The sequence below is a fragment of the Algoriella xinjiangensis genome (assembly GCF_900115015.1).
Classification (GTDB): Bacteria; Bacteroidota; Bacteroidia; order Flavobacteriales; family Weeksellaceae; genus Empedobacter; species Empedobacter xinjiangensis.
In genome coordinates this window covers 1-57,671 of the sequence record NZ_FOUZ01000008.1, presented here as the reverse complement: position 1 = coordinate 57,671, position 57,671 = coordinate 1, and the positions used below count along the sequence as shown (strand labels likewise).

The following is a 57,671-nucleotide window of genomic DNA, read 5'->3' as shown; positions in this document are numbered from 1 at the left end:
TCCGACAAAAAAGGTTTCAATCGTTCTATGGCTATTACAGCAGGATTGAACATCAAAACAGGAACATTTAAAATTAAGCCTAAATAATAACTTATCATTCCGCCTAAACTTGTTCCAGCAATAAATTCTATAGGTTCTTTTGTAAATTGCGCGACTAAATCTTGTATTAAAGTTGGTGCATTATCGTAATCAATTGTTGGCGAATAACAGTCGCCTAATTCATTTAAATACACTCTTTTTTCGTCTGTCACAAATCCTTGATAACCGTGTAAATATGCAAATTTCATTTGTTTTAAATTTTATAATGTTATACAGAAACAAGTTCTGTATGGTGATGTAAAAATACTAAAAAAACATTTCTAAATTTATAAAATAACAAAAGCCAAACAAACGTTTGCCTTTTGTATTATTGTGAACTATATATTGTATAAAAACAATACATTTGGAACAGTACCCATCATCCATCTGAAATATCACCTTAATTAGGAGGTATATATTCATTTTGATTAATTGTTATATCACTAAAATTAAATAAATTTAATTTTATTTGTTCATCTAATGAAACTTGTTCAAAGAAGGCTTTATTTGTTTGTTTAATAATTATATAACTTGGATGAAAAAATAAAATGGAATCTTTTTTATAAATGAATTTATTTAAAACATTCTTATTAATAACATCTTGTTTAACCACTTGTTTATTATAAAAATCTATTGAGTAAAATATTATTATATTATCATTGTATTGCTCATAAGAGCTTACAGAATCTAAATTAAAATATTGAGCTGTAGATATTTTAAAGTAATTGCATTTAGCTTTTTTTTCATGAGTAATAGTATATAAATTAGAATCTTTCATTAAATTTTGATTAAGAGAATCAATTATAGAATATACTTTTTTTTGAAATGATTTATGTGTGTTATTATCTTTATTTTGATTACAACCACAAAAAAGGATTATTAGAAGTAAATATACATGTCTCATTTTAAAAAAAAATTGAAGTTTTAGACATAAATTTAATCGTTAAAATAGCAAAAGGCAAACGTTGGTTTGTCTTTTATTTTATTGCGAATATTTTATTGCGAATTGCGAATGTTGGGTTTGTTTTCCCAACACATCTGGAACACTACAGCCTACCTCCATTTAATATCATTATAATTTAAAGAGTCTAACAATTCTCCATTTCTATATATTTTCAAAAACAAATCGCCTTTTTGTTTGGATATGGAGTCATTAATTTTAACTTTAGAATCCCATGAATATGGAAGAATTATATTTTTATCATTTGAATACATAGTCAAAGCATTATGATTATTTTCATTGTTTTTTATTAATATTATTTTTCCTTCAAAATATTTATTCGATTGATTATCTAAGAAAATATCTCTAGGATTTTTAGAATTAAGATTGACATATAAAACTATTATAGTTAATATGATAAAAGGTAAAACAATAATGAATGTCAGTAATATATTTATTTTTTTCATTTTATTAACCACGTTTTTCCATTACTAAAAATTGCTCCAATCTTTATTCCTGGTCCAATTGCTCCCCAAAAATTTTGAGTAGTATATACATTTTTATTTTGAGTTGAAACATTACTTTTTATTAAATTCATTAAGAGTTTCTTTGATATTCTCTAAATCTCTTTCTGAATCAAAAGTAAAATTATCTCCAAATGGATCTATTGAACGAGAGATAAACAAATAATTTTTATTATTTATTTTGGGATAATTTAAATACGGTAAAATATATCTATCAACCATATCTATTTCATTGATTTTTATTTTTTTTTTTTTGAAAATATTTTTTTACTATAATAGATTCATTTTCGTAATCAATAATAATTTCATTTATATAATAATTAAGTCTAATAAAGACTAATAAAATTTGAACAAAAAAAACTAAAAATAATAAAACATCATACTTATTTTGAGTTATTATATCATCTTAATATGTAATAATTAAGAGTAATGCAGAAAGAACAAATATTGTTAATACTAACATTATTAATGCATTATAAAAATTATTATATTTTCTACTGATAAATTCTTTCATAAATTATTATTGATATTTAATGAGGTTTTCCATTACACCAAATCGGATTTTTATTTGCATAATTTAATCGTTAAAATAACAAAAGGCAAACGTTGGTTTGTCTTTTATTTTATTGTGAATTATACGTTGTGTGATAATAACACATTTGGAACAGTACCTCTTATTCTACTTTTTTAAATATGTAATTATATGTGTTATAATCAATTGTTACAATATCCTGATTTTTGTCTGGCTTTTGCCAATAAACACTCGAAACACCACCTATGCCTTCTGGTTTTGAGAATATCATGTCTGTTTCATCATGATCAAAAAAAAGCAAGAAATCATGAAATTCAATTTTTCTTCCATTTACTTCCATACTACCGTTAGCTTCGTATAACAAATCTTTTTTATTACTAGAATAAATTTTATTATTAAATGTGAAATCTGGATTTATTATTAGTATAGAAGTTTCTCCTGATGGAAATTCATAAGAATATTTACCTGGTAAATATTTCTTTGCATCTTTTTTTGTATAACTATTACAGCTAAATAAACTCACAAAAAACATAACTGCTAATCCTATATTTGTTAATTTTTTCATCAATACCATCTCCACCAACTTTATTTATAACCGCTCCAGTAACTTCTGCGGCAACGACACCTCCCCTTATATTTTTTATCACACCATTCTGATTTTTATTTGCATAATTTAATTATTAAAATAACAACACATCTGGAACAGTATTTCTACCAACAAAATTTTTCATAAGGAAAAATATCCCATTCATTTGCACTTACAATATTTCACTAATATAAATATAACAAAAAACCCTTTCTAAATTTTTAGAAAGGGTTTTTTGTTATATAAAAACCTTGTATTAGTTTACTGTTTCAGTTTCTTCTACAGATTCTGGTTTTTGTGCATTTGGTAATTCACCTTTGAACAAGAAAGAAATAATTTCTTTGTTTACCGTATCCAACATTCTTTGGAAAATATGGAAAGACTCTTGTTTGTAAACAACCAATGGATCTTTTTGCTCGTAAACCGCATTTTGAGACGTTTTACGTAAATCATCAACATCACGTAAATGCTCTTTCCAGTTATCATCAATTAAACTTAATACAACCGATTTTTCAAAATCTTTGATTAATGTTTTTGCATGAGATTCGTATGCTTCTTTTAAATCACAAACAACAGTCATTTCGCGAATTCCATCTGTAAACGGAACTTGAATACGAGAAAACATATGTCCTTGATTTTCGAAAACGCCCGAAATAACAGGGAAAGCAGTTTCTGCAACATATTTCATACGAACTTTGTAATCTGCAACTGCAGCTTCGTACGTAATATTTGTTAAATCTTTGATTGATTTAGATCTAAATTCGTCTTCTGTAACAGGCGTACCCATTGTAAAATACTTGATTAAATCTAATTCATATTGACCAAAATCTTCAAAATCTTTGTTTGATTGTACGATAGATGCAGAAACATCAAAAATCATGTTTGCGATATCTACTTCTAATCTTTCTCCGAATAATGCATTGTGACGACGTTTGTAAATTACTTCACGTTGTTTGTTCATTACATCATCATACTCTAACAAACGTTTACGAATACCAAAGTTGTTTTCTTCAACTTTTTTCTGCGCACGTTCAATAGATTTTGTAATCATAGAATGTTCAATCATATCACCATCTTTATGTCCCATACGGTCCATTAATTTAGCGATTCTTTCTGAACCAAATAAACGCATTAAGCTATCTTCTAATGACACAAAGAATTGAGACGAACCTGGATCACCTTGACGACCTGCACGACCACGTAACTGACGGTCTACACGACGAGAATCATGACGTTCTGTACCAATAATTGCTAATCCACCGTATTCTTTAACTTCTTTTGTTAATTTGATATCGGTACCACGACCAGCCATGTTTGTTGCAATTGTTACAGCTCCTGGTTTACCAGCTTCTGTTACAATATCAGCTTCTTTTTTATGCAATTTTGCATTTAATACGTTGTGTTTAATACCACGTAAATTTAATGCTTTTGACAATAATTCTGAAACCTCAACATTAGTTGTACCAACTAAAACAGGACGTTTTTCTTCTTGCGATAATTTTGTAATCTCTTCGATTACTGCTTTATATTTTTCACGATTTGTTTTAAAAACAACGTCGTTTTTATCATTACGTAAAATTGGACGGTTTGTAGGAATAGAAACTACATCTAATTTATAGATTTCCCAAAACTCACCAGCTTCCGTTTCCGCTGTACCAGTCATACCACATAACTTGTTGTACATACGGAAGTAATTTTGTAAAGTAACTGTTGCAAACGTTTGTGTTGCTGCTTCAATTTTTACATTTTCTTTCGCTTCAATCGCTTGGTGTAAACCGTCAGAATAACGACGACCATCCATAATACGACCTGTAGATTCATCTACAATTTTTACTTCACCATCTACAACAACATATTCATTATCGTTTTCAAATAATGTATAGGCTTTTAATAATTGGTTTAATGTATGGATACGCTCAGATTTGATAGAGAATTCGCGGAAAAACTCTTCTTTCATTTGAAGAATTTCTTCGGGGCTTTTTCCAGAATTTTCAATTGCACCAATATTTGTCGAAACATCTGGTAAAACGAAGAAATCATCGTCTTCCATTCCTTTAGACAAATACTCAATTCCTTTATCTGTTAAATCTGATTGATTTTGTTTTTCATCAATTGTGAAATATAAGTGTTCGTCCACTTTAGGCATTTCACGGTTATTATCTTGAATGAAATGTGCTTCTGTTTTTTGTAACTGTGCACGAATACCATCTTGCGATAAAAACTTAATTAATGGTTTGTATTTTGGTAATCCACGGAAAACTTGGTATAATTTGAAACCTCCTTCTTTTGTGTCACCTTGTTTAAATAATGTTTTTGCTTCGTTTAATGTTTTTCCTAACAACTCGCGTTGCATGTTATATAAACGATCAATTTTTGGTTTTAAAACATCAAATTCATGACGATCTCCTTGCGGAACTGGACCAGAAATAATCAAAGGTGTACGTGCATCATCAATTAATACAGAATCGACCTCATCGACAATTGCATAATTTAATTCGCGTTGTACTAAAGCATCAGGTGTATTTGCCATATTGTCACGTAAATAATCGAAACCAAATTCGTTATTTGTACCGTAAACAATGTCACATGCATATGCTTCGCGACGTCCTGGCGAGTTTGGTTGATGATTATCAATACAATCTACAGATAGTCCGTGAAACGAGAAAATAGGACGCATCCACGCCATATCACGTTTTGCCAAATAATCATTCACCGTTACTAAATGCACACCACGACCTGTTAATGCATTTAAATACATTGGTAATGTTGCAACTAATGTTTTACCCTCACCGGTTTGCATCTCTGCAATACGTCCTAAGTGAAGCGCAGAACCACCAATAAACTGTACGTCGTAATGAGACATATCCCAAGTTACTTGACGACCAGCGGCATCCCAAGAGTTTTGCCAAATTGCAGTTGTGTCATCTTTTAATGAAACAAAATCATGTCCACGGTTTACTAAAACTTTATCAAACTCAGAAGCCTGAACTTCTAAAGTTTCATTTTCTGTAAAACGTTTACCTGTTTCGCGCATTACAGCAAAAGCTTCTGGTAAAATTTCTAATAAAATCTTTTCCTCTACATCATATGCTTGTTTATTGATTTTATCAATTTGTGCATATAAATCTTCTTTTGCAGTAAAGTCTTCAGTTTCTTCAACTTGTTTTTTCAAGTCATCGATCTGAATTTTAAAATCTTTTGTTGCGTCAGCAATTTTTGCTTTAAATTCAAAAGTTTTAGCTCTTAATTCATCAATTGATAATGAAGAAAGAGTTTGACCAGCTTCATTTGCTAAGTCAACATATTTTTGTAATTCTTTTACATCTTTCGCATTCTTATCACCTAAGAATCCTTGTAAAATTTTATTTAAAATGTTCATATTGTTCTGTCGTTCTTCGTCCAAATTAGCAACCATATATTTAGGTGCTAAGTAGACACAAATATACGTTAACTATGTTATTTATAGGTTATAGAATTGAAAAAAGCCCCAATTTGGGCTTTTTAAAATTTAATATTCGTCCTCGTTCCAAAGGAAATCATCATCCGTTGGATAGTCAGCCCAAATTTCTTCAATACTTTCGTAAGAATCTCCTTCGTCCTCTATAGATTGTAAATTTTCTACCACCTCTAATGGTGCACCAGTACGAATTGCATAATCAATTAATTCATCTTTTGTTGCTGGCCAAGGAGCATCACTTAAATAAGATGCCAATTCTAAAGTCCAATACATAGCTTTATATTTTTTATTATTAGTAGAGACAATTAAACTCTAATTATTATCTAAATTTCGATTTTGCAAATCAAATAATTTGCCAAAGTCAAACTGTCAGTATTTATGTTAAAATTAAATTATTTACTTTTATCTAATTATTTACTTTTTATTTCTAAATATAGAAAAATGGACACGAATATAACAAAATTATTTGCAATAAAATACCCAATTATTCAAGGTGGTATGATTTGGAACAGCGGATGGCGATTAGCATCAGCAGTTAGTAATGCTGGAGGACTAGGTTTAATCGGGGCTGGAAGCATGTATCCTGATGTTTTGAGAGAGCATATCCAGAAGTGTAAAGCTGCTACAAATCATCCTTTTGGTGTAAATGTACCCATGTTATACCCAAATATTGAAGAGATTATGCAAATCATTATTGAAGAAGGAGTTAAAACAGTTTTTACTTCGGCAGGTAATCCAAAAACTTGGACAGAAATTTTAAAAAAAGAAGGAATAACTGTTGCCCATGTTGTGAGTAGTGCAAAATTTGCGTTAAAATCGCAAGATGCGGGAGTTGACGCTGTCGTGGCAGAAGGTTTTGAGGCAGGTGGACATAATGGCAGAGAGGAAACGACGACTTTATGTCTTGTTCCGAATGTCAGAAAACATATTGACATACCATTAATTGCTGCGGGCGGAATTGGAACTGGTGCCCAAATTTTGGCAGCAATGGCACTTGGTGCAGATGGCGTACAAATAGGTTCTCGATTTGCAGCGACGCAAGAATCATCAGCAAATCAAGCATTTAAAGATGTTATTGTAAATGCACAAGAAGGCGATACGCAATTGACTTTAAAAGAATTAGCACCTGTCAGATTAATTAAAAATGAATTTTATAATCAAGTTCAAGAAAAATATACAAAAGGAACAACGGCAGAAGAATTAAAAGAACTTTTGGGTAGAGGACGTTCTAAAAAAGGAATGTTTGAAGGCGATTTGGTAAATGGAGAATTAGAAATAGGACAAGTTTCGTCGTTAATTGATTCTATACCAACTGTTGCAGAAGTTTTTGATGATTTATTGGTTGATTTTCAACGTGCAAAAGAAAATTTAATCAAACTATAATTCATAATTTTTTAGTTATTTTTACAAGGATGCGTTTGCATCCTTTTTTATTTCAATTCATTATGAAAACAATTTTATCATTCCTTTTACTAATTATTGCAAATTTTAGTTTCGCGCAAAATAATTACCAAGAAAAAACTGAAAATGGCGCAACATTAAATTGGCAGAAATATGTCATAAATAATAACAAATGGGGCGAACATAAAGCTAAAAAAGGAATTTATTCGCAAACTATTTTTACTCAAAATACCGTTGCTGGTTGGAAATGGTCTACGCCAGGAAAATCGTACGGTGTACTTGGTTATCCCGAAATATTTTACGGTGAAAGTGCTTGGCAAAATTTGACAGATGTAAAAACGGATAATTATTTTAAGAATATCAATTCAATAAAAACCTTTGATGTTACCTATAAAACGACTTTAAATGTAAATGATAAAAAATACAATTTAGCATTCGATTTTTGGTTGCATCATTCACCAAAAGTAACGTTGCAGACAATTGGAATTGAAGTGATGATTTGGGAAGATTACAATAAATTTAAACCTTTTGGTAAAAAAGTAGGAAGCGTTTTAACTTCTTTTGGACAATATGATCTTTACAAAGGTCATTTGGTTAAAAAAGAATTAAATACAAGCTGGGATTATATTGCGTTTGTACGAAAAGAGAAACGTACAACTGGAAAAGTAAATGTTTTGGAATTGATTGATGAATTGAAAAAAAGAAATTTTATTGGACAAAATATCTATTTATCATCATTTGAATTTGGAACAGAAGTTTTGACATCAACTGGAGATATCACCATTCATCAATACGATTTAGAGATTGAATAAAAAAAGCTGTCAAAATTTTGACAGCTTTTTTACAATTTATATTCTTCCTTGTTCTTTCAATTTCCAATAACGTAAAAGTCCATTTACAGACATCCACGTAGGATTTGCATATTCATAAACCTGAATTTGCTCTTCATTCAATCCCAATTCTTTGTATTTTGTTGTCACATAATCTACAAAAACGGGCGTAATTTCTTCTGCCGATAAATTGTCATCATACATCGGTTTCATGTAATTTGACCAAGCATCTAAAACAATTTCTAATTGGTTAAAATGCTCATCTACATTTTCGTGATAACCATAATGCGTCGGATAAATACCTTTTGCATTTAATTTTCTCAACTTTGCAATAGATTGTTTCCACAACTCAATATTAATATCTGGCGGCGGACATGGCGGTACAACTGGTCCATTTTCTATCTTTACACCTGCAACATCACCTGTAAAAATAACATCGTCTAACATATACGCATTATGATGTACAGCGTGTCCTGGCGTGTAAATAGTTTCGAAAACAGCATCTCCAAACTCTACACTTTGTCCATCTGATAAACCAACCAAAAATTCTTCGTCAATAGGTTTCATTTCGCCCCATAAACTATCCATGTTGTCACCATAAATCATTTTGGCAGATTCCCATAATTTTTCTGGATTTTTAAGATGCGGCAAACCAATCGGATTTACAAAAACGGTTGCACCATGTTCTGTAAACTTCCACGCAGCACCAGCATGATCAAAATGAATGTGTGTAATTAATATATTTTCGATATCAATAACACGCCAACCCAAAGCTTCGATACCTGCTTTTAAATTTTCGAAAGTAGAATATGGTCCTGGATCAACTAAAATCGGACCTTGTTCTGTTTCGATTAAATAAGTTGCGATAGCTTCATTTTCGTGCTGAAAATTTAAATCTATTGTATGAATTTTAGGCATAATTATAAAATTTCTTCAATTGTATATTCAATTCCATTAAACTCAACTTTGTCACCTTCTCGTTTGCCTACAAGTGCTCCAAAAATTGGTGCTTCAGTGCTTATTCCAACAAATTTTTTATTTTCCCATTCAAAATCTTTAAAAGATAAACCAATTACAAAGTTTAATTTATTTGTAAAAACAACATTACCTTCTGTAATTTCGTCAACCAATTCTGGACGAACAGTTACAAATTCATTTAAATCATTTGTTGCTTGATTTATTCTGACCAATAAATTACGAGCGGCATCTGTAGATTGATTTTGTTGCGAAAAATCATCTAATTCTAATGTAGATTCTTCGTCTAAATCTGCACCTTCTGCGTAAATTTTATACGATTCTTTTAAGGCTTCTATTTCTTTTCTCTTTAATTGAATCAAATAATCAATTACTTCTTTACGAATATGTTTTTTACTCATTATTGTAGTTTTACGTTGATATAAACTTACAAAAACAAAAAAACTCTTGAAAACAAATTCAAGAGTTTTTTTAGTTAAATGATACCTTAAATTATCATAATTAATGATAAAATAGATTTTATGCGATTATTTTAAATACTCTAAAATTTCATCTTCAAGCTCAAATTTTGTCATTGCTTGTCCGTGAAAAGCAACTTTTTCGCCTTTGTTGTAAATAACAGTTACAGGTATATTTCCTCCCCAAGACGCATCAAAAGACGGAATCCATTCGTTCATACGTTTTGTATCATCCAACAAAAGAACTTCTGTTGTTACATGATTATCTTTGATAAATTGATTGACTTTATTGATAACTTTTGGACGATCTAATGAAACCAATAACATTTTAAAGTTTGGATTATTTTTATATTTTTCATTGATTTCCATAAAAGCCGGAATTTCTTCTACACAAGGTGCGCACCAAGTTGCCCAGAAATTAACCACAACAACTTGGTCTTTATAACTTGCAATTTTATCGTGCAAAGCTTCGTATTTCACCGTTTCTATCGCTAAATCTTGTGCTTTTAAATTAGAAAAAGATAAAAGCAGAATACAGCTTAAAAAAGAGATTATTTTCATTCAATTATTATTAAGATTAAAATTTATCAAATTTACAGAACAAGAATCAAACCAAGCTATTTTAACCTAAATTTTGCATTTCGCGAATTAAACCCGATTTTTGTAAAAAAAAAATATCATTTTGTTTTCGAAAGAAGAAGCTTATCGCATAAAAAAAGAATTTTGGATTTCGTACGGAACGTACATGAAATTGCAAATGAATGCCGAAGGAAACCGTACAAATTGGGTGAATTATAAAACAGACGTAAAGGGAATATTTTTTCGTACTGATATTGAACGCAAATTTGCTGAAGTTTCTATAGAAATTGCTCATCCAGATCCGTCTGTTCAAGAATTAATTTATGAGCAGTTTGAAATGTATGACAATGTACTGAAAGGTTATTTGGGCGAAGATTGGGTGTGGACAAAAGACGATTATGATGAACAAGGCAAGCAAATTGCAACCATCAAAACGCGTTTAGAAAATGTGAGTATTTTTAGAGAAAGTGATTGGCCTGAGTTGATTTCTTTTCTAAAACAACGCATGATAAATTTGGATGAATTTTGGTGCGATCACAAAGAAAGTTTTGATATGTTTAAGGAATTATAAAATCAAAAAGAAGCTCAATTGAGCTTCTTTTTTTATTTGATTTTATTCGATTTCGCACGAAAAATTTTCTATGGCTAATAAATCATTTGCTTCTTCTAAAACAGCGTCCATAATTTCTTTTGAAAGATTTAAACTGTCTAATATTTTTTGATTTTGAACCAAATCTTTTACTAAAATACAATCCTTAGATAAAAGTATTTTTTCTTGTTCATCGGTCAAAGTCGTTAAACATGTAACAGGATACAAACCTGCATTATCAACCAAATATTTTATACTTTTATTTTCTGGATAATCCCACGAAATAAGTCCAATTCCATAATAATTTGCGAACTCAATACTATCTGTTGTTAAATAAGCATTGGTTACCAAATATCCTTTTGAAGGTTTCATATCTCGTCCAAAAAAATGATAAGTATGTTGCTCAACATCTTTCATTCGCGATAAAAAATACATAGGTGTTGTAACACTAATTTTTGCTTCTTCATCATTTCTGAATTTACATTCGCAAAAAATTAATTGATTTTCTTTTGCTGCAACCACATCAATTTCGTGTGTTACAGCATTTCCTTGTACAGTTTCTGAATGAATTGTTTCGTAACCCGCAGCTTGCATAACGCGCGCAAACCACATTTCGAAATAATAACCTTCTGGTCCTAAATCTCTCAAAGCACGCTTTAAACTGTAACGCGCAGCATACGAACTTCTGTAATCTTTGAGATACTGAAAAGCTGTGCGGTATAATTCTCGTGTTGTAATACCTTCGTATAAATCTTTTGATATTTTCTCAAAAACATCTTCTACTTCCTCTTTTTTAGCGCCAGATTTTGTTAAAGATCGTTTTAATGCATTTGGATTATATGGAATTAATTCTCCTGAGTTCTTTTTTACTAACATAGGTTGATTTTTTATTCTAAACGAATTTAAATAAAACTTTATACAAATACCATAAAACTTCTAATTCTAAATAAAAGTTATCTTTGCAAAAAGATAATAAATTCAATACATGAAATTAGAAACATTTTTACAAGAAAGAAGCGGAAATCAATGTGAACTTTCTGGCGTAACAGAAGATTTAGCGATTTACGAAGTTAATCCTGATGCAAGTAGTAATCCTGATCGAAATGTGTACATTACAAAAAAATGTATCAATCAAATTGAGAAAAAAGAAGAATTAGATGCAAATTATTGGGAATCATTTTTATTAACTTCTATGTGGAGCGAAGTTCCTGCAATACAAGTGCTTTCTTGGCGAATGTTAAATCGTTTCAGAAACGAATCTTGGGCTGCCGATGCTTTGGATATGATGTATTTGGATGATGATAATTTAGAATGGGCAAAAGCTTCTGGTGATCACGAAGGTGATGGAAGTGTTGATTTGCACAAAGACAGCAACGGAAATGTTTTGGTGAGCGGAGATACAGTTACGTTAATCAAAGATTTGGATGTAAAAGGTTCTACTATTAATGCGAAAATAGGAACTGCTGTTCGTAACATTCGTTTGGTACACGATAATACAGAGCAAATTGAAGGGAAAGTTGATGGTCAATTAATTGTCATTTTAACAAAATTTGTAAAGAAATAAGAAACAAAAAATCCACTCAAACGAGTGGATTTTTTTATCTATTTTTCTATTTCTTTTAAATTTTCCATTTTCTTCAAAGCAAGAAAACCTTTTATATCTTCAAAATGCTCTTTCACGCGTTTATTTCCAAATTCGAACACCTTTTCGGCTAAACCATCTAAGAAATCACGGTCGTGAGAAACTAAAATTACAGTTCCTTCAAACTCCTTTAAAGCATCTTTTATAATGTCTTTCGTTTTCATGTCCAAGTGATTTGTTGGCTCATCTAAAATCAACACATTAAAAGGTTCTAACAATAATTTTACCATTGCCAAACGCGTTTTTTCTCCACCAGAAAGTACTTTTACTTTTTTATCAATATCATCGCCTTTGAACATAAAAGCGCCTAAAATACTTTTGATTTGAGTACGAATATCGCCTTCTGCAATACGATCAACAGTTTCGAAAATAGTTAAATTTTCATCTAATAAAGAAGCTTGATTTTGAGCAAAATACCCAATTTGAGCATTATGACCGATTTCTAATTTACCTTCAAAATCAATTTCATTCATAATTGCTTTAATCATGGTCGATTTTCCTTCTCCATTTTTACCAACCAAAGCTACTTTTTGTCCACGTTCTATCACCATATCAGCTTGATCAAATACAACATAATCGCCGTATTTTTTTGTCAAACCTTCTACTACAACGGGATATTGACCAGAACGAGTAGCTGGTGGAAATTTTAATTTTAAGGCAGAAGAATCAACCTCATCAACTTCTATGATATCTAATTTTTCGAGCATTCGAACTCGTGATTGCACTTGTTCCGTTTTAGAAAAAGTTCCACGAAAACGTTCTATAAATGTTTTATTATCGGCAATAAATTTTTGTTGCTCATCATACGCTTTTTGTTGGTGAATTCTACGATCTTGACGAAGTACTAAATAGTCCGAATATTTTGCTTTGTAATCATAAATACGTCCCATCGTAACCTCTATTGTGCGATTGGTAATGTTGTCGACAAACGCGCGATCGTGCGAAATAACCATCACAGCTTTGGCTTGATTTTTTAAGAAATCCTCTAACCATTGTATCGAATCAATGTCCAAGTGATTTGTTGGCTCATCTAATAAAATTAAATCAGGTTTACGAAGTAATATTTTTCCTAATTCGATTCTCATTCGCCAACCACCCGAAAATTCGGACGTTGAACGATCTAAATCTTCTTGAGAAAAACCCATTCCTTTCAATACTTTTTCTACTTCGGCTTCGTAATTTACTTCTTCAATCAAATAAAATTTTTCACTTACTTCAGAAACACGCTCGATTAATTTCATGTAATCATCACTTTCGTAATCTGTTCGTACAGTTAATTGCTCATTAAGTTCGTCTATTTCATTTTTCATTGAAAAATACTCGTTAAATGCTTTCGAAGCTTCTTCGCGAACCGTACAATTATCTTCGGTTAACAAATGTTGTGGTAAATAAGCAATAACGGCTTCTTTTGGCGCAGAAATACTTCCTGAGGAAGGTTTGTTGAGTCCTGTAACAATTTTTAGAAGTGTTGATTTTCCTGCTCCATTTTTACCCATTAAGGCAATTTTGTCATTCTCGTTTATCACGAAACTAACCCCACTAAATAATTTTGTTGCACCAAACTGAACGGCAATATCATTAACTGTAATCATAAATTTTTTCTCGAAATAATTGCGGCAAAGATAATTGTTTTCGATTGAAGATAAACTGATTTTGTTGGAGATAAAATCAATAAAAAAAGCCCATCAAATGATGAGCTTTCTTGTTGTATATTAAAACTTAATTAAATATTAGTTTTTAATTAATTTTTTAGTAATTGTACCATTATCCGTTTTGAATTTTAAGATATAAATACCTTTAGGTAAATTGTTAGTTGTTAAACTACCTTTTTGTCCATCAAACTTAACAGTTTGTGTAGAAACTACTTTTCCAACCATATCAATAATATCTACTTTGATATCGTTTTTGATTGTTTTGTCGACAATATAAACCACATCTTTTGTTGGATTTGGAAAGATTTGGAAAGTCGAATCTTTTAATTCGCTTGTAGATAACTCACAGTTTGAAACCTCAACTGGAGGCATATCAAAAGCTTCAGTACCATCAGTTCTACTGTTTGTGCTTCCTTGAAGAGCACTATAGCCTAAACCTCTACGAGCAAAAACTGTCCAAATATCACATTTATTAGCACCTTCGTTTAGTTGTTCATCTGCTTTGATAATTGCATCACGACCATCTACAAATCCAGGAGAACAAGGTTGTAATTTAAGTCCAGTCATTACTAATTGTAAAGCCATGTTGTTACCCGCTTTACCATTGTATAAATCTGGAGAGAAACCATATTTGTCAATCATTTTCCAGTTTAAATCCCAAACCATAGAAGCCCAAACGTATCCTGTGTTATGAGGTGAGTCTGAATTTCCATAAGTTTTTAAGAAGCTATATTTTGCTGGGTTAACTGTCATATCTGTAGAATATACAGTTGGACGAATTCCTGCTCCGTCAACAGCTTGATTTGTTGCAAATGTACCAATACCTCTTTTTGTTGTACTTGTATCTCCTGGTAATTGCGTTAACATTAACGCAAAGAAATCTGACCAACCTTCGCCCATTTGTTCAAGGTTACTTAGGCAGTTAGCATTTGTTATAGGGCCAGTTAATCTGTTTGATACACCATGTCCATATTCATGAGCAATAATACCATTATCAAAACTACCATCACTGTAAGGAATATCTTTATGCTGTAAAGATGCATTAACAGTTGTTCCGTTTATTAATTCTTTTTTTATTTTTTCACCATCAAGTCTAGGAAGTCCAACAACAGGAATTGTAATTGTAGAATCACTTCCTGTAATAGTTAAACTTCCACTTACATTATTAACAATAATTACAGCTTTTGCACCAGCGTCTTGAGCAGCTTTTGCTTTTACTACAAAATCACAACTTCCACCTTTGTATACAACAGCTATTTTGTCTGTAATTTCTGCAGCGTTTGTAATTGTACCACATCCATCAAATTCAGTTCCATCAGTTTCGGATTTACGTACTAATGCTAAGTCTTTTGTTAGTGCAGTTATAGGTAAATCTGCTCCAAAAGGAGCTTCTGAGACGTTTAACTTTCCTGCAATATTTGCTGGAGAGTTAATTGTAAGTGGTTTTATGTCTGCTGTAGCTGGTGGATTCCATAAGTACATCGCCATACGTGGAGCTCTTCCGTCAGCTGGTGTTGCAAAAGTTGCATTATTCATAACACCAATGCTCATACCAGTTTGTGCTAAAGCTACAACATTGTCGTTTCCTGTAGCACCTTTACCATAATTGTCTTTTTGAAAATTTCCATTAACTTCCGTAAATCCATAATTATAAAGAATATCATGCATCATATTATTCATATAGAATAAGTTTGTAGTAGATGCTTGCCAGTTTTTATATGGATCTAAATTAAAGTCTACCGGGAAATCAAAATTTAAAGTACTTCCGCCATCAGCATAATCATCATTACTAAGGGTTACTGTATTTGCACCTGAATTGTAGGTTTGATATCCAATTGATTTATGATCTCTAGCTGCTCTTACATTGTTACCTTCTGTTCTTGTTTTCACTGTTTCTTCAGCTATATTGTGCCAGCCGTTTGGAGATGCAGTTGTATTAGATGCAGATAAATCTACAAATGTTCTTGCTCCACGATTAGGCGCTTCTAAAGGTAATTTGTAAACATTATATTGTGGAGATGCTGTGTTAGTATTATCATCGTATAACCAATTCCAATCTTCTTTATTAAAAGTCGCTAAATTTTCGTTATGAAACGATCCGTGATCAAAACTACAGCTTAAAGTTGTATTGTGTTTATCTAATATAGTTCCGTTTTTAGCATCAACAATAACGTGTATTACATCATTTTGATTCTCTTTAAATAAACGATAAGATAATGCATAACTTAAAATAGGCTCTTGTTTATCATTAATATAATAAACTAATTCTGATGTTTCTTCTTTAGAAAAATGCACACCATAATCTTTTGAAGCTTCATCTGTAATAAGTTTTAGACCTTCTAATTGTGCAACATTATTAAGTGCTTGATTAAGATTAAGCGTAGGTGTAACATTTGCAGTTTTAAAATCAGAATTGTAGTTTTCTGATGCAAAAGAAGAAACGACTTGATTATTTTTAACTAAATAAGTCGTGTAGCTGTTGTAAACAGGAATTCCTTGAAAAGTTCTTTGTGTAAATACTCGTTGAGTTTGGTCTTTTTCATCATTAATCGTTTGTACAAATTTGTACTCGACATTATTACCCGTTCTCTGTGCTTGATAATTATTTATTAATTGCTCCGCATTTTGCGCTTGAGCAGTCATAGATAACAAAAACGCAGAGAAGATAAGAGTAAAATTTTTCTTCATGTGTATAGTGTTTTAATTTAATTGTAATAAAGTTATTCTTTTTAAAATTAAATGACTAAAAATTAACACTTAAAAATACAAATTTGTCGAATTAAGAACTTAATCGTTATCTATATAATAAAAAAAGCACCCAAACAATGTCCGGATGCTTTATAAAAGTTTCAGATTTATTAATTACTGAAACATATCTTTTACACGTTCAAAAAACGATTTTTCATTTTTAGACGGTTCAGGAGAAAAATGTTCATCATCTCTCATTTTCTCAAAGAAACTTTCTTGTTCTTTTGATAAATGAGTAGGTGTCCAAATGTTAACATGAACAAATAAATCACCTTTTCCGTATCCATTTAAATCTGGTAAACCTTGACCTTTTAAACGCAATACTTTTCCTGATTGAGTTCCTTTGTCAACTTTAATTTTTACTTTTCCGTTAACAGTCGGAATTTCTTTTGATGATCCTAAGATTGCATCCGGAACAGAAACATATAAATCATAATGTAAATTGTTTCCATCACGTTTTAAAGACTCGTGTTCTTCTTCTTCAATCACAACTAATAAGTCGCCAGGAATACCATCAAAAGGCGCGTCATTACCTTTTCCGCGAACTTGTAATTGTATACCTTCTCTTGCGCCAGCAGGAATTTTAATCTCAATTGTTTCTTCAGTTTTGATTAATCCTTGGTTATTTGCGCCAGCAGGAATTTTATCTGCAACACGTCCAATACCTTGACAAGTAGAACATGTTGTTGCCGTTTGCATTTGCCCTAAAAATGTGTTTGTAACACGAACTTGTTGTCCAGAACCATTACAGCTAGGACATGTTTTAGAGGTTACGCCATCGGCTTGTTTAAAACGTTTAACTTTTACTTTTTTCTCGCAACCGTTAACCATTTCTTCTAAGTTCAATCGTACGCGAATACGTAAATCAGAACCTTTTAATCGGCGAGGACCACGAGATTGACCTCCGAATCCACCACCAAATCCGCCTCCGCCAAAAATGTCACCGAAATGAGAGAAGATATCTTCCATATTCATTCCGCCTCCAGCACCTCCGCCAAAGCCTCCAGCACCACTCATACCTGCATGACCATATTGGTCATAACGAGCACGTTTGTTGTCATCGCTTAAAACTTCGTATGCTTCTGCAGCATCTTTAAATTTTTCTTCTGCCTCTTTGTCACCTGGATTTTTGTCAGGGTGATATTTTATGGCTTTTTTACGGTACGCTTTCTTTATTTGTTCGGGTGCTGCTGATTTTTCAACACCTAATATTTCGTAGTAATCTCTTTTTGTCGACATTTCTAATATAATTACATTCCAACCACTACTTTAGCGTAGCGAATTACAACATCGTTTAATAAATAACCAGTTTCTACAACATCTACAACTTTTCCTTTTAAATCCTCTGTAGGAGCAGGAATTTGAGTAATAGCTTCGTGTAAATCAGTATTAAAATCATCACCTGCTTTAACTTCGATTACATTTAAGCCTTTTGTGCGTAAAGTTTCGTTTAATTTATTGTAGATTAATTCTACACCTTGTTGTAAACCGTTGTCGTCAGATTTTTCAATTTGAACCATTGCACGCTGAAAATCATCTAAAACAGGTAATAAAGCTGTTACAACTTCTTTGTTTGCTGTTTTGAAAAAATCGATTCTTTCGCGAGAAGTTCTTTTCTTGAAATTATCAAACTCTGCAAATAATCTTAAATACTGATCTTTCTCTTTTGCTAATTGCTCTTTTACAATTTCTAATTCAGTTTTACCAGAAGTCTCATTTTGTTCTGTTTGATTTTCTGTTTCCTGAACTTGATCTTCAGAAAGATGCTCATTCATTAATTCTTCATTTATATTTTGATCAGACATAATCTTATTTTTTTTCGTTTTGAATAAATCAAATAGTTTGCCAATGCGCATTGAGTGTCGTTTTGTCAGATTTTACAATAAAAAAGAAGCACTTCTGTCGTAAGAAGTGCTTGGTAAATTTATATGATTTTTTTTGATTAAAATTTAAAATTGACTTTCGCATTAAGAAAACGTCCTGTCAAATAATTTGGCATTGTGTACACATTTCGTGTGTTAACATCTGTAATCCAAGAATTACTGATTTCATTTTTGATGTCAAAAACATTAAAAACATCTACACCAATCGAAACTTCTTTAAAATTACTAAAGAATGAACTTTTTGATGGTTTTAATTCTTTCTGATTCACCAATTCTTTTACAAAACCAATGTCTACACGTTTATAATCCGTTAAAGTTGTTTGATAAGCGTAAGGATCTGCAAATTGCGGCGCTCCGTTTGGTAAACCAGATGCATAAATTAAGTTAACATTAACCTTGAATGATGGTAAAAACTCCATATAATCTTGGAAAAATGCAGAGATTTTGAATCGTGGGTCAGTTGGTAAAGGAATATTTCCTTTGTCATCAATATTTTGATATGCACGTGCATAAGACGCCGAAAACCACGAATCTATTCCAGGAACAAATTGTCCAAACAAACGCATATCAAGTCCGTAAGCATAACCTTTTGAATTATTGTCAGCCGTATAACGAATACGAACATTATCTACGTAATAAGGGTTTAAATCGTTTAAGATTTTGTAATACAATTCAGTTGTTAATTTAAACGGACGATCCATCCATTTAAATTCATAATCATTTCCGAAAATGAAATGAATAGATTGTTGCGATTTTACTTGATCATTTAACGAACCATCTAAACGACGAATTTCACGATAAAATGGCGGTTGATAGTATAAACCTGTCGAAAAACGAAATAACATATCACTTTCCCAATCAGGTTTTATCGCAATTTGCGCACGTGGCGAAATTGTTGTTTCGTCATTAAAATCCCAATAAGCAGCGCGAACACCAGCGTTAAACATCACTTTCGCATCATTCCACATAAATTTGCTTGTGTATTGCGCGTAACCTGAAACACGATTTGTCTTTAAATTATTTTTAGAATTAACGTAATAATTTAAATGTAAACCTTGCGAAGGATTTGGATTGATAACATATCCAGTCGAATCTATCGCTTGCCATTCGCCCAATAAATCGCGAATATCTTCTTGTTGATATTTAAATCCCCATTCGACACTATTATTTGTATTGATTTTGAATTTTCCTTTGTGTTGTACACCAACCACCAAAGCGTCAAAATTATTACGTGCATGGTCTATTTGCGAACCAACATCGTTTGTTGAGGTTGCATTACCATCTTGGTCAACTTCTGAAATAAAATATGAACCCTGAATGTCAAAATATTCGCGTTCTTTAGAATGATATGCAAAAACATCTAAACCTAAATCTAAACTAGAATTTGGTTGAAATGTAAACGATAAACTTCCCGTTTCTGTAGCAAATTTATCATCTTCTTTACCATTGTAAAAAACGGTTAATAACAACGGATTATCAATTGCATTGATGTAAGTATCACGTTTAAAAGGAACCATTTCGTAGCGCGAACGCGACATTGTTCCTAAAAACGAAACATTCCATTTATCATTTATTTTATAATTGATATTGGTTTGTACATCGTAATATTGTGGATTGAAATTGGTATCGCCTTTTAGTGTATTTAAAACTAAATTTCTGTTTTGATAACGTGCACCAACAATTGCCGACAATTTTTTGTTTTTAGAAGCGCCTCCAAGTGTTAAACTTCCGCCCATTAAACTTGCTTCTAATTGACCTTCAAATTTCTTTGGACGTTTATAAGTAACATCTAAAACAGAAGACATTTTGTCGCCATATTTTGCTTCCCAACCACCAGCAGAAAAATTAATAAACTCTGTCATAGCCGGATTTACAAAACCTAAACCTTCTTGTTCGCCCGAGCGAATTAATTGTGGTTTGTAAACTTCTATTCCATTTACGTAAATCAAATTTTCGTCGTAATTACCACCACGAACCATATATTGCGAACTTAATTCGGTATTCGAATTTACGAAAGGCAATGTTTTCAATAAATCTGCAACTCCGCCCGTTAAACTTGGTCCTTGTTGCATTTGCGCAGCGCTTAAAGTTGTGCTTTGCAAAGGTTTATTTTTATTGGATTGAAATGTAATTGTCGTTTCTTCTAATTGAATTGCATTGGATTTATCTGGAACCAATTGAACAAAAATCTCTTTCTTATTTTTATCTTTTAAATTTAAAGTTTGCGCAAAAGATGAATAACCATTTGTGTTGAATGTGATGGTTACAGATTGATTTGACGGGATTTCTATTTTAAAATTTCCGTTTTGATCCGTATAATAAGATTTATCATTCAATATAACTTCAGCTTCGCTGATCGGGATTCTATTTTCGTCGACAACTTTTCCGGTAACTTGTGCCGTCTGTGCAAATAAAAGTCCGCCCAATAAAGATAAACTTATTGTGCTAAGAAATCTTTTTGAATGACGTAGAGTAGGTTGCTGTGTTGTTTTTTTCATCTTTCACGTTTAGTTCTAATTGATGGTCGCCAACCGAAATGTTTTCTTTTGTTAGATTAATTGTTAATCGTTTTATTTTTTGATCATATTCGGCTAAAACCCATTTACCATCTATAAAGGCTTTATAGTCTTTAATTCCTGAATGTTCGTCATTTATCGTAAAACGAATAATTGTATTTGCTTGCGAAAACTGACTATTTTCTTTGATGTTTAACGGAGTAATTGTTGGTTTAGTATTATCAAGCATGATAGAAAATACACCAAAATCTTTTACATCCGCAACAAGCTTCCCATTTTTCAATGTTGTTGTTTCGTAACTTTTTTTCCAAACGCCTCTTTTTTGATATTCTCTAACAATCACAGCTTTGTCTAACTGCGCTGTCGGAATATCTTTTGGATCTATTGCGATGATATAATTTTGATGAACGGGGAAATTTGCATCTCCAACCCAATGTTTATTATTTGAGAATTTATAACCTAAATCAAAATCTTCATAAAAAATACTTTTCGGAAAAAATAGTTCGATTCCATCTGCTTTAAAATGATTTTCTTTATTCCAAGCAATCGGATTAATTTCGGGCATTTTAGCTGAATCAACAAAAGCTTTTCCGTTAACTGTAAATTGCGAAGTAGACGCATTTCCTGCATAATCTTTTACTTCAATTTTTACTTTATATGTTTCGCCGTCAACAACGTCTAAAATTCCATTATTCTTTAAATTTGAGAACAATCTAAGCGGATTTCCATCTTTCACAAAACCTTGATAAACCCAACTATTATTACGTTGTATATCGCCATAATCGCAAACACTATTTATGGCTCTTGCTTCGTCAAAAGAAAAACGATTCGCCGTAAATGTATAAATTGGTTCGTCGTTTACAGTAATATTAATTTGATGGATACCATTGTTGTTTTCTGATCCATTTTGCTTGTCATAAGCTTTTACGCCAAAACCAATTTTACCAGAAGCAGAAATTATTCCTCCATTTGCAACCACTACGCGACTTGTTTTTTGATTAACATCTCCAAGAATTGGATATGCGTATAAACCAGAAATAGATGGTTTTCTTGAATCAGGTAAATCAAATCCGAAGTAAAATGGATTGATTGGTTCTTCCGATTTTGTGTCACGAATTTCAAAATGTAAATGTGGCCCGCCTGAACCGCCAGAATTTCCGGAAAGAGCAATCAAATCGCCCAATTTTATAGGTAGTTCATTTGGTTTTGGATGCAATTCTATTTTAAAAGTCTCATTTGCATATTGTTGTTTACGCACATATTCTTGCAATTCTGGCGTAAATTCTCTCAAATGCGCATAAACAGACGTGTATCCATTCGGATGATCGATGTATAAGGCATTTCCGTAGCCAGTTGGCGAAATATTAATGCGCGAAATGTAGCCATCGCCAACGGCTTTTACTTTTAAACCTTCACGTTGTTGTGTTTTTATATCTAAACCAGCATGAAAATGATTGGCGCGTAATTCGCCAAAGTTTCCTGCCAAATAATTAGCAATTTCTAAAGGATTTTGAAAAACATTTTTTGGATAAGTTTCAGGTTTTGGTTGTTCAGCACGTTGTCCAAAAACAACAGTGCTTAATAATAGGTTTAGGATAATTGGTTTTATCAGTTTCATCTTCTTTTTCTAAAATAAATTAACAATTCAGCTAAAAATAAAATAAATCTTTTACAAACTTCCTTAAACTTTTGAATATCTGAAAATAATTTCAGTATAATTCTTTGTAAAATAGAATTAATTAATTGATTTTAAATTGATTGTATTTGTAAAATAAATAACAAGAAAAAGTGAAGAGTTTGTCTAAACCTTTTGAAAGTTGAGCGACTAATTTTAACTCAAACTTTAAAAACAAAGAAAATGAAAAAAGTAATCTTCTCAATTCTAATTATTGCATCAATAGTTGGTTGTAAAAAATACGAAGGAAACGAAAGTGCTGCCCAAATGGAAAATAAAGCGGCTACAGATATAGAAATTTCTAATGCTGCGAATCCTAAAGTGGAAGGAAAGGTTTTTAAATCGAATGCTTTAATTGAAATGAAAGTGGCTGATGTGATGAAAAATGCACAAGAAATAGAACAAAATGCAATTGATTTGAAGGGTTTTGTATTGAATAGCGAATTAAATAATCAAACTTTAGATTCGGATCAAGTTGATATTTCTGCGGAGCAAATAAAAAAGATGGAGAAAATTCAGCAAACAAATTTTATTGAGCTTAAAGTTCCTGCCAATCAATTGCGCGAGCATGTCAAATTTGCATTGGGAAAAGGTATTATAATCGATCATATTTTAATTAATAACGAAGAAATGACATTTGAGAAGTATGAAAATGAGCTTAAAAATGAACAAAATCAATCCGTAAAAATATCAAAACAAATAGAGAATAAAGTAAATAAAGCATTGATAAATGATGGAATTAATTATGCAACAATTGATTATAAATTGTCTGAAGAACCACATGTTGTATCGACAATTTTACCACAATCAGAAATCAAGGTTTATAGAGAAATCAATTTAGTATATGAGTTAAGACAAAGTTGGCAAGATGGTGTTTATTATTTTAAATCGTTTATCATTCTTATTTTTAAATTTCTGCCAACAATTCTTTCGGTATTATTTTTGTATTTTGTGATAAAGTATGTGTTGAGACGTTTTAAAAACCGAGAAATTAAAACGAAATCTTAACTAAAAGTCTATTTGTCAAAAGAATAAGAAAAAACTGACAAAATTTAGGTTTTTGTATTGATTACATGTAAAAAAATACTATTTTTGCAATAGAAGCTAGAATAATTGAAATTCTCTGGAGATGGAAAAAATGGTGAAATTTAAAGAACTTGAAGACAAAGTTTTAAGCGTTTTAAGCCAGTTAGAGAATAATAACGATATATTGAAACGGGCGAATAATTCGGAAAAAGAATTTGAATCTTTTCAAAAAGAATTGAATTCTCTGAAGGAAGAAAACGCTAGGTTAAAAAATAAATTGAGAGATTCGCAGGCGAATAACTTAAATTTGAATGAAGAGGTAAAGCGATTAAAAGTCGTAAATGCCATGAGCGGAAATCAGGAGTATAAACAAATGATGAAGCAACGAATGAATAAATTGATAAAAGAAGTGGATTCTTGCATCGCTCAAATTAAAACTAATAATTAATAAAAAAGAATGTCAACTCAACGAATTGAGATAAAAATTGCTTCACGTCATTATCCAATGACGGTAAATTCTGATGAAGAAGAAATGGTGATTGCATGCGCAGAAGAAATTAACCATATTTTGAAACAATTTGAACAAAAATACGCTGTATCTGACAAACAAGACGCACTTGCAATGGTAACCATACAATTGGCTATACGCGAAGCAAAATTGAAAAAGCAAGTAAAAGATAATGAAGAAATGACAACAGAACGCATTTCTAAATTATTGGAATTGATTGATCAATCAATCACAAAATAAATACGAGAAGTTCTTACAGTTGCAAAACTGTACAATTAACAATATTCCTACATTAGTTCTAGCTATTTTGGTTAACTCAACATTTAATTTTGTTACCGAGTGAACACCGTTCGAAAAGCGGGCCGCAACCTTTGGGTTCAATTTATTGACAGCGGATACTTGACTGACGGACTAACTCAAATCCTGTTTTCAGGAGTTAACTCAAAACATACTTTACTAGTGTAGGATTTTTTATATATAAACATTACATAATCTATGGACACAATGACAACAATAATTATTGCTATTGTTACATTAATCGTAGGAGCTGTAGTTGGGTATTTTTTATCAAAAAAGTCGGTAGACAAACAAAACCAAGATCTAATTGATGAAGCAACTCGCAAAGCTCAAACACTGATTAATGATGCTGAAAAAGATGGTGAAACCATTAAAAAAGAAAAAATATTTCAAGCGAAAGAAAAATTTTTAGAGTTAAAATCTAAACACGAAGAAGTCGTAAACCAACGCGAACGAAAAGTAGCAGACTCTGAACTAAAAGTAAAAGAACGCGAAGAACGTATAAAAACGGACTTATCAGAAATTCAGAAACAAAAAGATCAGATTAAATCTGAGAAAGGAAATATTCAATCTCGTACAGAAAAGCTTAATACAAAGCAAAAAGAAGTAGATACAATGCACAAAAAACAAGTAGAAATACTTGAAAAAATTGCAAATTATTCTGCTGAAGAAGCACGTACAGAATTGATTGAAGTTTTAAAAGACGAAGCAAAAACAAAAGCTCAAGCTCATATCCAAGAAATTATGGAAGAAGCTGAGTTAGATGCTAAAAATGAAGCACGTAAAATTGTAATTTCGTCTATACAACGTATCGGAACTGAACAAGCGATAGAAAATGCAGTTTCTGTATTTAATATTGAGTCGGATGAAATAAAAGGTCGAATTATTGGTCGTGAAGGTCGTAACATTCGTGCAATAGAAGCTGCAACAGGTGTTGAGGTTATTGTGGATGATACGCCAGAAGCAATTATACTTTCTTGTTTTGATCCAGTAAGACGCGAAATTGCTCGTTTATCATTACACCGTTTGGTAACTGATGGCCGTATACATCCTGCTCGTATTGAGGAAGTTGTTGCGAAAACGACAAAACAAATTGAAGACGAAATTATAGAGATTGGTAAGAAAACTATCCTTGATTTAGGAATTCATGGTTTACACAAAGACTTAGTAAGAATTGTAGGACGCATGAAATATCGTTCTTCTTATGGTCAAAATTTATTACAACACTCTCGTGAAGTTGCAAACTTAGCAGGAACTTTAGCAGCGGAATTAGGATTAAACCCAAAATTAGCTAAACGTGCAGGTTTATTACACGATATTGGTAAAGTACCAGAACAAGAATCAGAATTACCTCACGCAATTTTAGGAATGCAGTGGGCAGAAAAATACGGAGAACACCCAGATGTAATTAATGCAATTGGAGCTCACCATGATGAAATTGAGATGACATCTTTATTATCTCCAATTATCCAAGTTGCAGATGCAATTTCTGGAGCTCGTCCAGGTGCAAGACGCCAAGTTGTAGAATCGTACATGCAACGTTTGAAAGATTTAGAAGCTACAGCACTTAATTTTGATGGTGTAGAAAAAGCATACGCAATTCAGGCAGGTCGTGAGCTACGTGTGATTGTAGAAAGTGATAAAGTAGACGATGCAAAAGCTGCTGAATTATCTTTCTTAATTTCTGATAAAATTCAAAACGAAATGACTTATCCAGGTCAGGTTCGTGTAACAGTAATTCGTGAGACGAGAGCTGTTAATATAGCGAGATAATCAAAAATTTTTATAAGAATTGGTAGGCAAGTTTTACATAAAACTTGCCTATTTTTTTGTTATTTACAGAAAAATAATCTGAATTATTTTTTGAAGTTTCAAAATTATACTTAACTTATAACAAGAAATTAATTAAAATTAAATCACTGTAAAACAATTAATTAACAACTTGTTGATAACCTTTTATTTTTTTAGGATTGATAAATTTTTAATTGTAAAATCTTGTATTAATTTTGAAAGAACCGATGAGTAAATAAAGCGAAATTGTAAGTCTATTGAGGTTCAATATTTAAAAAAATTACAACTGCTTAAATTAATTTTAAAAGCACCATTAATTCGCATTTACTAAAATTTATTAATCTAAAAAGCCCGAATAACTATGTCAATTTTTGATAAAAGAGTCAATTATAAACCTTTTGAATATCCTGAAATTTTAACATTTACAGAAGCAATTCAGAAAGCATATTGGGTACACGGCGAAGTAGATTTTACTTCGGATATCCAAGATTATCATGCGAATTTAGATGATGTAAAACGCGAAATACACAAACGTTCTATCTTATCAATTGCACAAGTTGAAGTTACTGTAAAAGGATTTTGGGGAGATTTATACCACTATTTTCCAAAACCAGAGTTAAACGGATTAGGTGTTACTTTTGCAGAATGCGAGTTTAGACACAGCGAAGCTTACTCAAGAATATTAGAAGTGAATGGTTATTTGGACGAATTTAGCGTTGCGTTAGATAATCCAATTTTCAAAAGCTACAATACTTTTGTGAGTGAAATTATGCGCGATGAAAATAAATCTATTGTCGAAAAATTATTATTCTTTGCATTAGTAATCGAAGACAGTTCTTTGTTCTCAAAATTTGCGAATATCTTAGCGTTTACACGTTTTGATGGATTAATGAAAAACACGGCAAATATTATTGCTTGGACATCTACAGACGAGCAAATACACGCAAATGCAGGTATTTACTTGATTAATAAAATAAAAGAAGAAGGCCTTTTACCGGTAGAATTAGACCAAAATTGGGTTGAGAATGCAGTTAATGGATACATAGCGCAAGAAGCAAATATGTTGGACTGGATTTTTGAGAAAGGAGAGTTTGAGTATTATTCTAAAGCAGATTTATTAAACTACATGAAATACCGTATTGACGAAGCAATTTCTAAAATTGGATACAAAAAAATATTTCATATTTCTCCAGAACAATTTAAGCCAATGGCTTGGTTTGAGGAAGAAGTTTTTGCAAGTAGTTTAGATGATTTCTTTGCAAAACGTCCTGTAGATTACACAAAACATGATAAAAGTATTTCGGCTGACGATTTATTCTAAAGCATAAAATTTTTTATCAAAAACACAAAACTATTATTAAAATATCACATCAATAAAATTCTAAAACTATGGATAATCCAATTTCACACGAAGAAACTCAGAATACATTTTTTGACGGCGAAACACCTAAATTATGGTGGAAAAATTCAGAATCAGAGCAAATTTTGAACAGAGGTTATTTGTTGAAAGGAGAAACAGTAGAAGGAGCAATTGATCGTATAACAGCTGCGGCTGCAAAACGTCTGTATAAACCAGAATTGCAAGAATCATTTAAAGAAATGATTGAGCGTGGTTGGATGAGTTTATCTTCGCCAATTTGGTCAAATATGGGAACAGAAAGAGGTTTACCAATTTCATGTTTCAATGTTCATATTCCGGATAGTATCGAAGGAATTACGCATAAATTAGGAGAAGTAATTATGCAAACTAAAATCGGAGGTGGAACTTCTGGTTATTTTGGTGAGTTACGCGAACGTGGTGCAACAATTACGGATAATGGTAAAAGTAGTGGTGCGGTTTCGTTTATGGAATTATTTAATTCTGCGATGAATGTTGTTTCGCAAGGATCTACTCGTCGTGGCGCTTTTGCGGCATATTTAGACATCGATCATCCAGATATTGAAGAATTTTTAAAGATTAAATCAATCGGTAGTTCTATCCAAAATTTATTTTATGGCGTTTGTGTGCCAGATTATTGGATGCAAGAAATGATTGATGGTGATGCAGATAAACGTCAAGTTTGGGCAAAAGTTTTAGAATCTCGTCAAGAAAAAGGTTTACCATATATTTTCTTTTCAGATAATGTCAATAAAAATAAACCGCAAGTTTATAAAGATTTAGGAATGCGTATTAATGCATCTAATCTTTGTTCGGAAATTATGTTACCATCTAACGAAGACGAATCATTTATTTGTTGTTTATCTTCTATGAACTTAGAGTTATACGAAGAATGGAAAGATACAGAAGCAGTTAAATTAGCTATTTTCTTTTTAGATGCAGTTTTACAAGAATTTATAGAAAAAACAGAAGGAAATCATTATTTAGCATCAGCTAATCGTTTTGCAAAACGTCACCGTGCATTAGGATTGGGCGTGTTAGGATGGCATTCTTATTTACAACGGAACATGATTCCATTTGAAGGAATGGAGGCAAAATTACGCACAACAGAAATTTTTAAACATATACAATCTAAAGCAGATAGAGCAACAGAAGAATTGGCGCGTATTTACGGTGAACCAGACGTTTTAAAAGGTTATGGACGACGTAATACAACAACGTTAGCAATTGCACCAACAACTTCTTCTTCTGCAATTTTAGGACAAACTTCTCCAGGAATTGAGCCGTTTGCATCTAATTATTATAAAGCAGGATTATCGAAAGGTAATTTTATGCGTAAAAATAAATACCTAACAAAATTATTGCAAGAAAAAGGAATTGATAACGAGGATGTTTGGCGCGGAATTATGTTGAATGGAGGTTCTGTGCAACATGTTGCCGAATTGACGCAAGAAGAAAAAGATGTTTTCAAAACATTTAAAGAAATTTCTCAATTAGAAATTGTTCAACAAGCTGCGATTCGTCAAAAATATGTAGATCAATCACAATCTTTAAACTTAAATATTCCGGCAGAATTACCTGTTAAAGAAGTTAACCGTTTGATGATAGAAGCGTGGCAATTAGGTGTTAAAACATTATATTACCAACGTTCGCAATCAGTTTCAAAAGAATTAGTTGCTAATTTAGTTTCTTGTTCTTCTTGTGAATCTTAAGTAGAAAAAAATAATATAAAATTCAAAAATCCACTCAATTGAGTGGATTTTTGAATTTTATTAATATAAAGTGTTTAGTATGATCGAACAAGATTTAAATCAATTAAAGTCACTCAAAAAAATGGCTTTGTTAGTTAATGTCTTAGGATGTATATTGGGATTGACAACATTTTTATCTCCATATTTTAAAGAGGTTCTAATTTATATCTCTTTTATTTATCCAGTTTTTTGTATATTTTTAGTTAGATACAATAGAGGTCTTATTTCGTTAGAACCAGAAATAAGAAAAAATCTTCCGACTATTTCAATTGGTTTTATGTTCAGTTGTTTTGGAATAATAGGTATAAATTTTATTGATTATAATGTAATAGATTATAAAAATGTTTGGCTTCCTTCAATTGTTATTGCAATATTAATTCTAACAATCTACTATTTTAATAATTTTATTGAATTGATTTCTAAAAAAGAAAGTTTAATTTATAATCTTTTTATTATACTATTAATTGAAGCATTTTGCTTTTCTTCAGTCATTTTAATAAATTGTATGTATGATAAATCTTCTGCTCAAATTTATGAAACTACAATTTTAAGAAAAATTGAGAAGAAAAGAAAAGGAGGATCAAGTTATTATTTAGTTCTTGAAGATTGGAACAATAAATTTAGAGAAAAAAAGATAAAAGTAGATTACAAAAAATATTATTCAAGTTTTAAAAGAGAAAAGCTAAAAGTAGCAGAAAATCGAGGAAAATTTGATATTCCTTGGTATTATTTTATACATTAATATTTATAATAAATTATTAATCGTCAAACTAATCATCAATTGATTTGTATGCGATTTTTTCTGACTTTGTAGCATATAACCAGTTTCTAAACTAAATTTTGGAGAAATTACGTAACCTAAACTCAAACCTAATCTATTTCTATCAAATGTTTTATTGTTTACAGCTTGCAAAAATAATTCGTCATAAGCCTTTAAAAAGAACGTGTTGTCAATTAATTTAGTGTTGTTTAAAGGAACAATTGCGGTTAGTTGATATCGAAATCTAACTTGTGTATCATGTTGTAAAAAGCGTTCTTCAACACGTAAACGATGCGCTAAATTAACACGATCAATCGTATGTTTTGTATTAAATTGTTGATACAAACGATGTTCATGACTGTGAGAATAATCGTCATCTAAAGTAGGTGTTCTGTTCTGAATATAAGCATATCCAGCCAAAATAGTATTGTTATTTTCGGTTAAATTATAACCAATTCCAGCGCGTACGATAAATTGTTGCATTTGATCTAAATCTTCGTAAGCACGGTATTGTATATCCGATTGAAATGACCAATCCTTATCAATTTTTTGATTGATATTTACAATTCCCCACGTTCTGAAATCACTTTCTTGAGCAGTAGCAATTACGGCATTTCCTAAAATTAGTATGGCAGTTAAAAAAATCTTCATCTTAAATATTTTGCAAACTACGAAAATAACAAAAGACACCGTTTATTTCGGTGTCTTTTATCATTTAATCAGATTATTTTAAAGCAATTTTAACTTTTGGTGCAATATCTTTTCCATAAACTTCAATCGATTTCATCATATCCAAATGATTTGGAGCGCCAACATCCATGTGGGCAGAAAAACGCGTTAAACCAAATAAGTCATGCATTTTCAATATTTTATCAACCGCCAAATTTACATCACCAACAAGTAAATGTCCGTCATTAGATCGTCCATAATCAAACTGCGGTTTTGTATATTTTGGCCAACCTCTACTTGCACCAATTCTGTTCATTTGGGCAGAGTATGTTGGGAAATAATGCTCAGCAACTTGTTCGGTTTCATCTCCAAAAAAGGAATGCATGTGTACGCCAATTTGCATTTTTTCAGGATCGTGACCATTTTCATTATAAATCATTTTATATAATTCGAAAAGTGGACCAAAATTGGCAGGATTTCCTCCAATAATAGCAAACATAATTGGTAAACCTAATGTTGCCGCTCTTACAACCGAAGATTTTGTGCCACCAACAGCAATCCAAATTGGAATTTGATTTTGAACGGGGCGCGGATAAACGGTTTGATTAACAATTGGCGCACGAAAACGTCCTTGCCAATTAATGATTTCGTTGGTGTTTAAATTCAAAAGTAAATCAAGTTTTTCGGCAAATAAGTTTTCATAATCATTTAAATCATGACCAAAAAGAGGAAATGATTCGATAAAAGAACCGCGACCAGCCATCAACTCAACACGTCCATTTGATAAATTATCGACAGTCGAAAAATCTTGGTACAATTTGACAGGATCCGAAGAACTAATAACCGAAACTGCACTTCCTAACTTAATATTTTTGGTAACGGTAGACAAGGCAGCCAAAACAATTTCGGGCGAAGAAACGGCATAATCTTGACGATGATGCTCGCCAATTCCAAAGAAATCAAGCCCAAGTTCATCCATTAATTTTACTTCCTCTATAATTTCCGCCATGCGTTGTTGTGGCGTTTGTATATAACCAGTTTTCTCGTTGATGTGAACATCTCCAAACATTCCAATTCCTAATTCCATAATACGATTGATTTATTCAAAATTACGAATCAAAATTAAGACTAAAATTGATGTAGGATAAAATATGAAGCAAAAAAAGTTCAGTGAAATTTCACTGAACTTTTGCTTTTATACTAATCGGATTTTTAAAATTATCCGTGAATTGCTTCTTTATTTCCGTAAGATTGGATTAATTGTCCTTCGAAATCTAACCATTCTTTCCAACGTTTATCTACATCAACATCTGTAGAAAGTTGTCGTGCAAAATTTAAGAAAGTCGTGTAATGATTGGCTTCAGAAACCATTAATTCGTGGTAAAATTTTGCTAATTCTTCGTCGTCAATATTCTGAGATAAAACTCTAAAACGCTCACAACTTCTTGCTTCAATCATCGCTGCAAATAACAAACGATCAACAAAAGCCATGTTACGAGAACCGTCTTTGCGACAAAATTTCATCAATTGTCCAACATAATCATCTTTGCGCTCTCTACCCAAAGTATAGCCGCGTTGTTGAATGATTTCGACAACCATTTTGAAATGTTGCATTTCCTCTATTGCAATATCAGACATTTCTTGAATAAAAGCGTCATGTTCAGAATTATACGCAATCATTGTAATTGCATTGGTCGCCGCTTTTTGCTCGCACCATGCATGATCCGTTAATATTTCCTCTAAATTTCGTTCCGCAATATCCGCCCAACGTGGGTCTGTTAATAATTTTAATCCAAGCATTTTCTAGAATTCTAAAGCGCAAAAATACGAATAATAATTAGGATTAAAGAATGATCAATTTTTTAAACACTGAATTTGAATGATTAAATATTAGAATTAAAACGGTTATTTTTGCAAGATGAAAAAACTTTTAATCATCGGGCAAGTTTGGCCAGAACCAACTTCTTCTGCAGCTGGAACGCGAATGATTCAGTTAGTAGATTGTTTCTTAAAAGCTAATTTTGAGATTACATTTGCGTGCGCGGCTTCTAAATCTGATTTTAGTTTTGACTTAAAATCCAAAGCGGTAAATGAAGTTGAAATTAAATTGAATGATGAAAGTTTTAATGATTTTGTTCGTGATTTAAATCCTGAAATTGTTCTTTTTGATCGTTTTATGATTGAAGAACAATACAGTTGGCGCGTAACAAATGAATGTCCAAATGCAATGAAAATTTTGGATACAGAAGATTTACATTTCTTGAGAAATGCGCGTCAAAATGCATCAAAAAAAGGAATTGAATTTACGAATGATTTATTGTTTTCGGATTTAGCAAAACGTGAAATCGCGGCTATTTTACGTTGTGATTTATCATTAATAATTTCGAAACAAGAGATAGAGATTCTTCAAAATCAATTCAAAATAGATGAAAGTTTGTTGTATTATCTTCCGTTTTTAGAAGAATCTATCACTAAAGAAAAAGTAGATAATTGGGCAAATTTTGAATCTCGTGAGCATTTTATGTTTATTGGTAATTTTATTCACGAACCAAATTTTAATTGTGTTCAAACACTTAAAACTGAAATTTGGCCAATTCTAAAAAAGAAACTTCCGAAAGCAGAATTGCATATTTATGGCGCTTATCCAACTCAAAAAGTGATTCAATTGAATAATCCAAAAGAGCGTTTTTTTATAAAAGGTAGAGCAGATGACGCACAAAAAACAATGTCTAATTATAAAGTTTTATTAGCGCCAATACAATTTGGAGCTGGTGTAAAAGGTAAATTTGTAGACGCTATGCAAACTGGTACGCCAAACGTAACAACGTCTGTAGGAGCGGAAGCTATGCAAGAAAATTTGGATTGGAATGGTTTTATCGTAGACGATGTAGACGCTTTTGTAGACAAAGCAGTTGTGTTGTATACAAATGAAATTGAATGGAAAAAAGCACAACAAAATGGAATAAAATTGTTGAATGAAAATTATAATTCAGTGCTATTTGAAAATGACTTTTTAAATAAAATAGAACTGGTTTTTAAAGATTTAAACAATCATCGAAATCATAATTTTATCGGACAAATCTTACAACATCATAGCAATCAAAGTACAAAATATATGTCGCTTTGGATTGAGCAAAAAAATAAAAGCCTTCCAGTTTAGGAAGGTTTTGTGTTATTGAGGAAGATCAATATTGTTTATAATATAATCTGTATTTTCTTTCGATTTTTCAAGAAAATCTTCATTTCCAAAATTTACAACTTGATAAATAAAATTCTTTGATTTAAAAATATTGAATTGTAAATAAATCGTCGATTCTAATTCTTCATTGTAATAACTAATTTGTTTTTGAAGTGTTTCTCGTCCTTTTTTATTCTTATATAATTTTGATGCAAAAGATTTAAACTTAGGATTACTCGAATAATTTTCAATGGATATATCCATATAAGATTCTAAATTATCCGAAACATTTCCGGCTTTTAACTCATCAAGATTCTCTGTAATAACAAATCCGTAAGACTCAGTTTCTTCATTTCCCCATTGCACACTTGCAAAATCATTTGTACCAATTGTGCGTTCGTATCCAGCAGGTAAATTTATAGTGAAAGGTTCTGCACCAATTATTGCAGATTGAGCATTTACGGTACTTGCAAAAGTAAAAGCGATTGCAAAAGCAAAGAATATATTTTTCATAAAATTTTTAGTTACTTTTTAAAGATAAAGGATATTATTAATCTAATTTAAAACTATTAACGATTGTTACAAAATCATTTTTCATGATGTCTTTATTCTCTAAACTACAATATTGTAAAATTTGATAAATAAAAGATTTTGTTTCTATAACGGTTTGTAGAAAATAGATATTTCCCGATTCTGGATCATTCGTTTCAAATTCTGCATACGCATAATTAAACCCTTTTTGGTACGAAATATAAGGTTGTTTGATGTATTTAAAACCTTGTTTTTCGGTATATGGTTCGATAGAATTTAATGTATAATCGATCATATCCAAATGCGCTTCGGCTAATTTTAATTCATCTTTGTGTTCAAAAATTACAAAACCGTACGAATTTGGTTTCGGAGAAAGACTTTCGAACTGAATTGTAGCATAATCATTTAATCCAATTGTGCGCTGAAAACCTTTTGGTATAGAAAGTGTAAAAGCCTCTGCACCACGTATTTTCTGTTGAGAAAAAGACGAAATGCAACTAAAAAGAGCAACAATTATAATTAAATTTTTCATTGAATGAATTTAGTTAACGAAGATAAAAAAAGCCTTGACTTAATCAAGGCTATAACGTTATTTATTGTTTAAAATTGTTTATGACTTTGAACATGAGTTAGAATCTAATGAACAAGGAGAAATTCCTTCTACAATTTTAATTCCTTCAACCTCTTTTATTTTTCCAAATCCACCAGCAACATCAATTAAATTCTCGAATCCACGTGCTCTTAAAATAGACGTAAAAATCATCGAACGATATCCGCCTGCACAATGTACCAAATAAGTTTCTTCTGGATCAATTAATTTCATTGATTCATTAATAAAATCTAATGGCGCTGTAATTGCACCTTCTACATGAGATGTAGAAAATTCTCCTGGTTTACGAACATCTAAAACTTTCAATTCTGTTTCGTCAATTAATTCTGCAAATTCTTCTGGAGAAACCGATACAATTTCGTCAAAATCTTTCTCAGTATCTAACCAAGTCTGAAAACCACCTTTCAAAAATCCAATTGTATTGTCATATCCAACACGCGCTAAACGAGTAATTGCTTCGTCTTCGCCACCATCTTCTGCAACAATTAAAATTGGTTGTTTAATATCTGTAATCAATGTCCCAACCCAAGGTGCAAATTGCCCTTTTATTCCGATATTGATTGAGTTTGGAATAAAACCAGCTGCAAAAGTTTGCGGATCACGAACATCTAAAATTAATGCACCAGTTTCATCTGCAACTTGTACAAATTCGTCTGGCGTTAATGCTTTTTTAGCACGTTTTTTTACATCATCCAAAGACTCTGCACCCATTTTATTAATCATTACATTTTCTGGAAAATAGAATGGAGGAGGCATTAATCCTGAAGTTAATTCAGTAATAAATTCCTCTTTTGTTAACGCAGGATTTAACGCATAATTTACTTCTTTTTGATGACCTAAAGAATCAAAAGTTTCTTTACTCATATTTTTTCCACAAGCCGAACCCGCACCATGCGCAGGATAAACCGTAATATCATCAGCCAAAGGCATAATTTTAGTACGTAAAGAGTCAAATAAATAACCCGCTAACATTTCTTGTGTTAAATTTGAATCTAATTTTTGAGCCAAATCTGGACGACCAACATCACCAATAAATAGTGTGTCACCAGTAAAAATTGCAACATCTTTTCCGTTTTCATCTTTCAATAAATACGTCGTACTTTCCATGGTATGACCAGGCGTATGCAAAGCTGTAATTGTGATATTTCCTAACGCAAAAACCTCACCATCAGTTGCAATATGCGCGTTGAAATCTGGTTGAGCAGTTGGTCCGTAAATAATTGTAGCACCAGTTTTTTCTGCTAAATCTACATGTCCCGAAACAAAATCTGCATGAAAATGCGTCTCAAAAATATATTTTATTTTCGCATTATCCTTTGTTGCTTGTTCGATATATGATTTTGTTTCTCTAAGAGGGTCAATAATAGCAACTTCGCCATTACTTTCTATATAATATGCACCTTGCGCTAGGCAACCAGTGTAGATTTGTTCAATTTTCATATGAATAAATTTAGTGTGTAAAAATACAAATAATAAAATTTAGAATTTTCTATGTAAGATGAATTCTAATATTTTTCTTCTATTTAAAATCAAATAAGATTGATAGTTAGGTGGAATAAGCTGAATGATATCATTGCTTATTTTGGTTTCTTTTTTAGGTTGATAAACAATTCATTTTCTGCTCTTGGAGGAATAGAATTGTAGCATTTTTCCATTACTTTAAAGTCAAAATAGTCATTAAAGTAAGTTTCATATTCGGTTTTATTTCCGCCAAAAGGTGGAAAATCATTTCCGAAATCTCGGTTAAACATTACGCCAACTAATTTTCCATCTTTTGCAAGAAGTTGATTTACTTTTATACTATAATCTTGTCTTAAATTGGGTGGTAATGCACAGAAAAAAGTTTGTTCTAAAATCAAATCAAACTGTCCGTCTAATTCAAAAAAATCTTGATGAATAACTTTTATATTCGGATTATTTTTAAATTTTTGGTTGATTTTTTCAACCACAACTTCCGAAATATCAACCAAAGTAATTGCTGTAAAACCTTGTTCTAATAAATATTCAGCCTCGTAAGCGTTTCCACAACCAGGTATTAGAATTTTGATGTTTTTATTTTGAATTTGATCAATATATTCTTTCAATGGAGTAGAAGGAGATTTTAAATCCCAGCCAGTTTCATTGTTAGTGTATTTATCGTTCCAAAAATCTGCGTTAATTTCCATAAACTATTGAATTATAAATTCTTCTATAAACATAAAAATTGCCATTAAGATGATGAAAAAAGCAAAACTTTTTTTAAGGAATTGTACGGGTAAATATTTATTAATAAATGTTCCGACTAAAATTCCGACCATCGAAATTCCGATAAAAACACTTAGAAAACTCCAATCAATTTTTAGATGTAAAGCGTCGCCAATTAAAAAACCAATTAGCGAATTAATTGCGATGATAACCAAAGAGGTTGCCGAAGCTTTTTTCATGTCTAATTTTGCAACCATCATCAATGCAGGAACAATTAAAAATCCGCCGCCTGCGCCAACCATACCTGTTAAACTACCAATTAAAAAACCTTGAATAATAAGAACAGGATTTGGTTTTTCGTTATCAAAATTGTCTTGATTTTCTTCTTTTTTACCTTTTAACATAGAAATTGCTGCAAAAACCATTAAAAAAGCAAAAAGACCAAACATTGCCATTCGGCGTGTTACATTAAACGTACCAATATGAAATAAAGTAGAAGGAAGTGCGGGAATAAGAAATGCTCTGACCAATGTAATTCCGATAACGGCTGGTAAACCAAATTGTAGAACAACTTTCCAATCCACCATATTTTTTGCGGCTTGTCTTATTCCTCCAATTAAACCCGTAGAACCGACAATACAAAGTGAATATGCGGTTGCAACTTTTTCGTCGTAATGGAAGATATAGGCCAGAATTGGAACGGCTAAAATAGATCCACCACCTCCAAGGATCCCCATAATGAGACCAATGAAAAAAGCACCTACAAAACCAAAAAATTCGATAATATCCATTATTCACTCGATTTTTACAAATCTATATCAAAAAGTAAAACATTGCCTATTGAAATATTCTCAAATAATGATGTATATTAATGGAAATGCCTACTAAATCAATAGACGAATTATTATTACTAATTGTTTTTAAAATTATTTTGTAAAGTTGGTGTAACAATTTTGTTAAATCTGCTACTAATGTTACATACTAAAAAAATGGTTAACTATAAAAACTACTAAATGAAGAAACTTTTTATGTCTCTATTATTTGCAGGATCAGCATTATTTGGTCAGCAAATAAAATTTGATGAGTATACTTTACCAAACGGATTGCATGTAATCCTTCATCAAGATAATTCAGCTCCTGTGGTTACAACAGGTGTTATGTATCATGTTGGATCGAAAGATGAGCAAGTTGGAAAAACTGGTTTCGCTCACTTTTTTGAGCATTTATTGTTTGAAGGAACAGAAAATATCAAACGTGGCGAATGGTTTAAGATTGTTTCTTCTCATGGAGGATCTAACAATGCCAACACAACAACAGATCGTACATATTATTACGAAACTTTTCCGTCAAATAATTTAGAATTAGGATTGTGGATGGAATCTGATCGTTTGCGTCAGCCAGTTATCAATCAAATTGGTGTAGATACTCAAAAAGAAGTTGTAAAAGAGGAAAAAAGATCTCGTTTAGACAATCAACCTTATGGTAGATTTTCTTATGGTGAAGCTATCAATCCACACGTTTTCAAAAAACATCCTTATCGTTGGAGTGTTATTGGATCATTTGAGGATTTAAGTAATGCTAAATTAGAAGATTTTAAACATTTCAGTAAAACATTTTATGTTCCAAATAATGCAGTTTTAGTAGTTGCAGGAGATTTTAGAACAGATGAAGCAAAGAAATTAATTGAGAAATATTTTGGTGTTATACCAAAAGGAAAAGATGTCGTAAAAACGGTTGTAAAAGAAGATCCAATTACAAAAGAAATTCGTGCAACAGAATATGATTCAAATATTCAGATTCCATTATTAGCAATTAATTATCGTACGGCAGATAACAAATCAAAAGATGCGTATGCATTAGAAATGTTATCAAATTATTTAACTGGAGGTAAAAGTTCTGTTTTATATAAAAAGTATGTAGACGAGAAAAAAGAAGCATTACAAATTTTTGCTTTTAATCGTCAAATGGAAGATTATGGAATTTATTCGATTGGTGTTTTACCACAAGGAGATGTTCCGTTAGATAAATTAGAAAATGATTTACAACAAGATATAGAGAAAGTACAAACAGATTTAATTTCGGAAGAAGATTACCAAAAAATCTTAAATACAATCGAAAATGATTTTGTTGCTTCAAAATCAGGCGTTCAAAATATAGCGCATGCTTTGGCAGATGCTTATATGTTGGGAGGAAATACAAATAATATCAACGAAGAATTAAAAATCTATCAATCGGTTTCGAGAGAAGATATTCGCAACGTTGCTAAAAAGTATTTAAACAAAAACCAACGTGTAATTGTTAACTATTTACCAGAATCTAAAAAAGCAGCAAAATAAAAAACGACCGAATTATGAAAACAAAGATATTATCGCTTGCCATTGCATTTATGGCAGTTAGCATACAAGCTCAAGTTACGATTCCTATGCCAAAATCTGGTCCAGCACCAACAGTTAACATTGGAAAATCGAACGAATTTAAATTAAAAAATGGATTAACAGTAATTGTTGTAGAAAATCACAAATTACCACGTGTTTCGGCAACTTTAACAATAGACAATCCGCCATTCGCTTTAGGAACTAAAAAAGGTGCAGAATCTTTATTAAGCGAAATGTTAGGAACAGGTACAAAAACAAAATCAAAAGACGATTTTAATAAACGTATCGAGTTTTTAGGTGCAAGTGTTAATTTTTGGGAAGAAGGCGCAAGCGCAAGTTCTTTAACAAAATACTTTAACGAGATTTTTGGATATATGGCTGATGGAGCTTTAAATCCGAATTTTACAGAGAAAGAATTTGATGCAGTTAAAAAACGCTACATCGAAGGTTTAAAATCGAATGAAAAATCGGTTGAAGCTGCTGCTGCTCGTGTAACAAATCTTTTGGTTTATGGTCAAAATAATCCATTTTCAGAATATGACACGCCTGCTCAGATTGAGAAAATAACATTGGATGATGTAAAAAATTATTACAATACATATTACAAACCAAATAATGCTTATTTAATTGTTGTTGGAGATATTTCGACAAGCGAGGTTAAAAAGTTAGCAGAAAAGAATTTTAATAACTGGGAAACTGGAAAATTAACTATCGCTGCTTTTCCAAAAATTACAGAAGTTTCTAAAACAGAGTTAGATATCATTAATATGCCAAATGCTGTACAATCTGTTGTAACAGTGGCTTATCCAGTTAATTTAACTAAAAATGATCCTGATTTTTATGCGGCACAAGTTGCCTCTACAATTTTAGGAGGAGATTTCAATTCAAAATTAAATATGAATCTTCGTGAAGCGCATGGTTGGACATACGGTGCACGTGGAGGCGTTTCTGATTCTCGTTACATAGGTCGTTTTTCTACAAATGCAACAGTACGTAATGAGGTAACTGATTCTGCAGTTGTTGAGACTTTGAAAGAGATAAAAGGAATGACGTTAACTAAAATTGATAAACAAGCTTTAGAAGATGTGAAAGCAAAATTCTTAGGTAACTTTATCTTGACTTTAGAGCGTCCAGAAACTGTCGCTAATCAAGCTTTAACAAAGAAAACGAACAAATTATCGGATAACTTTTATGCAGATTATATCAAAAATATAAATGCAGTTACAGTGGATGATGTTTTACGAGTTTCTAAAAAATATTTCCGTCCAGAACAAGCAAAAATTATCGTAACAGGTAAAACGACAGAAATTGCACCAGGATTAGAAAAATTAGGTTTTCCTGTAACATATTACGATTCTTATGGTAATAAAATAGAAAAACCTGTAATTGAAGCTAAAACAACAAATGTTACAGTTACACAAATTGCAGACAATTATTTAAAAGCAATTGGTGGTGCCGATAAAGTAAAAGCAGTAAAAACACTTTTACAAAAAGGTAAAATTGAAACAATGGGAATGAGTGGAGATTATACGGCTAAAGCTGCTGCACCAAATAAAACGGTGACAGAATTCACGATTATGGGAATGACAATTAAACAAGTTTTTGATGGTCAAAAAGGATTTATGTCGCAAGCTGGTCAAAAAATGGATTTGCCTGCAGATATGACTGCGCCTTTAGGTAAAACAAATTCATTGTTTGTCCCATTATCAGAAGGTTATAAAACTGCAAAAGTTGACGGAATTGTTTCTGAAAATGGTGTAGAATATTATAAAGTTGTAGCTTCGGATATTTCTCGTACAGATTATTATGATGTAAAAACTGGTTTATTAATGAAAACGGAGCAAAAACAAAAAACACCTCAAGGTGATGTTGTTGCAACAACTCTTCATAAATCATACAAAGCTTTTGATGGGATATTAATTCCAACAGAAGTACTTGCAGAAACTGGTCCGCAGACGATAAAAGTAACAATATCTTCGGCAGAAGTAAACAAAAATGTTTCGGACGCTGATTTTAAATAAGAATAATTCTTTTTAAATATTTTTCAAAAAAAGAGCAACTCTGTAATGGAGTTGCTTTTTTTGTTTTATAAATATCTTTCACTTTATTTAATTTCAAAATCATTTATGCTAGTAAATCATTGTTATCAAATATAGTCATCAAACTTCCATATACTCGAAACCATTCTCTATTTTATCTTGAAGTTCATATTCAAAACAAATGGCAATTCTATTTTCAGAATGTATTCAATCTGGTTTTTTAAAGTTTATAATTTCTTCTTGATCATCTATAAATAAATTTCGATGCTTTAGTTTTCGGATAATTAATATTAACGCAATTGTTTATAAATTTTAATAGAACACGTTTAAATTAAATATAAACTTAATAAAAAAAGGTCTAAACAATGTTTAGACCTTTTTTGTATGATATGAATTGAATATTTATTTTGTTTTATAAATTTTCTTTTGAAAGTACCACGCTCCAAAGCTTAAAAGTAACATACCAACTGCTGTTGCAGGAACCCAAAATGGAATTGGAATTGGATCTCCGGCTGCATAAGAGTGTAATCCAGATAAGTAATAGTTAACGCCAAAATACGTCATTACTACAGTCCAAATTGCCCACATAGCAGCAACATTAAAAGCAAATTTACCTCTCAATCCTGGTACCAAACGCATGTGTAATACAATTGCATAAACAATTACAGATACAAATGCCCATGTTTCTTTTGGATCCCAAGACCAATAACGTCCCCAAGATTCATTTGCCCACATACCTCCTAAAAATGTACCAACGGCTAATAAATAAATACCAATTGTTAATGACATTTCTGATACATAAGCCATTTCTTTCAGCGATATTTCAATCTTTTTGTTCGGTTTAATCATCATAATAATTAATGAGAAAACACCTAAAATTGCGCTCAAACCAAAGAAACCATACGATGATACAATAATAGCAACGTGTACAATTAACCAATACGATTTAAGAACGGGTACTAATGGTGTAATTTGTGGATCTAACATAGAACCTCCGTGTGCAAATCCCATCATAATAACAGCAACCATGGCTCCTGTTGTTGGAATAAAAGCATTTCGGTTACGGTACAATGCTAAACCAGCCAATACACTAATCCACGATATAAATACAATGGCTTCGTATCCGTTTGACCAAGGCGCATGTCCTGTTAAATACCAACGAACACCCAAACCAGCTGCTTGCATTACAAAGATAATTCCAAGTAAAACTAAACAAACATTGATGATACGATGTAAAACTTTACTGTCTGAAAATAATTGAATGAAAGCTAAAATCATTAAAATTCCACCAACTACAGAATAAGCAATCATTACATAGAAGAAAACGTTGAATTTATTGTACAACACCTCAATCTCAACTTTTGTTGGAGAAGGAACCACGTTTTTTCCCCATTTGTGTTGGTATTTATCTATATAATCTACAGCATTATCTGCTGGCGTCCAATCACCATTTTCGATACCTTTTGATACCATGTTAAAATAAACACTTATCATACCAAGCGCCATCGTGTCAATTTCGACAGGATTTTCTTTTGTCTGATAAATCCAAGATGTCCAACGTTCTGATGGATCATTTTGAACCGGAATTATTTTTAATTGATATCCTTTTGCTGTTTGATCTAAAATATTGAAACGTTCTGTTACTTTAATAACTTCTTCATCAAATTTTGAACGTTCTGATGGTTTTCTCGAAAAGGCTTCGTTATAAGCTTTATCTAATTTGAAACGAGTTGTTTTTGGATCGATCAAATTCATTAAAGATGTGTAACCTTCTTCGTTTGCGCTTGTAATTTTTGCTAAACGTTCTCCACCTTTTTCACCAACTTCAATCATTGGTGCATTTACCCAATAAGCAGGATCTAATTGCAAAGAAATAAACCATTTATCTGCAGATAATCCATGAAATTTATCCTTTTTATAAACTTTTCTAAGGATTTCTAAAGATTGTGTATTAATTGGTTTAATACGTCCTTCGATATCTTGTATTAATAGATGTCCAAATTTCTCAGCGTGTTCGTCTGGAATTTTAACATTTTTAGCTAATTCATCTCCATCAGACATTTTTGTAGAAAAACCTGCAATATGTTCAGACGAATGCGCTTTATCTTTATCTGTAGAAGCTTCTATTTTTTGATGTCCACTTTTTCCTCCGTCAGTTGTACTTGGATGTTGCGCAAAAGCTAATCCAGAAAGTAAAAAGAATGGAAGTAAAATTGTTGTTTTCTTAGTGTGTAAACCTTTCATTAATGAGTTTACTTGCATAAAACGAGTTCCTTTCCAAAATAATGAAACAAACATTCCTCCAAATAACATAAAATAACCTAAATAAGTAATATTAGTTCCCCACCAATCTTGGTTAACAGATAAAATTGTACCATCTTCTGTTGGAAAATAACTTGATTGAAAGAAACGATAACCTTTATAATCCATTACATTATTCATATAAATATGGTGTTTATTTTCTTTTCCTTCATCGATAACTGTAATATTAGATTCGAATGATGATGGATTTGATGAACCTGGATAACGGTCTAAAACAAAATCATCTAAACGAATACTAAACGGCGTTTTAATTAATTTAGAACCATAACCTAACGAAATATTCATTCCATCAATAGTTACATCTGCCGTATAATTTGTTTGTCCTTTACCACCTACAATAGTTACTGTATCGCGTTTATCGCCAACAATAATTTCGGCACGAATTGCACCTGGTAAGTTTTTTTCTTCGGCTTTAAATTTAGAACCTTGACGATAAAGTACTTCACCTTTAAAAGCAGGATTTGGAACTACAAATTGCGCTCCGTTAATTGTATATAACGAACGTAATTTAAGTGCCGCAGGTACATTAAACTCTAATTTACCAGCACCTTCTTGCAATTTCTGAATATCGGTAACTTGACCAACTTGTTGCCCCGCCATTTGTACATATTCAGCTTCAAAAGGAGATTTTATAACTAAATTTTCTCCTGAACCAGAAATTTGTACCGTTCCGTCCATTGGACGATTATAAGTAACCAAAGTACCGTTGATACTTTTAACTTCACCATTTCTGATGAAGACAGATTTACGACCTTCTTGACCAACTGTAACCAATTCTAAAACATCAATTCCGTTTGGTTTACGAATAATTGTATCTAAAGCGTGAGGTACGTAATCAAATGTTTTTAACTGAATGACTTTATCTTTGAATTGATATTCTCCTTCAAAATGTCTGTAAAATAGTGCGTTTGTACTATCTTTTCGATCAAAATAAGTCATGTTATATTGATGATTGTCGTATGCTAAACGTTGCGTGCCATCATCAACCATCATTTTAAAATAGGATTTGTACGACGTAATTTCGTTACTTGTAGCACCTTCAGCAATTGGCATTTCTCCTTCAAAACTGATGTAACGTGTAATTCCACCTCCAATAAAAATGAATAGGAAAGCTAGGTGAAAAACCAATAAGGGCAGTTTTTCTTTTGACCATAATCGGTAACGTTTGATGTTCATCAAAAAGAGAACAATCAACCAAACCATTAATACCTCAAACCACTTTGCTTCGTAAATAACAGCTTTTGCAGTTGCTGTATCGTAGTCATTTTCGATGAAAGTAGCGTAACCCATCGATATTGCGTAAATAAAAAGCAAGACCGACATGGTTCTGGTAGAAAATAAAAATTTTTCTAATTTATTCATTACTTATAATTGAGCTACAAAAATAGGCGAGTTATTCTGATAAAGCATTAAAACTTAAATGATTTTTGTTAGAAATACTATGTTAATACATTGTTAAATAAGAACGTTTTATTTGTTTGTAAATGGATTGATAAAGAGCTTAATAAGTTAGATTTAGAGTTTAATTAACTTGATAAAGAGATTTCTTTTTAAGAAAATATTTAGAAATTATAAATAATAGTAGGTTGAGGTATAACTTTTGTTAATGAATCTTAATCAATTTTAAATATTATGAAAAAAGGAATACAATTTTTATTTGCTATCGCGATTTTAGTTTCTGTAGCAAGTTGTAACAATAGCAAAGCTGTTGCTTACCAAAAAGACAATGGTAGTGGTGGATACACAGAAGAAAAAGTTTCAAATGATACATATACAATTGGTTTTGATGGAAATGAGTATAATAAAAAAGACAAAACCTATGATTATGCTTTATTGAGAGCAGCAGAATTAGGACAAAAAAATGGCTTTGATTATTTTGCAATTTTGAGTACTGTAAACGATAAAGTTCTTGAAAAAAGTAACAGTTATACAAAATTAGACAACAATGATACGTGGTTAAAAATTAAATATTTTAAGAAAGATAGACCAATAAAATACCAAACCGTTTACGAACCAAGCGTTGTAATAAAGGATTTACATAAAAAATATAAGATTAAAAATTAATCATTAACCACTCAATCGAGTGGTTTTTTATTTTTAAATTAACATTTACAACGACACCTTGTAGCGTTTAATCTTCTCAAATTTGTAACATGTTTGCATTGATAGATTGTAATAATTTTTACGCAAGTTGTCACCGCGTTTTCGAGCCAAAGTTAATCAATCAACCAATTGTTGTATTGTCTAATAATGATGGTTGTGTTATTTCGCGCTCTAGCGAAGCTAAAATTATTGGTGTACCAATGGGCGCGCCAGCACATAAGTTTCAAGCTTTTTTTGAAAAAAATAAAGTACATGTATTTTCTTCTAATTATCAATTATATGCAGATATGAGTAATCGTGTGATGAATATTTTGAGCAATTATTCGCCTAATCAAGAAATTTATTCGGTTGATGAATGTTTCTTAAAATTAGATGGTTTTGAGCGATATGATCTTTTAAAATATGGAGAAGAAATTCGGTCAAGAGTTTATCAATTTACCAAATTACCCGTTTGCGTAGGAATTGCGCCATCTAAAGCACTTGCAAAACTTGCTAATCATATCGCGAAAAAATTTCCGAAACATCACAATGGCGTTTATATTATTAAGACAGAAGAACAAATACACAAAGCTTTAAAATGGGTTGATATTGAAGATATTTGGGGAATTGGCCGACGTTTTTCTAGAAGATTACGAATGATTGGCGTTAACAAAGCAATAGATTTTGTGAATTTAGCAGACGATTACATTAGAAAAGAATTTTCTGTTGTTGGTTTACGTTTAAAGAAAGAATTGTTAGGAAAATCTGTACTCGATTTAGATACAATTTCGCCTAAAAAAAGCATTGCAACAACAAGAAGTTTTGAAAAATATACCAACGATTTTGAGTATGTAAAAGAACGTGTTTCTACATTTGCAGTAAGTTGTGCAGAAAAATTGCGCAAACAAAATTCGTCTTGTAATTTACTCACACTTTTTATTCAGACCAATAATTTTGATAAAGATAAACCGCAGTATTTTAGATCTATATCCGTTAATTTACCGTATCAATCTAACTCAAGTATAACTTTATCCAAGTTTGCAATAAAAGCATTCGAGCAGATTTACAAAGAAGGTTATCAGTATAAAAAAGCTGGTATTATTGTATCTGGATTAGTTTCTTCGGATCAAAAACAATTATCACTTTTTGAAGAAGAAAATATTCGTCATCCAAATTTAATGAAAGCAATGGATGGTTTGAATAAAAAATTTGGCGCGGCAAAAGTTAAATTAGCTTCGCAAGATTTAGAACGTACTTGGAAAATGCGGCAAGAGCGTTTATCGCCTTGTTATACCACAAAATGGAAAGATTTATTGATTGTCTATTAAATTAAAAATGATGAAAATACAGCGCAAAGAGCTAAATATACATGCCATAAAATTGAACGGTGAAAAACATTATGTTTCTAATTATGGTTTTGTAAATGCAGGATTTCCTTCGCCAGCAGAAGATTTTATAGATGATAAAATTAGCTTGGACGAACGTTATTTAACGCATCCCGAATCTACTTTTTTGATTGTAGTAGGAGGAGATTCGATGCATCCGTATTATCAAAAAAATGACGTATTAATCATTCGAACAGATTTAACGCCGATGCATAATGATGATATTATTGTGTCGGTAAATAAAACAGATTATACGCTGAAACGATTTGATAAACTAAATAATAAATTGGTTGCACTAAATCCAAAATACAATGATTGTGTACAAGTAAAAGAAGATGACGATGTATTAATTTTAGGTGTTGTAGCCGTTTTGGTACGAGAAAAATGTAATCGGATTTAAGTGTTTTAATTTTAGTTATAGAAAGGTTTTATTATAAATTTTAATTAAAAAATTATTTACTATCTCTTATAGTATATTGTTTAAAATATTAAATTTATAATAGAATAAAAAATTATATTAATCAATAAAATCAAAAAAAGCAGTACAATTATAAAAATGTACTGCTTTTTGTATAAATAAAAGTTATTTTTTTAGACTTCTTCAAAAAATTCTGCAACATAACGTTCAGCATCTAAAGCAGCAGAACATCCAGAACCAGCAGCAGTAATTGCTTGTCTGTAAACAGAATCTTGTACATCACCTGCAGCAAATACACCAGGAATATTTGTGTTATATGCACGATTTTGAGTAATTAAATACCCTGTTTCGTCCATATCTAATTTACCTTTAAATAAATCAGTATTTGGTTTGTGACCAATTGCGATAAAAACTCCATCTACAATTAATTCACTTTCTACATTTGTTAAGTTATTGATGATTTTTGCTTTCTCAACAACATTATTTCCTTCTAAACCAAGTAATTCGTGGTTGTATAAAACCTCTAAATTTGGTGTATGTTCAACACGATGTTGCATCGCTTTAGAAGCTTTCATTTCATCTTTACGAACCAATAAATACACTTTATTACAAAGTTTTGATAAATATGTAGCTTCTTCTGCAGCAGTATCTCCACCACCAACAACAGCTACATCTTTACCACGATAAAAGAAACCATCGCAAGTTGCACAAGCCGAAACTCCGCTACCAGCATACTTTTTCTCGTCATCTAAACCTAAATATTTTGCAGTTGCACCAGTACAAATAATGATAGATTTTGCTTGATATTCAGCAGTATTAGATTTCAAAGTATGTACATCACCTTCTTTTTCTCCAAAAGTAATTTCAGTTACATATTCATATTTTATTTCAGTTCCGAAACGTTCAGCTTGTTTTTGTAAATCAGCCATCATTTCAGGACCAGTAACAGCTTCTGGATAACCTGGGAAATTCTCAACTTCAGTCGTTGTTGTTAATTGTCCACCTGGCTCCATTCCTGTTAAAATCAATGGATTCATGTTTGCGCGTGCAGCGTAAATTGCAGCTGTATATCCTGCAGGTCCAGAACCAATGATGATGACATCTCTAACGTTATTTTCCATTGTGAGTTTTATTTTTTACAAATTTAGTTAATCTTATTTAGTTTGTCTTGTTTACGAATTATTATAGATTGATAATCTTATAAATTAATTCGATTAATAATTGGCTAGGCGTAACATTACCAGTTGTGCCAACACCTTTTCCTTTCAAATCATATTCGCGAATAATAGAAATCATTCGTGTTGCTTTTTTCAAAGGATAATTATTTGCCGCATTTAGCATTCCTTGCACAAAGAACGGGTTTATTCCCAATACTTTTGCCAAGTTTTGTTTTGATTTATCTGCTGTAATATGAATTTGAATGATATTTGTAAACAGATTAAAAATTGTGGTAATTGATACAACGTAGGGATTATCTTTCGGATTTTTCTCAAAATATTTGATAATCGTAAATGCTTTTTCGATGTTTCTAGTTTCGATGGCATTTCTCAATTCAAAAACATTATAATCTTTACTAATTCCGATGTGTTGCTCGATATGATCTTCGGTAATTGTTTTATCGTTTCCTGCAATTGTAAATAATTTTTCTAATTCATTATTCAATCGCGATAAATCTGCACCAACATGTTGCGTTAATAAAAACTTTGCTTTTTGTTCAATTTTAAATTGATGAGTTGCTACTTTTTGCTCAATCCAAGCAGGAATTTCACTTTCGTAAATGCGTTTAAATTCGTGATAATAACCTTTTTCATTCAGAACCTTGTAGATTTTTTTACGTTTATCTAACGAATTTCCTTTGTAATTGATGACCAAAACAGTAGAATCTTGTACTTGATTCGCGTACATTTCTAACTGTTCTATCGTTCGGCTAAGATGTTGTGCTTCTTTTACAATAACCACAGCTTTGTCCGCACCCATGGGAAACTGACGCGCCATAGAAATTAATTGTCCAACTTCTATATCTTGTCCGTAAACAATTGTTTGGTTAAAACCTTTTTCTTCCTCTGTCAACACATTGGCTTCTAGCAAATCTGTAATCTGATCGATAAAAAAAGGTTCGTCGCCAGCTAAGAAGTAAATCGGTTTAAAATTTTTGTTTTTTATATCTTTGACTAAAGATTCTACAGGACTCATATAATGACTGAATTAGTACAATTAAATTTTCCCGAAAATTACCAAATAAGATTGAAACAAGCCCAAGATAAATTGTATATCTTTTGCTTGATTCGAAAAAATTGGATGATTTATACGCCCGAGGAGTGGGTGAGACAACATGTCTTGAAATTTTTGATGGACGATTTAGGTTATTCTTCATCAGCAATTGCATTAGAAGTACCAATTCCGATAAATGGAATGCGAAAACGTGCGGATATTGTTGTTTATCAACAAGAAAAACCATTGATAATGGTTGAATGTAAAGCGACAAATGTTCCAATTTCTCAAGCTACTTTCGATCAAATTGCGCGTTACAATATTGTGTTAGGAAGCCAATTTTTGATGGTTACAAATGGTTTAAATCATTTTTATTGTGTGATGAATTTCGAAGAAAAACGTTATCATTTTTTGAAGGAATTACCGAGAAAATAAAAAAATCCACTCAAAATTTTGAGTGGATTTTACATTGATAAAAATCTTTATTTAAAAGGTTATATTATTTTTAAGACCAAGTTACAACACCTGTTTCTACATTATAATTTGCACCTACAATTTTAATTTTACCCTCACTTTCCAAAGCATTTAATGTTGGGCTTTGATTACGAATATCTGCTATTGTTTGTTTAACGTTTTGATGATTTAATCTTTCTAATAAATCTGCATTTTTAGAAGAACGATCCTCACCATCTTTGATAATTTCATCGATAATTGGATTGAAATGATCAACTAAATGGCTAAGATTATTCATTCCTGTTGTGCGAATAGCGTCAGAATCTAATCCACCTTTTAAAGCTCCACATTTAGAGTGTCCTAAAACAACAATCAATTTAGAACCAGCTACATTACAACCAAATTCCATAGAGCCTAAAATATCTTGATTTACAAAGTTTCCTGCAATTCTTACACTAAAAATATCACCTAAACCTTGATCAAAAATAAGCTCGGCAGATGTGCGGCTATCAATACAACTTAATACGACAGCAAAAGGCCATTGTCCTTCTTTTGTATCGTTTACTTGTGATAGTAAATCTCTATTGGCTTTCAGATTTTGGACAAATCTTAAGTTACCTTGTTTTAATATTTCGAATGCTTTTTCTGGATTTATATTTGCTTGTGTTGTTGACGATTGTGTTTTCATTTTATATTGTATTTATTTTTAAAAAAATAGATTTAATTTGAGTTTGATTAATGTGCTCCTGCGACTAAAACGTATCCAAAAAATTCTCTAAAAGATTCTGGATTATCAACCGTTCCGCGTTCAGAAATTAATCGAATGTTGATGTTATTATTTTTTGCTTTTACTTTAAATTCATCCAGATATTCAATAATATCATAATCTAAAATCTTGGTTTTACGAACATCTAATTCTAAGTTAGATCCTGGCTCTAAACCATCTAATTCTTTTACAATTGCACCACGGTTAACAAAAGTTACTTCTTCGGCAAAATTCATGTGAAATACATTTCCGTCTTTTACCAACATTACGTGCGAGTTGTTGTACGATTTGATTAAAGAAACCACAACACCAACCACTAAACCGATGATGATACCTTTTAACAAATCTGTTGCTAAAATTGCAATAACAGTAACCGCGAAAGGAATTAATTGATCTTTTCCTAACTTTTTCATGTCCAAAAATTGTTTTGGATTTCCTAATTTGTATCCAATAACCAATAAAACTGAAGCTAAAACTGCATTCGGAATTAAGTTAAGAAACATCGGAATTGAAATAACACTAACTAATAACAATATACCATGTGTTATTGTAGATAATTTAGAAACACCTCCGCTCATCGCATTTGCAGACGAACGTACAATTACTTGTGTTACAGGTAAACCACCAATAAAACCTGCGAATGTATTACCAATACCTTGCGCAATTAACTCACGATTTGTAGGCGTTTGACGTTTTAATGGATCTAATTTATCTGTTGCTTCTACTGATAATAAAGATTCTAATGATGCAACAATTGCAATTGTAAAGGCAACTTGCCAAACCAATGGATTTGTTAATCCTGAAGCAAAATCAGGAAAAGTAAATTGTCCAATAAAATCGGTAACACTAGTTGGTACGGGAACTTTTACCAATAAATTTTCGTCAATTGCAAACACATCATGGTTTGTTCCACCAATTGTAACTTGGTAAATAATACCAACTAAAACGGCAACTAAAGAACCTGGTAATAACTTGAAAAAGTTAGATTTTTTGGCTAAAATATTATCCCAAAAAATTAAGATAAATAATGAAATGATTGTAATTACAATGGCTCCACTAGAAATATTGCTAATATCAAAACTACTCAAAGAGAATTCTCCCGTGTAACCTAATGCTAATGGAATTTGTTTTAAAAAGATAGAAATACCAATGGCACAAAGCATTCCTTTGATAACAGATGAAGGAAAATAATAACCAATAACACCGGCTTTTAGTATTCCTAATAATATCTGAAAAATACCTGCAATAACTACAGCTACAAGAAATAATTCGTATGCGCCTAAATCTGTAATTGCATTCAATACAATAACAACTAAACCTGCTGCTGGTCCCGAAACACCAATTGGCGATTTAGAAATTAATCCAACAACAATTCCACCAACAATACCGGCAATAATACCAGAAAAAACAGGCGCTCCACTAGCTAACGCAACACCTAAACATAAAGGTAATGCAACGAAAAAGACAACAATACTCGCTGGTATGTCCTTTTTCCAATTTTGAAAAAGATTCATAAAGAATTTTAAATGATTTATTTAACACTAAAAAATAATAACTAAACAATCCTTATTCCAAATATGGAAGGATGAGTTTAATAAATGATTAAATTGAGCTTAAATAAATTCGGGAGGCGGTGTAGTTACCCCATTATTTGTTGAGGTATAATCGTCCGAATGATAATAGTTAGAAAAAGATTTTTGTTTTGCATCAAAAAAAGTAAATAAATTAATTTGATGAAAATATTGAATCTTTTCTGTGATTTCTTTCGAAGAATTGTTTTTTTGATTGTTTTCTTCTTCAGTAGAAGTTTGAGAGAATAAAGCTTTCGAATCCTTTTTATCCGAATCATGGTTAGCTTTTTCTTCTAATTTTATAGTATAATCAATATACCCAGCAAGCCCTTGAAGGTTCGTACTGAACATCAAAAGCATCGAGAAAAATATTCCGACAATATGTTTTACTAGGTAGTTATTCATTCACGACAAAAATATAGGTTTAATTTTAAATAGAAAACAGTGAGACGCTTTTTTAATAAAAATTTAATATTTTATTTAAAAAAAGCCTAATAAAATATTAAAAGAGAGAAGATAGATAAAGCGTTTGTAAATAGAAAGTTTACAGTTTTTGCATGTATTAAGTTTAGAAAAAGAGATAAAACAAGATTATAAATAGTTAATAATTATAAAAGCTTAACTAAATAGTTTAGTTAAGCTTTATAAATTTTATTAATCTACTTTTAATTTATCTTATTAAGGAAGTTCAGTATATGAGATAGAAAGAAATGATGGACCTTGATACCAAGAAGAATTCCCTGATGATGCTACAATCTGAATATAATTTCCTTTTTCTAGAATAAAATAATTTGATACAACAGCAGAATAATTATAGTTAGAATTGTCCTTATATACAATTCCTTGTCCTGTATATGAATTAGGACCTGCAAATATAAATAAAGCTAAATTTGCTGATGGATTTGGTTTGTCATTGCTACTTCTCATATCTATAGTGTCAATACCAGCAGTTACTAAATAAACTCCTTTTTTTGATACAGTAAATCTATTATTTGTTGAATTCCAAACACCAAAAGTTGCATCCAATGATGAATTTAATATTGGAAATTTAATTGTTGGTGAAATATCAATAGATACTTTGGTTGTTGAAGTTACATCATTTTGAGCACTTAATATTTGAACAGTTGCTCCCTTTGGAAGACTTTGCCAAATAGGAGGAGAGTCCTCGCCTTGGGAAACTAAATAAAGAGAATTTTTTCCTGGATCACCATTAGGCATTAATGCTTTAGTAAAGTCAATGTCTCCATTGTTTTGAACTGATAATAATTTATTATTATTAGAATTAGTTGATTGAAAAATTATATCATTTTGAAGGGTAGTTTTTGATATTACTTCTAATGCAGCAGTTGGAGTATCTGTATTAATACCTACTTGAGAATAGGTAATGGAGTTAATACTTAAAAGTACTAGTATATATATATGTTTCATTTTAATTGGTTTTAGGAGAATAGTTAATATTAATAGCACTATAATTATATTTCCATGCAGTTGTCATATTTACTGTTATATATATATCTACTCCTTTTGCTAAATATCGAGTAACTTTTCCCGTATAATCAACAGAAGTATTACTATCAATAATATTAGATCCCCAAAACAATTGTTTAGCACTTCCCATATGTATTGTTAATATTCCTTTTCTATTTGTTGTAGAAGCTGAAGTGTTAGCGTTTATGTTTACTAATACTTCATATATACCATCCTTTTTAGTTGTATATTTTAATGTTGTAGTATTCCAAGTTCCTATTTCAGAGCTGTTAACTAATGGTGTGTTTGTTGTAAAATTAATTAATTTTTCACTGTCAGCATTTACTTGTGAAGATTCATTAGTATTGACTGCATTATAACCAATGGTTACATATTTATATACTACTGTTTGATTAGCATCAACCCAAATTGGGCTCTCATTTACTCCTCTCGATTCTAATAGATAACCATCAGTACCTGCATTTCCATTACTTTTTAATGCACCTTTAAAGTATACATTTCCATTATTGTCAATATTTGAGACTTCTTCATTTGCTCCATTTTTTAATTTTAATGTATAATTACTATTACTTTTTGGTACAATATCTAACATTGCTGACGGATATTCAGTACCGATTCCTACCTGACTAAAAATTATAATAGGGAATAATATGGTTATAAAATATAATACTTTTTTCATTTTTTTCATTTTTTAATATTATATACTTTCTGCAAATCTTAAATGAAAAACAGCACTACCTAGTTTCCATGATGCAGGACTATATGCTTCAAACCAAATCTTATCACCTTTTTTTAATAAAAGTGTAATTTCTGCATTAGAATTTTCAAAATATACGGTAGGATTAGAAGCACCTGATTGAGTTGTTGCTGAATTTATTTGTGTAGTTTTATTATTCGTTTTAATTCTTAGCTTTGATTGATCAGTATTCAAAATAGTACCACTAGACATTTCTAAAGCAACAGATATGTAATAAATACCTTCTTTAGATACTGTAAATTCATTATTACTCCACGAACCCATAGTAGGATCAAGAGGAATCATTATTTGTTGAATTCTAATTTTATTCCATGTTTTGGCAGTATAGTTTCCATTATCATTATATTGTTGAACATTAAAAATGTCATATAACTGTTTGCTATTCTCAGGCAAAATACTTTTCCAGACAGGCGCATTGTTTGCACCTTTTGAGAAAAGATATTCTCCTGTTTTTCCTGCACTAGAATTTGGTATTAAAGCTCCATTAAATTCAAAGTTTCCATTATCATATACTGCTATAATCTGATTATTATTTGCATTGTTTATTTCTAAGTTTTTTGATGAGCTAGTATTAGAGTTGGATACAACTTCTAAAGTGGCTCGAGGATTTTTTGTGTTTATTCCGACTTGACAATAAACTTTACAGCTAATGAGAATAATTAAAAAGGATGTTTTACAATTCATGGATTATATATTATATTGGTTAGTATAAATTTGATTTTGATTTAAAATGACACTCAACAGTATGTACTGTATAGATTTTTTTTCTATTTAGTATTCAATTGTTTAAGAGAAATTAAAAATGTTTGTCAAATGTATATACCATCTTTTAATTTTAAAATAAATCACCTATCACACAGGTATCTCATTTGTCTAAATTGTTGTATGTTAGATTTTTGTAAAACACATAATGGAATGGAATGTAGTTTTATACCATTATGTATTTCTATTAATTATTCTTTTTTTAAGTTGTAATTGGTAGCCTATTAAAATGATTTTTAGATAATATTCAATTTTAATAGAAGGAAGATTTGTGAGAAGGAGTAAAATAAGAATGAAAAGAATTATAGTGATATGAATGATCTTATTTAAGATCTCTCATCCATTTATTTAAATCTTCATTAGAATTAATTTTATACTTATTTCTTAATCTATTCTTTCTTATTTGGACAGCTCTCGGTGTTACAAAAGTATATTCAGCAATATCTTTTGAAGAGAAATTTAAATATAGCATAGCACAAAATATAATTTCTGAATTTTTAATATGTGAATCTTGTTTTTTTAATGTGTTTATAAAGTCAGGATAAACGTCAGTAAATAATACTAAAAATTCAGGCGAATTTTTTTTAGCTAATTCAAATAATCTTTCTAAGCTATTATCGTCAATTTTTTCATGTAAATCATGAATTATATTCTCATTCTTAGAAATAATTTCTCGTTTATTTTTTAGTCTAATTTTATATAGTTTTACTCTTCTTAAATTAAACAGTAAATAACCTATTCCAAGCAATAAAATTATTATTCCAATATATGTGTATATATCTTTTTGATGCTTTATTTTATCTTTTTCTGAATCTATAAGATATTCTAATACTTTTGAAGATAAAACGGCATTGTTATTATCATAAGTATTTTTTAATTCTGTAAATTGATTATAATGTTGGGTATATTTTTCTATATTATTTTTTTTATATAAAGAAGCTAAAGTATAGTGTAATTCTTGGGATTCTTTAGGTATATTTAAATCAATTGTATTTTTTAAAGCCTTTTCATAATGAAAGATAGCTTTAATGCTATCTCCAATTTTGATAAAATATTCCCCATAAATTTGATCAGTACTATAGGTATAAGGAATTTTATATTTCTTAATTAGTTCCTCAGATTTATTTAAATATATAACAGAACTATCCAATTTATTTTTAAGTAAAAAAATTCTTCCTAATTGATTATACAGACTAACATGGATATGCAAACAAAAATAGGAGTATTAGTTAAGCTACATTTTTATAACTAATTTTTTGTTGATTAAATTCTTCAATCGTTTTATAATTTAAGG

At 31.0% G+C, this 57,671-nt stretch carries 53 protein-coding genes (1 of these 53 running past the window's edge); 18 read left to right on the top strand and 35 right to left on the bottom strand.

Features of this window, described 5'->3' with window-relative positions; translation table 11 throughout:
* The 7 genes from BM072_RS08815 to BM072_RS08790 all read right to left on the bottom strand — a co-directional run.
* Positions 1-287: the 5' portion of a YqiA/YcfP family alpha/beta fold hydrolase gene (locus BM072_RS08815; protein WP_092908301.1), read on the bottom strand. 211 nt of this gene lie to the left of the window's left edge; only the first 287 of its 498 coding nucleotides appear in the window; it begins with the start codon at positions 285-287; the stop codon falls past the left edge of the window.
* A gap of 191 nt (positions 288-478) precedes the next feature.
* Positions 479-856, bottom strand: a complete 378-nt coding sequence (locus BM072_RS08810; protein WP_125112856.1) for a hypothetical protein — start codon at positions 854-856, stop codon at positions 479-481.
* Between the two features lie 275 nt (positions 857-1,131).
* Positions 1,132-1,485, bottom strand: a complete 354-nt coding sequence (locus BM072_RS08805; protein ID WP_019973498.1) for a hypothetical protein — start codon at positions 1,483-1,485, stop codon at positions 1,132-1,134.
* A complete protein-coding gene (locus tag BM072_RS15590) occupies positions 1,482-1,616 on the bottom strand; it encodes a hypothetical protein (RefSeq protein ID WP_260562008.1) in 135 nt (44 codons plus the stop codon). Before BM072_RS15590 ends, BM072_RS08805 begins: the two co-directional genes overlap by 4 nt.
* Positions 1,617-2,216: 600 nt before the next feature.
* Positions 2,217-2,639, bottom strand: coding sequence for a hypothetical protein (locus tag BM072_RS08800; RefSeq protein ID WP_092908299.1), 423 nt, complete (start codon positions 2,637-2,639; stop codon positions 2,217-2,219).
* A gap of 277 nt (positions 2,640-2,916) precedes the next feature.
* Entirely contained in the window at positions 2,917-6,039 is a 3,123-nt protein-coding gene (gene secA / locus BM072_RS08795) for a preprotein translocase subunit SecA (protein ID WP_092908424.1), read from the bottom strand.
* 129 nt (positions 6,040-6,168) lie between these two features.
* A complete protein-coding gene (locus tag BM072_RS08790; RefSeq protein WP_019976296.1) occupies positions 6,169-6,390 on the bottom strand; it encodes a DUF2795 domain-containing protein in 222 nt (73 codons plus the stop codon).
* A 105-nt stretch (positions 6,391-6,495) separates the two neighbouring features.
* Here BM072_RS08790 and BM072_RS08785 point away from each other — a divergent pair, with 105 nt between their 5' ends.
* Together BM072_RS08785 and BM072_RS08780 are read left to right on the top strand one after the other, a co-directional pair.
* The gene (locus BM072_RS08785; protein ID WP_260562000.1) at positions 6,496-7,500 is read left to right on the top strand and encodes an NAD(P)H-dependent flavin oxidoreductase; all 1,005 of its coding nucleotides are present in this window, start codon (positions 6,496-6,498) and stop codon (positions 7,498-7,500) included.
* Between the two features lie 62 nt (positions 7,501-7,562).
* Complete coding sequence (locus BM072_RS08780; RefSeq protein ID WP_177190292.1) at positions 7,563-8,330, top strand: GH12 family glycosyl hydrolase domain-containing protein; 768 nt, start codon at positions 7,563-7,565, stop codon at positions 8,328-8,330.
* 36 nt (positions 8,331-8,366) lie between these two features.
* Here BM072_RS08780 and BM072_RS08775 read toward each other — a convergent pair whose 3' ends face one another.
* From BM072_RS08775 to BM072_RS08765, 3 genes are all read right to left on the bottom strand, one after another.
* A complete protein-coding gene (locus BM072_RS08775; RefSeq protein WP_092908297.1) occupies positions 8,367-9,266 on the bottom strand; it encodes an MBL fold metallo-hydrolase in 900 nt (299 codons plus the stop codon).
* A 2-nt stretch (positions 9,267-9,268) separates the two neighbouring features.
* Positions 9,269-9,724: a hypothetical protein gene (locus BM072_RS08770; protein ID WP_092908296.1), complete on the bottom strand. Its 456-nt coding sequence runs from the start codon at positions 9,722-9,724 to the stop codon at positions 9,269-9,271.
* Between the two features lie 126 nt (positions 9,725-9,850).
* Positions 9,851-10,342 carry a TlpA disulfide reductase family protein gene (locus BM072_RS08765; RefSeq protein WP_092908295.1) on the bottom strand — a complete coding sequence of 164 codons (492 nt, stop codon included), beginning with the start codon at positions 10,340-10,342 and terminating at the stop codon, positions 9,851-9,853.
* A gap of 121 nt (positions 10,343-10,463) precedes the next feature.
* On the opposite strand from BM072_RS08765, the gene BM072_RS08760 reads away from it, so the two are divergent.
* The gene (locus BM072_RS08760) at positions 10,464-10,931 is read left to right on the top strand and encodes a DUF4268 domain-containing protein (RefSeq protein WP_092908294.1); all 468 of its coding nucleotides are present in this window, start codon (positions 10,464-10,466) and stop codon (positions 10,929-10,931) included.
* A 42-nt stretch (positions 10,932-10,973) separates the two neighbouring features.
* Here BM072_RS08760 and BM072_RS08755 read toward each other — a convergent pair whose 3' ends face one another.
* Positions 10,974-11,825 carry an ATP cone domain-containing protein gene (locus BM072_RS08755; protein WP_092908293.1) on the bottom strand — a complete coding sequence of 284 codons (852 nt, stop codon included), beginning with the start codon at positions 11,823-11,825 and terminating at the stop codon, positions 10,974-10,976.
* Between the two features lie 109 nt (positions 11,826-11,934).
* Here BM072_RS08755 and BM072_RS08750 point away from each other — a divergent pair, with 109 nt between their 5' ends.
* The gene (locus BM072_RS08750; protein ID WP_092908292.1) at positions 11,935-12,513 is read left to right on the top strand and encodes a PhnA domain-containing protein; all 579 of its coding nucleotides are present in this window, start codon (positions 11,935-11,937) and stop codon (positions 12,511-12,513) included.
* 38 nt (positions 12,514-12,551) lie between these two features.
* Here BM072_RS08750 and BM072_RS08745 read toward each other — a convergent pair whose 3' ends face one another.
* From BM072_RS08745 to BM072_RS08720, 6 genes are all read right to left on the bottom strand, one after another.
* A complete protein-coding gene (locus tag BM072_RS08745; RefSeq protein WP_092908291.1) occupies positions 12,552-14,183 on the bottom strand; it encodes an ABC-F family ATP-binding cassette domain-containing protein in 1,632 nt (543 codons plus the stop codon).
* Positions 14,184-14,321: 138 nt separating this feature from the next.
* Positions 14,322-16,931 (bottom strand): T9SS-dependent M36 family metallopeptidase, encoded by a 2,610-nt coding sequence (locus BM072_RS08740; RefSeq protein WP_177190291.1) that lies wholly within the window; start codon positions 16,929-16,931, stop codon positions 14,322-14,324.
* 174 nt (positions 16,932-17,105) lie between these two features.
* Positions 17,106-18,230 carry a molecular chaperone DnaJ gene (dnaJ, locus tag BM072_RS08735; RefSeq protein WP_092908289.1) on the bottom strand — a complete coding sequence of 375 codons (1,125 nt, stop codon included), beginning with the start codon at positions 18,228-18,230 and terminating at the stop codon, positions 17,106-17,108.
* A gap of 11 nt (positions 18,231-18,241) precedes the next feature.
* Positions 18,242-18,796 carry a nucleotide exchange factor GrpE gene (locus BM072_RS08730; RefSeq protein ID WP_177190290.1) on the bottom strand — a complete coding sequence of 185 codons (555 nt, stop codon included), beginning with the start codon at positions 18,794-18,796 and terminating at the stop codon, positions 18,242-18,244.
* Positions 18,797-18,933: 137 nt separating this feature from the next.
* Positions 18,934-21,372, bottom strand: coding sequence for a TonB-dependent receptor (locus BM072_RS08725; RefSeq protein ID WP_092908287.1), 2,439 nt, complete (start codon positions 21,370-21,372; stop codon positions 18,934-18,936).
* Positions 21,320-23,008 (bottom strand): M23 family metallopeptidase, encoded by a 1,689-nt coding sequence (locus BM072_RS08720; protein WP_092908286.1) that lies wholly within the window; start codon positions 23,006-23,008, stop codon positions 21,320-21,322. Before BM072_RS08720 ends, BM072_RS08725 begins: the two co-directional genes overlap by 53 nt.
* Before the next feature lie 240 nt (positions 23,009-23,248).
* On the opposite strand from BM072_RS08720, the gene BM072_RS08715 reads away from it, so the two are divergent.
* The 7 genes from BM072_RS08715 to BM072_RS08685 all read left to right on the top strand — a co-directional run bounded on the left by BM072_RS08715 (position 23,249) and on the right by BM072_RS08685 (position 30,558).
* Positions 23,249-24,073: a hypothetical protein gene (locus BM072_RS08715; protein ID WP_125112854.1), complete on the top strand. Its 825-nt coding sequence runs from the start codon at positions 23,249-23,251 to the stop codon at positions 24,071-24,073.
* A gap of 121 nt (positions 24,074-24,194) precedes the next feature.
* On the top strand, positions 24,195-24,539 hold the full coding sequence (locus BM072_RS08710; RefSeq protein WP_092908284.1) for a hypothetical protein: 345 nt from the start codon (positions 24,195-24,197) through the stop codon (positions 24,537-24,539).
* Positions 24,540-24,548: 9 nt separating this feature from the next.
* Positions 24,549-24,839 (top strand): cell division protein ZapA, encoded by a 291-nt coding sequence (locus tag BM072_RS08705; RefSeq protein ID WP_092908283.1) that lies wholly within the window; start codon positions 24,549-24,551, stop codon positions 24,837-24,839.
* Between the two features lie 255 nt (positions 24,840-25,094).
* Positions 25,095-26,669, top strand: coding sequence for a ribonuclease Y (rny, locus tag BM072_RS08700; RefSeq protein ID WP_177190289.1), 1,575 nt, complete (start codon positions 25,095-25,097; stop codon positions 26,667-26,669).
* Positions 26,670-27,048: 379 nt separating this feature from the next.
* Entirely contained in the window at positions 27,049-28,008 is a 960-nt protein-coding gene (locus tag BM072_RS08695) for a ribonucleotide-diphosphate reductase subunit beta (protein ID WP_092908282.1), read from the top strand.
* A gap of 68 nt (positions 28,009-28,076) precedes the next feature.
* Entirely contained in the window at positions 28,077-29,777 is a 1,701-nt protein-coding gene (locus BM072_RS08690; protein ID WP_092908281.1) for a ribonucleoside-diphosphate reductase subunit alpha, read from the top strand.
* A 79-nt stretch (positions 29,778-29,856) separates the two neighbouring features.
* Positions 29,857-30,558: a hypothetical protein gene (locus tag BM072_RS08685; protein WP_092908280.1), complete on the top strand. Its 702-nt coding sequence runs from the start codon at positions 29,857-29,859 to the stop codon at positions 30,556-30,558.
* 3 nt (positions 30,559-30,561) lie between these two features.
* On the opposite strand, the gene BM072_RS08680 is transcribed toward BM072_RS08685, so the two are convergent.
* The 3 genes from BM072_RS08680 to BM072_RS08670 all read right to left on the bottom strand — a co-directional run bounded on the left by BM072_RS08680 (position 30,562) and on the right by BM072_RS08670 (position 33,045).
* A complete protein-coding gene (locus BM072_RS08680; protein WP_092908279.1) occupies positions 30,562-31,227 on the bottom strand; it encodes a DUF2490 domain-containing protein in 666 nt (221 codons plus the stop codon).
* Between the two features lie 73 nt (positions 31,228-31,300).
* A complete protein-coding gene (locus tag BM072_RS08675) occupies positions 31,301-32,332 on the bottom strand; it encodes an LLM class flavin-dependent oxidoreductase (protein ID WP_092908278.1) in 1,032 nt (343 codons plus the stop codon).
* Between the two features lie 131 nt (positions 32,333-32,463).
* On the bottom strand, positions 32,464-33,045 hold the full coding sequence (locus BM072_RS08670) for a MiaE family protein (protein ID WP_092908277.1): 582 nt from the start codon (positions 33,043-33,045) through the stop codon (positions 32,464-32,466).
* Positions 33,046-33,163: 118 nt separating this feature from the next.
* On the opposite strand from BM072_RS08670, the gene BM072_RS08665 reads away from it, so the two are divergent.
* Positions 33,164-34,405 carry a glycosyltransferase gene (locus BM072_RS08665; protein WP_092908276.1) on the top strand — a complete coding sequence of 414 codons (1,242 nt, stop codon included), beginning with the start codon at positions 33,164-33,166 and terminating at the stop codon, positions 34,403-34,405.
* A gap of 12 nt (positions 34,406-34,417) precedes the next feature.
* Here BM072_RS08665 and BM072_RS08660 read toward each other — a convergent pair whose 3' ends face one another.
* The 5 genes from BM072_RS08660 to BM072_RS08640 all read right to left on the bottom strand — a co-directional run bounded on the left by BM072_RS08660 (position 34,418) and on the right by BM072_RS08640 (position 38,539).
* Positions 34,418-34,936, bottom strand: a complete 519-nt coding sequence (locus BM072_RS08660) for a hypothetical protein (RefSeq protein ID WP_092908275.1) — start codon at positions 34,934-34,936, stop codon at positions 34,418-34,420.
* A gap of 37 nt (positions 34,937-34,973) precedes the next feature.
* Entirely contained in the window at positions 34,974-35,486 is a 513-nt protein-coding gene (locus BM072_RS08655) for a hypothetical protein (protein ID WP_092908274.1), read from the bottom strand.
* Between the two features lie 78 nt (positions 35,487-35,564).
* Entirely contained in the window at positions 35,565-37,004 is a 1,440-nt protein-coding gene (locus BM072_RS08650) for an MBL fold metallo-hydrolase (RefSeq protein WP_092908273.1), read from the bottom strand.
* Positions 37,005-37,141: 137 nt separating this feature from the next.
* Entirely contained in the window at positions 37,142-37,729 is a 588-nt protein-coding gene (locus BM072_RS08645) for a methyltransferase domain-containing protein (protein ID WP_092908272.1), read from the bottom strand.
* A 3-nt stretch (positions 37,730-37,732) separates the two neighbouring features.
* Positions 37,733-38,539: a sulfite exporter TauE/SafE family protein gene (locus tag BM072_RS08640; protein ID WP_092908271.1), complete on the bottom strand. Its 807-nt coding sequence runs from the start codon at positions 38,537-38,539 to the stop codon at positions 37,733-37,735.
* Between the two features lie 222 nt (positions 38,540-38,761).
* Here BM072_RS08640 and BM072_RS08635 point away from each other — a divergent pair, with 222 nt between their 5' ends.
* Positions 38,762-40,084 carry a M16 family metallopeptidase gene (locus BM072_RS08635; protein ID WP_092908270.1) on the top strand — a complete coding sequence of 441 codons (1,323 nt, stop codon included), beginning with the start codon at positions 38,762-38,764 and terminating at the stop codon, positions 40,082-40,084.
* 14 nt (positions 40,085-40,098) lie between these two features.
* Positions 40,099-42,144, top strand: coding sequence for a M16 family metallopeptidase (locus tag BM072_RS08630; RefSeq protein ID WP_092908269.1), 2,046 nt, complete (start codon positions 40,099-40,101; stop codon positions 42,142-42,144).
* Positions 42,145-42,564: 420 nt separating this feature from the next.
* Here BM072_RS08630 and BM072_RS08625 read toward each other — a convergent pair whose 3' ends face one another.
* The gene (locus tag BM072_RS08625) at positions 42,565-45,846 is read right to left on the bottom strand and encodes a cytochrome c biogenesis protein (RefSeq protein WP_092908268.1); all 3,282 of its coding nucleotides are present in this window, start codon (positions 45,844-45,846) and stop codon (positions 42,565-42,567) included.
* Positions 45,847-46,116: 270 nt separating this feature from the next.
* Here BM072_RS08625 and BM072_RS08620 point away from each other — a divergent pair, with 270 nt between their 5' ends.
* From BM072_RS08620 to BM072_RS08610, 3 genes are all read left to right on the top strand, one after another.
* On the top strand, positions 46,117-46,548 hold the full coding sequence (locus BM072_RS08620) for a CC0125/CC1285 family lipoprotein (RefSeq protein WP_092908267.1): 432 nt from the start codon (positions 46,117-46,119) through the stop codon (positions 46,546-46,548).
* Between the two features lie 89 nt (positions 46,549-46,637).
* On the top strand, positions 46,638-47,894 hold the full coding sequence (locus tag BM072_RS08615; protein ID WP_092908266.1) for a Y-family DNA polymerase: 1,257 nt from the start codon (positions 46,638-46,640) through the stop codon (positions 47,892-47,894).
* A gap of 7 nt (positions 47,895-47,901) precedes the next feature.
* Positions 47,902-48,351 (top strand): LexA family protein, encoded by a 450-nt coding sequence (locus tag BM072_RS08610; protein WP_092908421.1) that lies wholly within the window; start codon positions 47,902-47,904, stop codon positions 48,349-48,351.
* Between the two features lie 191 nt (positions 48,352-48,542).
* Here BM072_RS08610 and trxB read toward each other — a convergent pair whose 3' ends face one another.
* The gene (gene trxB / locus BM072_RS08605) at positions 48,543-49,490 is read right to left on the bottom strand and encodes a thioredoxin-disulfide reductase (RefSeq protein ID WP_092908265.1); all 948 of its coding nucleotides are present in this window, start codon (positions 49,488-49,490) and stop codon (positions 48,543-48,545) included.
* A 61-nt stretch (positions 49,491-49,551) separates the two neighbouring features.
* Positions 49,552-50,562, bottom strand: coding sequence for a DNA polymerase III subunit delta (gene holA, locus BM072_RS08600; protein WP_092908264.1), 1,011 nt, complete (start codon positions 50,560-50,562; stop codon positions 49,552-49,554).
* 3 nt (positions 50,563-50,565) lie between these two features.
* On the opposite strand from holA, the gene BM072_RS08595 reads away from it, so the two are divergent.
* On the top strand, positions 50,566-51,015 hold the full coding sequence (locus BM072_RS08595; protein WP_092908263.1) for a type I restriction enzyme HsdR N-terminal domain-containing protein: 450 nt from the start codon (positions 50,566-50,568) through the stop codon (positions 51,013-51,015).
* Positions 51,016-51,085: 70 nt separating this feature from the next.
* On the opposite strand, the gene BM072_RS08590 is transcribed toward BM072_RS08595, so the two are convergent.
* From BM072_RS08590 to BM072_RS15485, 7 genes are all read right to left on the bottom strand, one after another.
* Positions 51,086-51,721: a carbonic anhydrase family protein gene (locus tag BM072_RS08590; RefSeq protein WP_092908262.1), complete on the bottom strand. Its 636-nt coding sequence runs from the start codon at positions 51,719-51,721 to the stop codon at positions 51,086-51,088.
* Between the two features lie 47 nt (positions 51,722-51,768).
* Positions 51,769-53,313, bottom strand: a complete 1,545-nt coding sequence (locus BM072_RS08585) for a SulP family inorganic anion transporter (protein WP_092908261.1) — start codon at positions 53,311-53,313, stop codon at positions 51,769-51,771.
* Between the two features lie 99 nt (positions 53,314-53,412).
* On the bottom strand, positions 53,413-53,775 hold the full coding sequence (locus tag BM072_RS08580; protein WP_125112852.1) for a hypothetical protein: 363 nt from the start codon (positions 53,773-53,775) through the stop codon (positions 53,413-53,415).
* 273 nt (positions 53,776-54,048) lie between these two features.
* The gene (locus BM072_RS08575; RefSeq protein ID WP_092908259.1) at positions 54,049-54,798 is read right to left on the bottom strand and encodes a hypothetical protein; all 750 of its coding nucleotides are present in this window, start codon (positions 54,796-54,798) and stop codon (positions 54,049-54,051) included.
* 1 nt (position 54,799) lies between these two features.
* A complete protein-coding gene (locus tag BM072_RS08570) occupies positions 54,800-55,537 on the bottom strand; it encodes a hypothetical protein (protein ID WP_143080483.1) in 738 nt (245 codons plus the stop codon).
* A gap of 18 nt (positions 55,538-55,555) precedes the next feature.
* Complete coding sequence (locus BM072_RS08565) at positions 55,556-56,299, bottom strand: hypothetical protein (protein ID WP_092908257.1); 744 nt, start codon at positions 56,297-56,299, stop codon at positions 55,556-55,558.
* Between the two features lie 400 nt (positions 56,300-56,699).
* On the bottom strand, positions 56,700-57,527 hold the full coding sequence (locus BM072_RS15485) for a hypothetical protein (RefSeq protein WP_177190288.1): 828 nt from the start codon (positions 57,525-57,527) through the stop codon (positions 56,700-56,702).
* Positions 57,528-57,671 lie beyond the last annotated feature (144 nt).

Excerpts from the sequence above, each read along its gene's own strand:
- BM072_RS08810 (WP_125112856.1), bottom strand. The coding sequence starts at position 856 with ATGAAAGATTCTAATTTATATACTATTACTCATGAAAAAAAAGCTAAA.
- BM072_RS08805 (WP_019973498.1), bottom strand. The coding sequence starts at position 1,485 with ATGAAAAAAATAAATATATTACTGACATTCATTATTGTTTTACCTTTT.
- BM072_RS15590 (WP_260562008.1), bottom strand. The coding sequence starts at position 1,616 with ATGAATTTAATAAAAAGTAATGTTTCAACTCAAAATAAAAATGTATAT.
- BM072_RS08800 (WP_092908299.1), bottom strand. The coding sequence starts at position 2,639 with ATGAAAAAATTAACAAATATAGGATTAGCAGTTATGTTTTTTGTGAGT.
- secA (WP_092908424.1), bottom strand. The coding sequence starts at position 6,039 with ATGAACATTTTAAATAAAATTTTACAAGGATTCTTAGGTGATAAGAAT.
- BM072_RS08790 (WP_019976296.1), bottom strand. The coding sequence starts at position 6,390 with ATGTATTGGACTTTAGAATTGGCATCTTATTTAAGTGATGCTCCTTGG.
- BM072_RS08785 (WP_260562000.1), top strand. The coding sequence starts at position 6,496 with ATGTTAAAATTAAATTATTTACTTTTATCTAATTATTTACTTTTTATT.
- BM072_RS08780 (WP_177190292.1), top strand. The coding sequence starts at position 7,563 with ATGAAAACAATTTTATCATTCCTTTTACTAATTATTGCAAATTTTAGT.
- BM072_RS08775 (WP_092908297.1), bottom strand. The coding sequence starts at position 9,266 with ATGCCTAAAATTCATACAATAGATTTAAATTTTCAGCACGAAAATGAA.
- BM072_RS08770 (WP_092908296.1), bottom strand. The coding sequence starts at position 9,724 with ATGAGTAAAAAACATATTCGTAAAGAAGTAATTGATTATTTGATTCAA.
- BM072_RS08765 (WP_092908295.1), bottom strand. The coding sequence starts at position 10,342 with ATGAAAATAATCTCTTTTTTAAGCTGTATTCTGCTTTTATCTTTTTCT.
- BM072_RS08755 (WP_092908293.1), bottom strand. The coding sequence starts at position 11,825 with ATGTTAGTAAAAAAGAACTCAGGAGAATTAATTCCATATAATCCAAAT.
- BM072_RS08750 (WP_092908292.1), top strand. The coding sequence starts at position 11,935 with ATGAAATTAGAAACATTTTTACAAGAAAGAAGCGGAAATCAATGTGAA.
- BM072_RS08745 (WP_092908291.1), bottom strand. The coding sequence starts at position 14,183 with ATGATTACAGTTAATGATATTGCCGTTCAGTTTGGTGCAACAAAATTA.
- BM072_RS08740 (WP_177190291.1), bottom strand. The coding sequence starts at position 16,931 with ATGAAGAAAAATTTTACTCTTATCTTCTCTGCGTTTTTGTTATCTATG.
- dnaJ (WP_092908289.1), bottom strand. The coding sequence starts at position 18,230 with ATGTCGACAAAAAGAGATTACTACGAAATATTAGGTGTTGAAAAATCA.
- BM072_RS08730 (WP_177190290.1), bottom strand. The coding sequence starts at position 18,796 with ATGTCTGATCAAAATATAAATGAAGAATTAATGAATGAGCATCTTTCT.
- BM072_RS08725 (WP_092908287.1), bottom strand. The coding sequence starts at position 21,372 with ATGAAAAAAACAACACAGCAACCTACTCTACGTCATTCAAAAAGATTT.
- BM072_RS08720 (WP_092908286.1), bottom strand. The coding sequence starts at position 23,008 with ATGAAACTGATAAAACCAATTATCCTAAACCTATTATTAAGCACTGTT.
- BM072_RS08715 (WP_125112854.1), top strand. The coding sequence starts at position 23,249 with ATGAAAAAAGTAATCTTCTCAATTCTAATTATTGCATCAATAGTTGGT.
- BM072_RS08710 (WP_092908284.1), top strand. The coding sequence starts at position 24,195 with ATGGAAAAAATGGTGAAATTTAAAGAACTTGAAGACAAAGTTTTAAGC.
- BM072_RS08705 (WP_092908283.1), top strand. The coding sequence starts at position 24,549 with ATGTCAACTCAACGAATTGAGATAAAAATTGCTTCACGTCATTATCCA.
- rny (WP_177190289.1), top strand. The coding sequence starts at position 25,095 with ATGGACACAATGACAACAATAATTATTGCTATTGTTACATTAATCGTA.
- BM072_RS08695 (WP_092908282.1), top strand. The coding sequence starts at position 27,049 with ATGTCAATTTTTGATAAAAGAGTCAATTATAAACCTTTTGAATATCCT.
- BM072_RS08690 (WP_092908281.1), top strand. The coding sequence starts at position 28,077 with ATGGATAATCCAATTTCACACGAAGAAACTCAGAATACATTTTTTGAC.
- BM072_RS08685 (WP_092908280.1), top strand. The coding sequence starts at position 29,857 with ATGATCGAACAAGATTTAAATCAATTAAAGTCACTCAAAAAAATGGCT.
- BM072_RS08680 (WP_092908279.1), bottom strand. The coding sequence starts at position 31,227 with ATGAAGATTTTTTTAACTGCCATACTAATTTTAGGAAATGCCGTAATT.
- BM072_RS08675 (WP_092908278.1), bottom strand. The coding sequence starts at position 32,332 with ATGGAATTAGGAATTGGAATGTTTGGAGATGTTCACATCAACGAGAAA.
- BM072_RS08670 (WP_092908277.1), bottom strand. The coding sequence starts at position 33,045 with ATGCTTGGATTAAAATTATTAACAGACCCACGTTGGGCGGATATTGCG.
- BM072_RS08665 (WP_092908276.1), top strand. The coding sequence starts at position 33,164 with ATGAAAAAACTTTTAATCATCGGGCAAGTTTGGCCAGAACCAACTTCT.
- BM072_RS08660 (WP_092908275.1), bottom strand. The coding sequence starts at position 34,936 with ATGAAAAATATATTCTTTGCTTTTGCAATCGCTTTTACTTTTGCAAGT.
- BM072_RS08655 (WP_092908274.1), bottom strand. The coding sequence starts at position 35,486 with ATGAAAAATTTAATTATAATTGTTGCTCTTTTTAGTTGCATTTCGTCT.
- BM072_RS08650 (WP_092908273.1), bottom strand. The coding sequence starts at position 37,004 with ATGAAAATTGAACAAATCTACACTGGTTGCCTAGCGCAAGGTGCATAT.
- BM072_RS08645 (WP_092908272.1), bottom strand. The coding sequence starts at position 37,729 with ATGGAAATTAACGCAGATTTTTGGAACGATAAATACACTAACAATGAA.
- BM072_RS08640 (WP_092908271.1), bottom strand. The coding sequence starts at position 38,539 with ATGGATATTATCGAATTTTTTGGTTTTGTAGGTGCTTTTTTCATTGGT.
- BM072_RS08635 (WP_092908270.1), top strand. The coding sequence starts at position 38,762 with ATGAAGAAACTTTTTATGTCTCTATTATTTGCAGGATCAGCATTATTT.
- BM072_RS08630 (WP_092908269.1), top strand. The coding sequence starts at position 40,099 with ATGAAAACAAAGATATTATCGCTTGCCATTGCATTTATGGCAGTTAGC.
- BM072_RS08625 (WP_092908268.1), bottom strand. The coding sequence starts at position 45,846 with ATGAATAAATTAGAAAAATTTTTATTTTCTACCAGAACCATGTCGGTC.
- BM072_RS08620 (WP_092908267.1), top strand. The coding sequence starts at position 46,117 with ATGAAAAAAGGAATACAATTTTTATTTGCTATCGCGATTTTAGTTTCT.
- BM072_RS08615 (WP_092908266.1), top strand. The coding sequence starts at position 46,638 with ATGTTTGCATTGATAGATTGTAATAATTTTTACGCAAGTTGTCACCGC.
- BM072_RS08610 (WP_092908421.1), top strand. The coding sequence starts at position 47,902 with ATGATGAAAATACAGCGCAAAGAGCTAAATATACATGCCATAAAATTG.
- trxB (WP_092908265.1), bottom strand. The coding sequence starts at position 49,490 with ATGGAAAATAACGTTAGAGATGTCATCATCATTGGTTCTGGACCTGCA.
- holA (WP_092908264.1), bottom strand. The coding sequence starts at position 50,562 with ATGAGTCCTGTAGAATCTTTAGTCAAAGATATAAAAAACAAAAATTTT.
- BM072_RS08595 (WP_092908263.1), top strand. The coding sequence starts at position 50,566 with ATGACTGAATTAGTACAATTAAATTTTCCCGAAAATTACCAAATAAGA.
- BM072_RS08590 (WP_092908262.1), bottom strand. The coding sequence starts at position 51,721 with ATGAAAACACAATCGTCAACAACACAAGCAAATATAAATCCAGAAAAA.
- BM072_RS08585 (WP_092908261.1), bottom strand. The coding sequence starts at position 53,313 with ATGAATCTTTTTCAAAATTGGAAAAAGGACATACCAGCGAGTATTGTT.
- BM072_RS08580 (WP_125112852.1), bottom strand. The coding sequence starts at position 53,775 with ATGAATAACTACCTAGTAAAACATATTGTCGGAATATTTTTCTCGATG.
- BM072_RS08575 (WP_092908259.1), bottom strand. The coding sequence starts at position 54,798 with ATGAAACATATATATATACTAGTACTTTTAAGTATTAACTCCATTACC.
- BM072_RS08570 (WP_143080483.1), bottom strand. The coding sequence starts at position 55,537 with ATGAAAAAAGTATTATATTTTATAACCATATTATTCCCTATTATAATT.
- BM072_RS08565 (WP_092908257.1), bottom strand. The coding sequence starts at position 56,299 with ATGAATTGTAAAACATCCTTTTTAATTATTCTCATTAGCTGTAAAGTT.